The following is a 56,182-nucleotide window of genomic DNA, read 5'->3' as shown; positions in this document are numbered from 1 at the left end:
CCATGGCTGCGAACTCCTCCTTGTTCTTGCCGGCGGCGATGATGGCGAACTCGTCGCCGCCGTAGCGGGCCACGACGTCGCCGGCTCGGATCGCCGACTGGAGCCGGCGCGCGGCGGTGCTCAGCAGCGTGTCGCCGACCATATGGCCGAATTTGTCGTTGACCATCTTGAAGTGGTCGATGTCGATGAGCACCACGGCGAACAGGGCGCCGTCGCGGGCGAGGCGCCGCCGTGCCTGGTCCAGCGCCCGGTCGAAAGTCGTCCGGTTGGCGAGGCCGGTGAGGGGATCGTGCGTGGCGGCATGCTCCAGTGCCGCCTCCAGATGCTTGCGCTGGGCGATGTCGGTGAGCGTTCCCACCGCCCGCGCCGGCCGGCCGGCGGCGTCCTGCTCCACCACTTTGCCGCGCACCAGCACCCAGAGCCAATTGCCGTTGCGGTGGCGCAGGCGCACCTCGGTCTGGAACAATTGGTGCCGGCCCTCGGCATGCTCGCTGAGCGCCCGCGCGAGGGCCGGGAAGTCCTCGGGATGCACCAGCTGGCCGTAGTCCGAGAGCCTTGGCCTCGCCTCGCTCGGCTCGAAGCCCAGCATGCGATGGGCCCGGGCGCTGAAGAACACGCCGTCGGTGGGCAGGTGCCAGTCCCAGATGCCGTCATTGGCGCCTTCCAGCGCCCAGGCGAGGCGGCGGCGATCCTCCTGGACTTCGCTCTGCTGGCGCACCCGCTGCGCCATGATGGCGGCGATGACCAGCGCCGGCATCATGACCATGACCAGCCGCGCCTCCAGCTGGAGCATGGCGGTCATGAGATCGGCCGAGGCCTGCGGCCACACCTGGGCGACGCCGAGGGCGATGATGGCGAGCGACAGGAGACCCGACGCCACGGCGGTGGCGAACAGGCCGAGGCGGAAGGCGAACCACAGCAGGATGACGCCGCCGAGGTCGCGCAGCAGCGGCTCGGAATAATAGGCGCTGGCGATGACGGCGGTGGCAAGGGTGAGACTGGCGAGGGTGAGTTCCTCCTCCCGCGCCAGCGCTGGGGGGCGGCCGTCGGCGCGATCGGTCTTGGGCAGCATCCAATCCTGGCGCCGGCCGTGCCAGAGCAGGAAGGGCGGCAGCAGCAGGACGACGCTCGCCATCTCCGGGATCCACCAGCGCAGCAGCAGGGGAGGGAAGCGGTTTCCGGTCTCGATGAAGGCGACGAAGGCGGCCAGCGCCGCGCCCGGCAGGGTGCCGACGATGGCGACGAGGGCGAGGCTCACCACCATGGGCACGCTGCGCAGGGCGTCGCGCTCGAGCCCGGCGCGCAGGCATCCCCAGCCCACCAGAACGAAGGTGAGGCCGTGGGCGATGCCGCCGGCCATCGCCGCGCCGAACGGGTCGTCGAAGGCGAAGAGGTGCAGGAGGATGGAGACGCAGGTGACCACGAGCGCGAGCGGGCCGAGGGCGCCGCGGAACATGACGAAATAGACGCCCACCGCGATGGCGTCGGTGGGCGAGACCACCGGGAACACGCCGAGCAGCCGCGCCACCTCGGTCACGGTGAGCATGAGGCAGCCGTAGAACAGGGCGAACAGCAGGAGGTCGGTCGCCGTCTGCGCCGCAGGCCCGTTGCGGCGCACCCACGCGAACATGCCCGCGACAGAGAGGGGCGGACCCGCCTCCGGGGCAGGGGGCATCTCCGCCGCAGGCCCGGCGGGCTCCATCGCGTTGGGGCGCATCTCACCTGCAGGAGGGTGGGGCCAGGTCGCACGCGGATGCGGGCTGGCGCGATTGCCGCAGCGAAAGCCCCTCCCGCTTCCACCTTGGACGCTGTGACAGGTCCCCGCCGCCAAACGACGCGGCAGGGCGTATCATTATGGCACAGTTCGCAATTTGCGACAATAGGGTAATATAATACTTCCACTCACAGCCGTCGGTCGCGGCCTACCGCCCGGCGAATCCCTCGAAGGTGAAGTCGGGCGCGCTGGTGTTGTGGCGAGACGGCACGAGGCGGCCGGCCCACAGCATCGAGACGTTCTGCGCGTCGGTGAAGCTCATCACCGGCGCCTCGCCCATGGCTGCGGGGGTTCCGGGTGAGGCGAGGGTGCGCCAGGCCACGCGGGCGACGTCCGCATTGCCCTCGGTGACGTACATGGAGCGCAGGGCCGCGAAGGTGCGCGGGGCGATGCCGTCGAACTGGACCTCGAGACGAATCTGGTCGCCGTCCACCTTCGCCAGCTGGAGGCGCGCCTTGCCGCCGTCGGCGAAGTGCAAGGTGAAGGTGCGCGTCTGCGGCGCGAAATCGAGCTCCTTCAGCCGCACCAGCGGCCGCTCGGCCTGCTCCACCGGCCCGACGAGGAAGGATGAGCCATAGGCCGTGCTGCGCAGGTGAGTCGGCGACAGGGGCCGGGCCCGCCAGTAGCCGTCGGGCGGGTAGACCACCAGCACCTCCTCCGCCTTGTCGTTCTGGCGGACCCAGAGCTGAAGCATGTGCAGGCCCTGCGTCACCTCCCCACCGATCCGCACCGGCACGCTTGCCGCCCGCCAGAACGAGGGAAAGGTGAAGCCGGTGATCCACAGATCCGGGGTCTCGAAGATGGTCACGCGCCGCGGCACGCCCGTCGCCGGTGCCGCCGGCGGGGCACCCGCCGCGGCCGGCGGCGGTGCGGGCGCCGGCACCACCGGGTCCCTGCTCATGTCGCAGGTCTCGAAATCCGGCTCGGTGTTGTCGACGCGCAGCATGCCCACATAGGCAGGATGGCGGGCGATGATGGTGAACTTCTCGATCTGCTCGGCAACCAGCTTGAGGGAGACGTTGTCGGTCTCGGCGCAGGTGGCGCTGGTGCTTTCGTTGCGCACCATGACGCCCACCGGCGCCGCCGCCGCGGCCGCGGGCAAGAGGAGAAGCACCATCAAGCTCAGGACACGGCGGACGAAGGCGGGCATCGCGAACTCCGGGGGAGGGCCGTCGGCCGGACGGCGGCGGGAGCTTAGAGCGTTTTCGAGCGAAGGGGAGACCGCTTCGCGCAAACAAGGTGCATCGCCACGCGAGCCCCCAGCCTTTCCCCAGACACCAAGTACATCACCTGCGGGAGCCCGAGCGGGGCGACTGCGCACCCCTCGCAATCGGCGGCCGGCTCCCCATATGTCCGGCAGGCTGACGCAGCGGAACCAACGCTGCCAGGGAGGAAAGCCGGGACATGTCGAGATTTCGCAACGGTTCGCTGCTCGCGGTGATGGCGGTCGTAGGCGCCCTTTGCCTTGTGGGCGCCGATCACGCCGAGGCGCGCAAGGGCATCTCCATCGGCAGCCGCGGCACGCGGACCTACCAGACCCCCGCCCCGACCCAGACGGCGCCGGGCGCCGCCGCGCCGGTTCAGCGCTCCACCACGCCCCAGGCGCAGCCCGGCCCCACCGCGGCCCAGCGTCCGCAGGCGACCCCGCCGCGCTCGTCCATGTTCGGCTCCGGCCTCGGCGGTGCGCTGATGCGTGGCCTGCTCATCGGCGGCCTCGTGGGCATGCTCATGGGCGGCGGGCTCGGCGGCCTGGCCGGTGCGCTGGGCCTCGTGCTCCAGCTGGGCCTCATCGCCCTCGTGGTGTTCGTGGTCATGCGCCTGCTGCGCGGCTCCCAGCCCGCACCGGCCGGCGCGGGCGCACGTTACGGCGGTGGCGGGGCGGGCTTCCCGCCGCGGCCGGCGCCGGCATCCGCGCGCCCGTCGGCTGCGGATGCCCGCCCCAACACGGCGCACCGCGACGAGATCGGCGTCACCCCGGCCGATCTGGACACGTTCGAACGCCTGCTCGCCACCATCCAGGGCGCCTATTCCCGCGAGGACCAGGGCGAGCTGCGCCAGCACACCACGCCGGAGATGTTCGGCTTCCTTGCCGACGAACTGCGCGACAACGCCGAGGCGGGCCTGCGCAACGAGGTGTCCGACATCAAGCTGCTCCAGGGCGACGTCGCCGAGTCGTGGCGCGAAGGCCCTCTCGAATACGCCACCGTGGCCATGCGCTACGCCGGCCGGGACGTGATGGTAGAACGCGCCAGCGGGCGTCCGGTCTCCGGCGATGTCTCCGGTGCCGGCGAGACCACCGAGGTGTGGACCTTCGTGCGCCAGCGCGGCGCCACCGGCGCGGGGCCCTGGCGGGTGAGCGCCATCCAGACCACCTGAACGAGCCGGTCCCGGCACTTGGCTTCCCTTGCAGCAAGGGAAGACTGTGCCGGGCCGGCGTGCGGCTTCCCGAGCGGTATGGGGGGCATGCTGAGATTTCTTCCCGCTCGGCGGTACCCAGCGCGCGGGAAGTCGCTATAAAGCGCCCCCATGACGAACGTCATCTCGATTTCCCATCTCAGCAAGACCTACGCCACCGGACACGCCGCCTTGAAGGACGTGTCCCTGGACATCCGACGGGGTGAGATCTTCGCCCTGCTGGGACCTAACGGCGCCGGCAAGACGACGCTCATCTCCATCGTCTGCGGCCTCGTCAACGCCACCTCCGGCACGGTCGAGGTGGCCGGCAACGACATCGTGCGCGACTACCGCGCCGCCCGCTCCCGCATCGGCCTCGTGCCGCAGGAGCTGACCACCGACGCCTTCGAGAGCGTCTGGGCCACGGTGAGCTTCTCCCGCGGCCTGTTCGGCTGTGCGCCGGATCCCACCCATATCGAGAAGGTGCTGCGCAGCCTCTCTTTGTGGGAGAAGAAGGACGCCCGCATCATGACGCTGTCCGGCGGCATGAAGCGGCGCGTGCTGATCGCCAAGGCCCTTTCGCACGCCCCCGAGGTGCTGTTCCTCGACGAGCCCTCGGCGGGCGTCGACGTGGAGCTCAGGCGTGACATGTGGCGCCTCGTGCGCGAGCTGCGCGACGCGGGCGTCACCATCATCCTCACCACCCATTATCTGGAGGAGGCCGAGGAGATGGCCGACCGGGTGGGGGTGATCGCCCGCGGCGAGCTGATCCTGGTGGAGGACAAGGCGGTGCTGATGCGCAAGCTCGGCGGCAAGCGCCTGTCCATCGAATTGGCGCAGCCGCTTGCGGCGATTCCCGGCCGGCTCGCCCCCTACGACTTGTCCCTGTCGCCCTCCGGCACCTGCCTCACCTACACCTACGCCACCACGGCGGACGGCGCCGAGGGGGAGCCAAGGCAGGGGAACGGCCTGTCCATCGCCGGCCTCCTGGCCGGGCTTTCGGCGGAGGACATCGCCTTTACCGATATTCACACCGAGCAGAGCTCGCTCGAGGACATCTTCGTCAGCCTGGTGAGGCGCGCCCCGTGAACTTCCATGCCATCCGCGCCATCTACACCTTCGAGATGAACCGCACGCGCCGCACCATCGGCCAGAGCGTCGTCTCGCCCGTGCTGTCCACCTCACTGTATTTCGTGGTGTTCGGCTCGGCCATCGGCTCGCGCATGTCGGAGGTGGGCGGGGTGCCATACGGCGCCTTCATCGTCCCCGGCCTGCTGATGCTCACGCTGCTGACCCAGTCCATCAGCAACGCCGCCTTCGCCATCTATTTCCCGCGCTTCACCGGCACGATCTACGAGCTCCTGTCGGCGCCGGTCTCGCCGTTCGAGATCGTGGCTGGCTATGTCGGGGCGGCGGCCACCAAGTCCACCCTGCTGGGGCTCATCATCCTTGCCACCGCCTCGCTGTTCGTGCCGCTGGAGATCCGCCATCCGTTCTGGATGCTTGGCTTCCTGGTGCTTACCGCGGTGACCTTCTCGCTGTTCGGCTTCATCATCGGCATCTGGGCCGACGGGTTCGAGCGGCTCCAGCTCATCCCCATGCTGGTCATCACCCCGCTCACCTTCCTCGGCGGGACCTTCTATTCGCTGGACATGCTGCCGCCCCTCTGGCGGACCGTCACGCTGTTCAATCCCGTCGTCTATCTCATCGCCGGTTTCCGCTGGAGCTTCTTCGGCCATGCCGACGTGCGGGTGGAGGTGAGCGCGGCGATGACCTTCGTGTTCCTGCTGCTGTGCCTGTTCACGGTGCGCTGGATGTTCCGCACCGGCTACCGGCTCAAGAACTGACCCTCTCGCCGCGAAAGGATGATGCCGTGGCCGATGCGATCGTGCGCCCCACCTACAAGGACTTCACCGCGCGCGCGCCGGACGTGTATGCGGGCCTGTCCGCCCTCACCAAGGCGGTGGATGCGTCCGGCCTGGACAAGGGGCTGACCGAGCTCGTCAAGCTCCGCGCCTCGCAGATCAACGGCTGCGCCTTCTGCCTCAAGTTCCACCTCGGCCTCGCCCGCAAGGCCGGAGTCGCGCAGGAGAAGCTCGACCTCCTGCCGGCCTTCCGCGAGGCGGAGATCTTCTCGGCGCGGGAAAAGGCGGCGCTGGCTTATGCCGAGGCGATGACCAAGCTCGCCCCCGGCGCCGCCTCCGACGCCGCCTGGGCTGGGCTCAGGGCCGAGTTTTCCGAGGACGAGGTGGTTTTTCTCACCGTGACGGTCGCCGGCATCAACGCCTGGAACCGCATCGCCATGGGCTTCAACTTCGCCGCCTGAGGGGTGGGAGCGACCTCGCCGCCTCGCGTCAGCCTATCGGCCGTCGTGCTCCGGCTTGACCGGAGCACCCATGCTTTCCCCCGGCGCCGGCCCCAGGCCGCACCATGGGCCCTCCGGTCAAGCCGGAGGGCGACGGTTGGGGCTGCGTTGGAGGTTGGGTGGAAGGCAGGTTGAGGAGACACGGCGCGGCGTCCCGGCCATCGCCATGGCGATGTGCTCGCGGCGCTTGGGTACGAGCCACCTCGCCCGCCCTCCCGCCGTCGTGCTCCGGCTTGACCGGAGCACCCATCCTCCGCCTGAAGCCGGCTCCCGGTCGCACCATGGGCCCTCCGGTCAAGCCGGAGGGCGACGGTGGGGCCGGGTTGAAGGTGCCCGCCGCTATGCCCGGGACAGCCCCGGGCATGGCGTTGCCGATAGGTCGACGGACCTGCTCCGAAGGTCTCAGATGCCGCCCATGCACATGTACTTGATGTTCAGATAGTCATCGACGCCGTACTTCGACCCCTCGCGGCCGACGCCGCTCTCCTTCACGCCGCCGAACGGCGCCACCTCGGTGGTGATGACGCCGGCATTGACGCCCACCTGGCCGTATTCCAGCTGCTCCGCCACGCGGAAGGCGCGGCCGAGGTCCTTGGTGAAGAAATAGCAGGCGAGGCCGTATTCCGTCGCATTGGCATAGGCGACGGCCTGCTCCTCGGTCTCGAACTTGAAGAGCGGCGCCAGCGGTCCGAAGATCTCGTCGCGGGCGAAGGCCATGTCCTGGGTCGCGCCGGCGAGCACGGTGGGCTCGAAGAAGGTGCCGCCCTGCGCCGGCTGCTTGCCGCCGGTGAGCACGGTGGCGCCCTTGTCCAGCGCGTCCTTCAGCAGCCGCTCCACCTTGGCGAGCGCGCGCGAATCGATCAGCGGGCCGGCGACCACGCCCTCATCGACGCCGTTGCCCACCTTGAGCTTCTTCGACGCGGCAGCGAACTTCTCGGCGAAGGCGTCATAGATGCCGGCCTGCACGTAGAAGCGGTTGGCGCAGACGCAGGTCTGGCCGACGTTGCGATACTTGGAGGCGATGGCCTGCTCCACCGCGAGGTCCAGGTCGGCGTCGTCGAACACCAGGAAGGGCGCGTTGCCGCCGAGCTCCATGGAGATCTTCTTCATGGTGTCCGCCGACTGCTTCATCAGCAGCTTGCCCACGGGCGTGGAGCCGGTGAACGTCACCTTCTTCACCAGCGGGTTGGAGGTCATCTCGCCGCCGATGGAGGGGGCATCGCCCACCACGATGTTGACGACGCCGGCGGGAATGCCCGCCATCTCCGCCAGCACGCCCCAGGCGAGGCCGGAATAGGGTGTCAGCTCGGAGGGCTTGCACACCACGGTGCAGCCCGCCGCCAGCGCCGCGCCGATCTTGCGCGACAGCATGGAGGAGGGGAAATTCCACGGCGTCACCGCCGCGCACACGCCCACCGGCTCCTTGGTGACGAGGATGCGGCGGCTCGGCCACGGCGAGGGGATCACGTCGCCATAGATGCGCCGCGCCTCCTCGGCGAACCAGCGCACGTAGGCGGCGGAGGCGCCGATCTCGCCCTTGGCCTCGGCCAGCGGCTTGCCCTGCTCGGTGGTGAGGATGAGGGCCAACTCGTCGGCATTCTGGGTGATGAGGTCGGAGAGCTTGTGCAGCTTCGCCGCCCGCTCGGCAGCGGGGGTGGCGCGCCAGCTCTTGAAGGCGGCGGAGGCCGCCTCGATGGCGCGGCGCGTCTCGGCGGCGCCGGCCTTGGGAATGGTGCCGATGATCTCGCCGGTGGCCGGGTTGTTCACCTCGATGGTCGCGCCGTCGTCGGCATCCACCCAGGCCCCGCCGATGAGCATCTTGTCGCGCAGCAGGGTGAAGCGGGGCGCGTCGGACCGGTGGATGGGCTGGGGTGCTGCCATCTGAGATGCTGCCATGTGGGGCTCCTTGGAGACGTGAGCGTGGGGCGTGCGCTTTGGACGTGAACGGTGAGCGGGCGCGGCGCCCGCGCGCCCCCGCTGCATAGAGGATCGAGCCGTGCGGGGCCAGCGCGGAGGCTGGGCTAGCGCACGCAGGTGATGGAATGGAAGGGCACGATCTGCTCCTTCTGGCCGGTTCCGGCGGCCACCTGGCATCGGAGATAGTCGCGCCCCACGCTCAGCGGCGCGAAGCCGGTGATGGTGCTGCCGCCGACCACCTGGATGACGATGGCCTGACCTTCCTTGCCGCCAACGATGTCGAGGACCGCCTGGCGGAAGTCGTCTTCCTTGAACTGGCACTGCATCGCGTCCCTCCCGAGGGATGCCGGGGGCGCGCTTCGGCCCGGCCGGCCGGCGCGTCTGTCGGCACTATACGCCCTCCGCGGCGGTGTGGTCATGCGTTGGATGCATGGGCCGGGCCGGTGGCCATCTCCTGTTGACCGTCGTCAAACCGCGCCCGCCGCGCCCGGTCTACAGGACGTAGCCTGCCCGGGGAGCTTCATCATGCTGAAGATCGCGATCCTCGTCTGGCTCATGCTGGCCACCACCCTTGCTGGCGCGGCGGTGCTGGCAGTGCTCGCCATTCCCTCTTTTTCAGGCGAGGCCATGCGCCTCATTCCCCTGGCGGCCGGCGGGGGCGCGCTGGTGGCGGTGCCCTTCGCGTTCCTCATCGCCCGGCGCATTCTCGCCCTCTCGCTCACCCGGGGCTGAGCGGGTCTCGCGCGATGGCGTGGAAGAAGCTGCCGGTGACCGATCCCCGGCGGCTTCCGGCCGGCCCGAGAGGGCGGCCCTCGGCATCGGACAGTTCGGCGAGCGGCGCGTCGGCGCCGCGCTCCATCACCGTCGCGTAGTGGAATTCGTGGCCGCGCACCCGCGCGCCCGGTGCCCCCAGGGGGGAGGGGGCGAGCAGGCGCGCGGCGCGATAGCCGAGATTCATCTTGCGGCGGGCGAAGCTCGTCTCGAGATCCAGCAGGCCGAGCATCGCATGGCGCGCGCCTTCCGCATCGGTAATCGCGGTGCCGAGCACCATGTAGCCGCCGCACTCGCCATGCACCGGCCGGCCTGAGGCCGCGAACGCCCGCACGCCCTCCAGAAAGCGTGAGGCGGCGGCGAGCCGCCCGGCGTGCAGTTCGGGATAGCCGCCGGGCAGCCAGAGCGCATCGCAGCCCTGCGGCGGCGCCTCGTCGGCGAGGGGCGAGAACGGCAGGATCTGCGCCCCCGCGGCCCGCCAGCCGGCGAGCACATGGGCGTAGACGAAGGAGAAGGCGGCATCGCGCGCCAAAGCGATCCTCTCCCCCGGCGGCGGCAGCAGGGCGGCCGCGGGGTCGGCCAGCGCCGTGCCCAAGAGGGGCTGGGCGGCCGCGTGGATGGCGTCGAGGTCGAGATGGGCCTCGGCGAGGTCGGCGAGGGCGGAGAGGCGCCGGTCGAGATCGGCCGTCTCGCCCGCCTGCACGAGGCCGAGATGCCGCTCCGGCAGCACGATGCCCGCGTCCCGCGGCACCGCGCCCAGCACCGGCAGGCCGAGGGGCGCCATGGCCTCGCGCACCATGCGTTCGTGGCGGTCGCTGCCGAGCTTGTTCAGCACCACCCCGGCGATGCGCACCCGCGGATCATGCCCGATGAAGCCGCGCGCCACCGCCGCCGCGGTCTGCGACTGGCCGGAGACGTCGAGCACCAGCAGCACCGGCAGGCCGAGCCGGGCGGCCACGTCCGCCCCTGCGCCGGTGCGGCCCGCGCCGCCCGCCACCCCGTCGAACAGGCCCATGGCACCTTCCGCCACCACGAGGTCGGCCTGTGCCGCCGCCGCGGCGGCGAGATGGTCGAGGAGGGCCGGCGGCATGGCCCAGCTGTCGAGGTTCAGGCCCGGCTGTCCGGTGGCGGCGGCGTGGAAGGCGGGGTCGATATAGTCCGGCCCGGATTTCACCGCCCGCACCCTCAGCCCGCGCCGCGCCAGCGCCGCCAGCAAGGCGAGGGTGATGGTGGTCTTGCCGGAGCCCGAGCGGGGCGCGCCGACGAGGAGGCCGCGCGCGCTCATCGGGTCCCGCCCCCTTCCGCCGTGGGCCCGGCCTCTCTATCAAGAAGGCCATGAGCGAGGACGCGCGGGCAGATCAGGACGCAGAGCCGCCGGAAGGCGCGCCGCTGCGGCGCGGCTGGACCACCGGCACCTGCGCCGCGGGTGCCGCCAAGGCGGCCTTCGCCGCGCTGGTCACCGGCACCTTTCCCGATCCCGTGGAGGTGGAGCTGCCCGGCGGCACCCGTCCGGCCTTCGCCCTCGCCCTGCATGAGATGGCGGGTGAGAGCGCCACCGCCGGCATCGTCAAGGATGCGGGCGATGATCCGGACGTGACCCACGGCGCCTTGGTGATGGCCAGCGTGCGGCGCGGAGCCGAGGGCGCGGGCGTCACCTTCCGCGCCGGGCCGGGCGTCGGCACGGTGACGCGGCCGGGCCTGCCCGTGCCGCCGGGGGAGCCCGCCATCAATCCGGTGCCGCGCCGCATGATCGCTGCCGGCATCGCCGAGGTGGCGCAGGCGGCCGGCGTTCCGGCCGACGCGGAGGTGGAGATCGCCATCGCGGATGGCGCGCGCCTCGCCCTGAAGACGCTCAATCCGCGGCTCGGCATCGTCGGCGGATTGTCGGTGCTCGGCACCACCGGCATCGTGGTGCCCTATTCCTGCGCCGCCTGGATCCACTCCATCCATCGCGGCATCGACGTGGCGCGTGCCATGGGCCTTCACCATGTGGCCGGGGCCACCGGCGACGCCTCCGAGAAGGCGGTGCAGAAGCTGCACGGCCTCGACGAGGTGGCGCTCATCGACATGGGCGACTTCGTCGGCGGCATGCTCAAATACATCCGCGCCCATCCGGTGGCGAAGGTCACGGTGGCGGGCGGCGTCGCCAAGCTGACCAAGCTGGCGCAGGGCCGTCTCGACCTGCATTCCAAGCGCGGCAGCGCCGACATGGCGGATCTCGCCCGCCTCGCCGCGGCGGCCGGGGCGTCGGGGGAACTGAGTGCGCGCATCGCGCAGGCCCATATGGTGGCGGAGGCGTTCCAGATCGCGGCGGCCGCCGGCTTCCCCCTGGGCGATGCCGTGGCCGCCAGTGCCTGGGTCACCGCTGCCCGCGCCGTCGGCCGGGCGGACGTGGCGCTGGAGGTGGTGGTGTTCGACCGCGACGGCACCCTGATGGGCCGCACCCCGTTCCATCCCGCCGTGGGCTGAGGCCCGGCTCATTCCCCGCCTCCGCGGAAGCGGCGCACATAATCCGTGTCGTAGAGCGCGCTTTCGCGGAAATCGGCGGCGCCGAGGGCGCGGCCCACCAGGATGAGCGCGGTGCGCGGGATGGGATCGGCCGCGAGCTGCTGCGCGATGTCGCCAAGGGTGCCGGTGACGACCCGCTCGTCGCGCCACGTCGCCCGCGCCACCACCGCAGCCGGACAGTCGGCGCCGAGGATGGGCGTGAGTTCCGCCACCACCTGGTCGAGCACGTGGATGGCGAGGTGGATGGCGAGGGTGGCACCCGTCGCGGCGAAGGCGGCGAGGCGCTCGGCGTCCGGCATGGCCGAGGCGCGGCCGGACACGCGGGTGATGACGAGGCTCTGGGCCACCTCGGGCACCGTCAGTTCGCGCCGAAGCACGGCGGCCGCCGCCGCGAAGGCCGGAACGCCCGGCGTGAGGGTGTACGGAATCCCCAGCCGCTCCAGCCGCCGCATCTGCTCGGCCATCGCGCTGTAGACCGAGAGGTCGCCGGAATGCAGCCGCGCCACGTCCTCCCCCGCCCCGAAGGCGCGCACGTATTCCGCCTCGATGCGGTCGAGGTCGAGGGGGGCGGTATCGACGATGCGCGCCCCCGGCGGGCACCAGTCCAGCATCTCCCGCGGGATGATGGAGCCGGCATAGAGGCAGACCGGCGCGCGGGCGATGAGGTCGCGGCCGCGCACGGTGATGAGGTCGGCCGCGCCGGGACCGGCGCCGATGAAATGCACCGTCACGCCACGCTCCCCCGCCGCGCGAGGGCGCAGGTGACGGGGCCGAGGGCGAGGCGCGGGCCGATGAGGCGCGCCTCGGCGCCGGCAGCGGCGAGCGCTGCCGTCTCCGCCGCCGAGGGCACGCGCAGCAGCGCCACCACCCGCTCGGAATGGGTCTTTGTCCGGCTGGAGGCGGCTTCCAGCTGGCTCTGCGGCACCAGCACCAGGGGCAGGCCGAGCAGGGCTGCCGCCTCGCTGATACCGGCCTCCCCGCCCTTCACGGCGGGGGCGGCGATGAGCGAGACGTCGTCGCGGGCGAGCTCGGCGCGCGCCAGGGCAGCGTCAAGCGCGGCGAGGACGTCCTCCATCGCCACGCCCCGCTTCGAGCCGATGCCCGCCACGATCATCCTTCGCCTCCCGCATCCGGCGGCTTCTGCCAGCGCCATTGCGTCACCGGCATGGCCGGCCGCCAACCCGTCATGCCCTTCACCGGCGCCGCCCGCGCAAGCGACATGCGCAGGAGATCGCCGCCAAGGCGCGCCCGTGTGGCGATGAGCAGCGCCTCGGTCTCCAGCGTCACCGCATTGGCAACCATGCGCCCGCCGCCCTTCAGCGCGGAGAGCGCCGCGTCCAGCACGCCCGGCGCGCTGGCGCCGCCGCCCAGAAAGATCACATCGGGAGCGGGCAGTCCGGCAAGGGCGCCGGGTGCCGCACCCTCCACCACCCTGAGATGGGGCACGCCCAGCGCCGTGGCGTTGGCGGCGATGCGCCGGGCACGGTCGGGGTCCGCCTCGATGGCCACGGCGGCGAGGGAGGGGTGCGCCAGCAGCCATTCGATGGCGATGGAGCCTGCCCCCGCGCCGATGTCCCACAATAGCTCCCCCCGCCGCGGCGCGAGGGACGAGAGGGTGACGGCGCGGATCTCCCGCTTGGTGATCTGGCCGTCATGGGCGAAGAGCTCGTCGGCAAGCCCGGCGGCGGAGGGAAGGAGCGGCGCGCCCGCATCCGCCGTCACCTCCAGCGCCACCACGTTGAGCGCGCCCACGTCCGAAAGGTCGAAGCCCGCGGCCGTGGTCTCGCGCAGGCGCTCGGCCGGCCCGCCGAGAGCTTCCAGCACCACGAGGCGGGAGGCGCCGCAGCCGTGCGCCGTGGCAAAGTCCGCCACCTGCCGCGGCCCGTCGCCGTCGGAGGTGAGGAGGATCAGCCGCGCGCCGGGCTGGAGGAAGGGGCGCAGCCGGGCGAGGGGCCGGCCGTGCAGCGAGACGAGGTCCGCCTCCTGCTGCGCCCAGCCGAGGCGGGCGCTGGCGAGGGCGAAGGCGGAGGGCGCCGGAAAGGCGGCCATCTCCGCCGCCGGCACATGCCGGGCGAGGCTCGCGCCGACGCCGTAGAGGAAGGGATCGCCCGAGGCGAGCACGCAGACCGCCTGCCCGCGGGCCGCCAGCACGTCGTCGAGGCTGAACGGGCTCGGCCAGGGGCGCGCCGCGCCGCGGATCAGCGGGGCTGCGAGGGCGAGGTGGCGCTGCCCGCCGAAGACGAGAGCGGCGGCGGAGACCGCGGCGGCGGCGGCCGGCGAAAGGCCGTCCACTCCGTCCTCGCCGATGCCGACGATGGACAGCCAGCGTCCTGCTGGGGCATCAATCGCCGCCATGAGCCCCTCCGCTTCCGCGCCCGTCGCCCCGGACCCGCCTGTGCGCCTGCTGCTGCTCGGCGGCACCACCGAGGCGCGCGCGCTGGCGACCCGCCTCGCCGGCCGGGGCGAGTATGACGTGATCCTGTCCCTCGCCGGCCGCACCGAGCATCCCGCGCCCCAGCCGGTGCCGGTGCGCATCGGCGGCTTCGGCGGGGTTGACGGGCTGGCGCACCATCTGCGGGCGGAGGGCATCGCCGCGGTGGTGGATGCCACCCATCCCTATGCGGCGCGCATGTCCTTCAATGCCGCCGCGGCCTGCGCGGCCACCGGCGTGCCGCTGCTCGCCTTGCGCCGCGCCCCCTGGACGCCGATTGCGGGAGACCGCTGGCGCGAGGTGGCGGACGTGCCGGAGGCGGTGGCGGCGCTGGGCGCGGCGCCCCGCCGGGTTTTCCTCGCCCTCGGGCGCAACGAGGTGCGCGCCTTCGAGGCGGCGCCCCAGCACGCCTTTCTGGTGCGCAGCGTCGATCCGGTGGAGCCGCCGCTCGCCGTGCCGCGGGCGGACTACGTGCTCGGCCGCGGCCCGTTCGGCGAACGCGAGGACCATGACTTGCTCAAGTCCCACGGCATTGACGCCATCGTCGCCAAGAACAGCGGCGGCAGCGCCACCTACGGCAAGATGGCGGCGGCGCGGGCGCTGGGCATCGAAGTGGTGCTGATCGCCCGGCCTTCCGTGCCGCAGGTGGAGGCCGCCGCCAGCCCGGCCGAGGCCGAGGCGTGGCTCGACCGCCGCTTCCGCGCGCCGTCTCACGGGGCAGCCGGCGCCGAGCGCGGCGCGTAGACGAGGGGCGCGCGGCCTGCCCGCGGCACGATGCGGGTCTCCGCCGTGCCGATGAGGATGCAGGTGGCCATGTCCGCCTGCGCGGGGTCAGCATCCTGAAGCGTCGCGAGGGTGATGCGCTCGTCGTCGCGCCCCGCCGCGCGGCCGAACACCACCGGCACCGTGCCGGGCACGTGCTCGCGCAGCAGCTCGAAGGCGCGTCCAAGCTGCCAGGGCCGGGCCCGGCTGATGGGATTGTAGAGGGCGATGACGAACCCCGCCTCGGCGGCGAGGGCGAGGCGCTTTTCCACCAGCGCCCAGGGCTTGAGGTTGTCCGACAGGGAGATGGCGCAGAAATCGTGGCCCAGCGGCGCGCCGCAGCGGGCGGCGACGGCCAGCATGGCGGTGACGCCGGGCACCACCTCGACCTCCAGGGCGCGCCATTCGGCCGGGCCGTGTTCGATGGCCTCGCACACCGCCGCCGCCATGGCGAACACGCCGGGATCGCCGCCGGAGACCATCGCCACGCGCGCCCCTGTAACGGCAGCCTGGAGCGCGGCGCCGGCGCGGGCGATCTCCTCGCGATTGTCCGAGGCGCGCCGCTCCTGTCCCGGCCGCTCGGGCAGGCGGGCGAGGTAGGGTGCGTAGCCGAAGAGGATGTCGGCGGCGGCCACCGCCGTCTCCGCCTCGGGCGTCATTTGCCGGGCCGGGCCGGGGCCGAGGCCGACCACGGTGAGCTGCCCGCTCACGCGGCGCGCTCCCATCCGGGCACCAGCACGATGGAGAAATAGGGCGCCCGCTCGTCCGCCCGCTCGGCGAGGGGCACGAGGGCGCAGTCCGCCATGGTGCCGCGCTCCACATAGAGCGCGCGCTCCAGCCGCCCGGCAGCGGCGAGCGCCCGGCGGATCTTTGGCAGATTGCGGCCCACCTTCATGATGACGGCCGCATCCGCCTCGGCGAGGCGGCGCGCCAGCTCGGCCTCGTCCAGCGTTCCGGGCAGCACCATCAGCACGTCGTCGCCCTGGGCGATGGGCGCTCCGGCCTGCGACCAGCAGCCGGACATGCCGGTGACGCCCGGGATGACCTCCGCCGGGAAGCGCGGCGCGAGCCGCACGTGCAGGTGCATGTAGGAGCCGTAGAAGAGCGGATCGCCCTCGCTCAGCACCGCCACCGTGCGACCGGCCATGAGGTGCTCGGCCACCGCGGCGGCGGAGACGTCGTAGAAGGCGCCTATGGCGGCGCGATAGGCGTCGTCATGGCGGTGCATCTCGGTGGTGACCGGATAGAGCAGGGGCAGCTCCAGCGCGTGCGCGCCGAAATGGGCATGGGCGATGGCGCGGGCATGGCTGGCGTTGCCCGCCTTGGCGAAATAGCCAACCACGTCCGCCGCACCGATGGCCTTCACCGCCTTGAGGGTGAGGAGGTCCGGGTCGCCGGGGCCGACGCCGACGCCGATGAGCCGCCCCCTCACAGCCCGGCCCTCGCCAAAGCGTTGACCGCGGCCGAGGTGATGGCGCTGCCGCCGAGCCGCCCGCGCACGATGGCGAAGGGCACGCCGCGCGGGTCCTGGGCCAGGGCATCCTTCGATTCGGCGGCGCCGACGAAGCCCACCGGCATGCCGAGGATGGCGGCCGGGCGCGGCGCGCCCTTATCCAGCATCTCCAGAAGGTGGTAGAGGGCGGTGGGCGCGTTGCCTATGGCCACCACGGCACCGGCGAGCCGATCGCCCCACAACTCCAGCGCCGCGGCGGAACGGGTGGTGCCGAGCCTTTCCGCCAGCTCCGGCACCGCCGGATCGCGCAGGGTGCAGACCACCCCATTGCCGGCGGGCAGCCGGGCGCGGGTGACGCCGTGGGCGACCATCTCGGCATCGCACAGTATGGGCGCGCCGGCCGTGAGCGCGGCGCGGGCGGCTTTCACGACGCCCGGGCCGAACACGAAATGGCGCGCCGCCTCCACAAGGCCGCAGGCGTGGATCATGCGCACGGCCACGTCCTCCTCCTCGGCTGAGAAAGCGGAGAGGTCCGCCTCGGCGCGGATGATGGCGAAGGAGCGCTCGTAGATGGCCGTGCCGTCGCGCACGTAATCGAAGGAAGAGGTCATGATGCGCTGATCGTCGGGTCCGTCATCGGTTCTGCGTCGTCGGGTCCGCGTCTTCCAGCCCGCGTGCCCAGATGTCCGCCGGATCAAGGCGGGCGAGGCGGGCTCGGGCAGTCTCGCCCGGCTGGTGCCGGGCCGCCGCCGCGAGCCGGGCGAGCATGGCGGCAAGGTCCGCCACGGCCCGCACCGGCCCCGCGGCGCCGGATGCCGGGCCGTCATGCACCAGCGCGGCGCCGCCGTCCATGCCCACGACGGCGAGGGTGGCCGGCGCGGGATGGGCGCAGCCTTTGGTACAGGCCGAGAGGTGCACGGACACCGTCCCGTCCAGCAGCGGCGCGAGCGACTCGGCGAGAGCCGGCGCCATCGCCCGGGCTGGAAAGTGTCCGCAGGCGCAGGCCGGTGCGCCGGCGCAGGCGGAGACGAACGCGCGCGGGTCATCGCCCCGCACCAGGCAACCCAGCGTCTGCGCCGTCTGCGCGAACGCCTCCGCGCCTGCGGCCGAGAGACCGGTGGCGAGCAGGACCCGCTCCGCGGCGGGCCTGAGGTCCCGCGCGCCGGCCGCCTCCGCGGCATCGGCGAGGGCGGAAACGAGGTCGGCCTCGCCGGCGCCGAAGGGCAGGCCGATGCCGAAGGCGAAGCTGCCGTCGTTCAGCGGCAGGCGGCCGAGCGCCGCCGGCGCGCGCCGCGCCGGGCCGCTGCCGCCGCAGCCCGGCAAATCGGTGGCCCGGCCCGCCCGTCCCAGCCGGTCGCGGTCGAGGCCGGCGATGGCGGCGATGGCGTCGAGCGCGGCGGCGGCCGCGTCGCCCTCCTCCAGCAGGCGCGGCGCGGATCCGCCGACGCTGAGCGCCCAGAGGTCGCCGCCGGCCGCGCGGAGCCGCACGTCCGCCTTCTGCCCGGCGAGAGAGATGGCGCCACCGCCGTCGACGATGACCGACACCTTGGGTCCGAGACGGCCGGCGAAGGACGCGGCACCGGCGCCGATGGCGGCGGCGAGCGCGCGGGCGTCCCGCTCTTCTGTCGGGTCGAGGCCGCTCAGGGGCGACAGGTCCACCGCGAGGCCGAGACGCGGGGTGATGCCGAGGTCCAGCACCGCCTGCTGGAGCGGCGCGACCGTCTCCATAGTGAGCCCGCGCACCTGGAGGCTGCCACGGGCGGTGATCTCCATGAGGCCGTTGCCGAAGCGCGCCGTGGCGGCCGCGAGGCTGCGCAACTGGGCGGCGGAGAGTGCGCCCGCCTCGGGCACGAGCCGCAGGATGAGGCCATCGCCGGTTTCCATAGGCGCGCGGAAGGCGGGACAGGCGCCGCGGCGGGCCGGGGGAAGGGGCGGAGAGGCAAGGGCGACGCGCGGGCTCATTCGGCGGCCTCCCGTGGCGCGGCAGCGGCGCGCAGGGCGTCGAGATCGGCGTCGAGGTCGTTGCGGCGGGCGTGCCACAGGCCGCGGCGGCGGGCGTCGGCCAGCCGTCGGGCGATGGCGCGCGCCGCTTCGGGATTGTGCGCGAGCAGGAAGGCGCGGACGGCCGGGTCCGCCACATAGGCCGCATGCAGCCGGTCGAAGAGGCCGGCGGGCACCTGCTCCGTGGTCTCGGCGAAGGCGACCAGGCGGTCCACCGTCTCGGCCAGCTCGGCCGCGCCGCGCGGGCCATGGCGCATCTGCCCGGCGATGAAGACTGCCGAAACCCGCCCGTGCACCAGCCGCGCCAGCGCATCCTTCAGGGGTCGGGCGCGGGGGCGGTCGGGATCGGTGGTGTCGAGCACGATGAGATGGCTCGCCCGCCCCAGCAGGGCGCCCGCCGCCGCGAAGCCGCCCATGAATGCGGCGTCCTCGCTGCCGTCCAGCAGGTCGCGGGCGGCATCGTCGGCCCCATGCACCAACGCGTCGGCGGAGGCGAGGCGCCGGGCGAACAGGCCGGGCGCCGGCCGCGCCGCGCCGTCGGCGCCACCATAGGCGTGGGAAGCGGCATCGAGATAGGCGCGGCCCAGCTCCTCCCGTACCTCGAAGGCGCCGCGCTGCAGCTGGGCCTCGATGCCCGCGCCATAGGCTCCCGGCGCCGAGCCGAACAGGCGGGAAAGGTCCTCGCCGTTGCGCCGGGCCTCGGCGAGGGGGTTCTCGTCCGCCGTCTCGCCGCGCTCCGCCACCGCGCGCACGGCGGCGTCCAGCAAGGCGATCTGGGTGGGGAAGATGTCGCGGAACAGGCCGGAGATGCGGAAGGTCACGTCGATGCGCGGCCGGTCGAGCACCGCCGGTGGCAGCACCTCGATGCCGGTGACGCGGCCGGTGGCGGCCTCCCACACCGGCCGGCAGCCGAGGAAGGCGAGGCCCTGGGCGATCTCCTCGCCGCCGGTGCGCAGGCTGGCGCTGCCCCAGAGGTCCAGCACCAGCGCGCGCGGCCAGTCGCCCTGCTCCTGCAAAATGAGGCGCAGCGCCTCGTCCGCCGCCTTGCGGGCAAGGTCGCAGGCGGTGGGGGTGGGCAGGGTGCGGGGATCGGCGGTGAAGAGGTTGCGCCCGGTGGGCAGCACGTCTCGCCGTCCGCGCGCCGGAGCACCGGCGGGGCCGGCGGGCACGAAGCGGCCGTCGAGGGCGGCAAGCAGCGCCTGGGTCTCGGCTTCCGCCGAGGCGGCGCGCAGGGCGTCCGTCTCGCCCTCGGGCACGCTGCCGAAGATGTGCAGGCCGTCCTTCACCGCGAGGTCCTTCAGGTCGCACAGCCAGGCGTCGATGCGGCGCAGGGCCTCGTCGGGATCGGAGCCGGCAGCAACGCCAGCGGTGGCAGAGAGCCCGGTCTCGGCGGCGGTCTCGACGATGAGGGCGGCAAGGCGCTCGCGGCGGCGGCGATCGAGGCCGTCGGCCTGGGCATATTCGTCCACCAGCCGTTCCAGCCGCTGCTCCGCCGCGCCGAGGCCGGCGGCAGCGAGGGGCGGCGGCAGGTGGCCGAGGGTGACGGCGGCGAGCCGGCGCTTCGCCTGCGCCGCCTCGCCGGGATTGGAGACGATGAAGGGATAGACCACCGGCAGCGCCCCCATCACCACCTGCGGGAAGCAGGCGGGGGTGAGCGCCACCGCCTTGCCCGGAAGCCATTCCAGCGTGCCGTGGGCGCCGAGGTGGACGACCGCATGGGCGTCCATCGTTTCCCGCAGCCACAGTCCGAAGGCGATGAGCGAATGGCGGGGTGGCAAGGCGGGATCGTGATAATCCGCGCGGCGGTCCAGGGCCGCGCACCGCTCCGGCGCGAAGGCGAGGGTGACGGCGCCGAAGCGGGCGAGGCGGAACTGGAAGGCGCCGCCGCTCAGGTCGGCATCCGCCTCCGGCGGCCCCCATGCGGCGGTCACGGTATCGCGCGCGGCCGGTGGGAGGTCGGCGAACCGGCGGCCATAGGCCTCCAGCGAAAGTCCGGGCGCCGGCGTGATGGCGGCGAGGAGCGCTGCGGCATCGGGCGGCACATGCCCGACGCCATAGCCGGCACCGGCGAGCGTCGCCAGCAGGCGGCGGGCGCTTTCCGGCACGTCCAGCCCCACCGCATAGCCGGCGCGGCCTTCGGCGCCGGGATAGTCCGGAAGGATGACGGCGACACGCCGGTCGGCGCGCGGCGTTTGGGCGAGGCGGACCAGGGAGGCGACGCGGTCCGCCACATGGGCCACGAGATCCGCCTCCGGCCGGTTCACCGCGGGGGTGAAAGCGAGGTCCGCGTCGGCGGGAGCGAAATCCTTGAAGGAGAGAGCGCCGGCCAGAACCCGCCCGTCCAGCTCCGGCAGCACCACATGCATGGCGAGGTCGGCCGCCGAGAGGCCGCGCGGGCTGGCCGCCCACGCGTCCCGCGCGGTGGTGGCGGGAGCGGCCTGGAGCACCGGCGGGCCGCCGGCAGGGAACAGGTCCGCCGCATCGCCGGCGGCGAAGGCGGTGGTGGTGACGATGGCGGCGGGGCTGAGCGCGGAACAGGCGGCCTTCAGCGCGGCGCGGGCTTCCGGCGCCTTCAGGCTTGGCACGAAGAGGCAGTCGCACGCCATGCCGCGCGCGCCGAGGGCCTCAGCCAAGGCATCCACCGCGGCGGTGTCGGCCGCGAGCCATTGGGAGCGGTAGAACAGCAGGAGGGCGCGGGGCCGTGCGTCGTCCGCGGCCTCGGCCCGGATCGCCGAGAGATCGGCGAGGCCCTTTCCCGCACGGTGGAAGGCGGTGGCCGGCACCGGCGCCGGGGCCGCGGCGGGCACGGCGGCGGGCCGCCCCGCTTGCTCGGCCATGGCGGAGAGCAGCGCCGCCATGTTGTCCGGCCCGCCGGCGCGGAAATAGGCAAGCCAGCGGGACAGCTCCACCTCCGGCAGGGTAGAGAGGGCGGCGAGGCGCGGGTCGTCCTGGTCCTCCCCCGGCAGCAAAGCGAGGGCGATGCCGCGCGCCCGCGCGGTGGCGGCCAGCTGCTCGGCGCCGTAGCGCCACCAGTCGAGGCCGCCGAGCTGGCGCACCAGCACCACCTTGGCGCGGGAGGCCACCTTCTCCACCCACAGGTCCACCGACATGGGATGGCGCAGGTCCTTCAGCCGCGCGAGGCGCAGGCTCGGCAGATCAGTCCGCCGCGCCCGCCAGGCCGCGGACAGGGCGATGAGGTCGCTGTCGGTGAAGGACAGGGCCACCATGTCGCCGGGCGGCTGGGCAAGATCGACCGGCTCGGCCAGATCCTCCAGCGTCGTCGATGTGGTGGCGAGGATGTGCATGGTGCGCCGGCCTCAGCCCAGGATCGCCCGCTCCACCGCGGCGCGGTCGAAGCCCTTGAGCCCGATGACCACCAGCGCGCCGCGCCGGTCCTCCCCCGCGCCCCACGGCCGGTCGAAATGGTGCGACACCCGCGGGCCGACCCCCTGCACCAGAAGGCGCATGGGCTTTCCGGCCACGGCGGCGAACCCCTTGACCCGGAGCACGTCCTTCGTGCCGGCCGCTGCCTCGACCCGCGCGGCGAGGCCGGCGGCATCGGCGATTTCCGGCAGGGGCAGCACGATGCTCTCGAACTCGTCGTGGTCGTGGTCTTCCTCGTCGTCGTGATGGGTGCGGCGGGCGTCGATGGCATCCTCCGCGCCCATGCCGAGGCCGAGCATGACGGCGGGATCGACCCGTCCGCCGCTCGCCCGCACCAGCTTCACCGCACGGGGCAGGGCGCCGGCCACGGCCGTCTCGGCCGCAGCGAAACCGACGTCGTCGAGAAGGTCGCTCTTGGAGAGGATGACGAGGTCGGCGCAGGCGATCTGGTCCTCGAACACTTCTTCCACCGGGTCGTCGTGGTCGAGGCTCGCATCGCCCGCGCGCTGGGCGTCGAGCGCAGCGAGATCGGGCGCGACGCGGCCTTCCGCCAGCGCCGGGCCGTCCACCACCGCCACCACGCCATCCACCGTCACCCGGCCCTTGATGGCCGGCCACTGGAAGGCCTGCACCAGGGGCTTCGGCAAGGCGAGGCCCGAGGTCTCGATGAGGATGTGGTCCACCCGCGGGCTGCGGGCGAGGATCTGGTCCAGCGCCGGCACGAAATCGTCCGCCACCGTGCAGCACAGGCAGCCGTTGGCGAGCTCCACGATGGCGCCCGCGTCGCAGCTTTCTATGCCGCAGCCCTTCAGGATCTCGCCGTCGATACCCACGTCGCCGAACTCGTTGACGATCACCGCGAGGCGCCGCCCGCCGGCATTCTCCAGCATGTGACGGATGAGGGTGGTCTTCCCGGCCCCGAGGAAGCCGGTGACGATGGTGCAGGGCACGCGGGCGAGCGCGGTCATCGGATGTCCTCGGGCAAAGAAAGGGGCGGGATGCGGGCGACCATGCCGCGCTTCAGGATTTCGGGGCGGCCGCGCCACGGCATGAGGCCGTCGGTGCTTTCCGCCAGCAGCCGCGCGCCCTCCACGATGTCTGCCGCGCCGGCGGCGGAAAGCCCGCCGAACACGTAGGTCCAGCCGTCGCGCCGCACCAGAGCGGCGGAGAGCGAGCGCTTGCAATTGCCGAGGCAGCGCACGCCGGTGGCGGCGACAGTCTCCGGCAGGGCGAGGGCGCGGACGGCGTCCAGCAGCGCGATCCCGTCGGGGGTGAGCGACTCGGCCGCGTCCGCCGGCGGCACATCGGCGGCGCGACAGGTGGTGCAGACGAAGAGGGTGACGGTGGGCGTCGCCGGAGCCACGGCGGCGAACGGCGCAGCCTCGTCCGGCGCCGGGATCAGCCGCTGGGCGTCCATGTCGTTCGTGTCGGGACTGTCGCCTCGCTCCACCGGATCAGACCTGCGGGTGCGCGCGGGCGCCCGCTGACGCGGGCTTGAAAGGGACGCAGAACCGGAGCACCCCGCCCGGCGCGGACCTCGTCGAAGGCAGGTCTCCTGGCTCGCGGTTCCGCGCCCCTGCCGCCTTCCCGGATTACTCCAGTGGCGTCTGGCAGGGGCTCACCGCCGACAGTTGCGGGGGCAGCCGCGGCATTGGGTTTGGAGCAAGCTCCTTTCCCGCACCGCATTCCCTTTTACGCCCGTGTGGGAACACGGGACCTTCGACCCCGCCACTAAAGGCAGGGCGGGCGGGATTGTCAAATGGGGCGGCTCTTGCCTTCGCTTGGCGCGGCGCTGCTTATTCCGTAACCCCGTCATGCTCCGGCTTGACCGGAGCATGCATTTCTCCGCCCGGCGGTGCGCGGCCGGGCCATGGGCCCTCCGGTCAAGCCGGAGGGCGACGGTGGTGCATTTCGGGGTGCGGGGGAGCGGGAATTGCCCAAGGCGGTTCTTCCCGGCGTCGGGCAGCCCTCGAACTCCCCCACCCCGTCGTGCTCCGGCTTGACCGGAGCATCCATTTCTCCGCCCGGCGTGGTGCGCGGCCGGGCCATGGGCCCTCCGGTCAAGCCGGAGGGCGACGGTGGTGCATTCGGGGTGCGGGGGAGCGGGGGAGCGGAACTGCCCAAGGTGGTTCTTCTCGGCGTGGGCAGCTCTCAGACTCCCCAAAGCCGTCATGCCCCGGCTTGACCGGAGCATCCATCCCTCCGCCTGGCGCGGTGCGTGGCCGGACCATGGGCCCTCCGGTCACCGGAGGGCGACGGTGGTGCATTTCGGGGTGCGGGGGAGCGGGAACTGCCCAAGACGGTTCATTGGACGGCGTGGGGGAGCCGTCGCGATGCTGTCCATCCGTGTCGCCCCCCAAAGCCGTCATGCTCCGGCTTGACCGGAGCATCCATCCCTCCGCCTGGCGCGGTGCGTGGCCGGACCATGGGCCGTCCGGTCACGCCGGAGGACGACGGCGGGACGGAATGGGTTCCGCCAGATCCTCCCGCCCCGGTCGGTCCGATGGACGATGACGAGGGCCGGTCTAGCTCCGCTGGCCCGCCACATAGGCGCGCCAGCTGCCGAGGGCGGTGATCTCCTCGGCCGCCGCCACCGCATGGGCCTCGCACAGGAAGCCGGGCACCTCGCTGCCGTCGTCGAGCTTGAGCTTGCCGATGCCCAGGGGCGCCGGGATGCGGGCGACGAAGCGGCCGAAGGCGGCGGGGTCGAGCGCCCAGACCTCCACCTCGAGCCCCGGGCCGGCAAAGCCGGGCGCGCGCACCACGCCGGGCTTTTGCGGCGCGGTCCCTGCGAGAACGAACAGCCTGTAGTCCGGCGCGGTGCGGCAGCGCCGCACGAGCACGGCCCCCGCCTCGGTGAGCTCCCGGTTGAGCGGCATGCCGGAGAGATGGGCCCCCACCACCGCGATGGGCAGGGCTTCGGCCGGGGGCAGGAACGGGCGATCACCGCTGAGCGATGCATCGGTCATCATGGCGGCTCCTCACAAGGCTTCAAGCACGGCGACCACGTCGCCGGTACGCACGGTGCGGCCGGGGACGGCGCGGACTTCGCGCACCCGTCCGGAGGCATGGGCGGTGATGGAGATCTCCATCTTCATGCTCTCGATGATGGCGATGGTGTCGCCTGCGGCGACCACCGCTTCCTCCTCCACCAGCACCTTCCAGACATTGCCGGGGACGCCGGCGGACACGCCGAAGCAGCCCTCCGGCATCTCGCCCTCGGCAACGGCGGCGCCGCCGTCCTCCACCACGAAGCTGTCGAGGCCCTCGGCCTTCCAGCGCGCGCGTTCCGCCTCGAATGCCGCCTGCTGGCGGGCCTTCGCCGCGGTGATCTCGCCCGCATTCGCCGCAAGGCCGGCCGCGTAGTCCGCATAGGAGAAGCGGCTGTCCTCGATGCGCACCGGATACGCCCCGTGGGGGAAGGCGGCGCGCGCCTCGCTGAGCTCCTGATGGGAGACCGCAAAGAAGCGGATCTCGTCAAAGAAGCGCAGCAGCCAGGGCGTATCGCGGAAGGCCAGCGTCCGGCGCCACGTGTTCCACATCTGGATGGTGCGGCCGAACAGCTGGTAGCCGCCCGGGCCTTCCATGCCGTAGATGCACATGTAGGCGCCGCCAATGCCCACCGCATTCTCCGGCGTCCAGGTTCGGGCCGGGTTGTATTTGGTGGTCACCAGCCGGTGCCGCGGGTCGAGCGGGGTCGCGACCGGCGCGCCGAGATAGACGTCGCCGAGGCCGAGCACCTGGTAGCTCGCGCCGAAGATGATGTCCTTCACCGCCTGCTCGTCCGGCAGGCCGTTGATGCGGCGGATGAACTCGATGTTGGAAGGGCACCACGGCGCGTTGGGCCGCACCAGCTCCTGATATTTGCGCATGGCGAGCTCCGCCTGCGGGTCGTTCCAGGAGAGGGGCAAATGGACGATGCGGCTCGGCACCACCACGTCCTCGGCCCGCGGCAGGCCCTTCTCGATCTCCGCGAGGGCATCCAGCAGCTTGCGGCGGGGCAGGGTCGTCCCGTCGTAGTGGATCTGCAGCGAGCGGATGCCCGGGGTGAGGTCGATCAGCCCCGGCAGCTTCGCGGCGCGCACGGCTTCCGCCATGAGGTGGGCGCGCAGGCGCAGCGCCACGTCGAGATGCATGTCGCCGAACTCGACGAGGAGGTTGTCGTCGCCCTGCCGGCGGTAGACCACCCGCACCGGCCCGTCGTCGTGGATGGCGAGGATGGGGGAGCTTGTCTCTTCCGGCGCGCCGACAATGGCGGGGCCGGCAATGGGGTCCTCCGGCCGGGGAAGGGGCACGAAGCGCACCCGGTCGCCGGGCTTCAGCTGGCCCATCTTCCATTGCTCATCGCGGGCGATCACCGCCGGGCAGACGAAGCCGCCCAGCGAAGGGCCGTCCGGGCCGAGGATGATGGGCATGTCGCCGGTGAAGTCGATGGCGCCGACGGCATAGGCATTGTCGTGCAGATTGGAAGGGTGGAGCCCCGCCTCGCCGCCGTCCGCGCGTGCCCAGCGCGGCGTCGGACCCATAAGGCGCACGCCGGTGCGGGCACTGTTGTAATGCACCTCGTAGGTGGCCGAGAACAGGTCGGCGATGTCCTCCGGCTGGAAGAAGTCGGGGGCACCGTGCGGGCCGTAAAGCACGCCGATCTGCCAGTCCCGCGTCAGCGGGGCGGGGGCGGGAATCTGCGTGGCCGGGCCGGTGGGGCGCGCGGCGGCGAGAGCGAGGTCGAGCGCATCGCCCGCCTTCAGCGTGCCGGTGGCATGGCCGCCGAACTGGCCCAGCGCGAAGGTCGCCCGCGAACCCAGCACCTGCGGCGCCTGGAGGGCCCCGGCCACTGCCAGATAGGCCCGCTGGCCGGCGCCCTCGATGGTGCCGACGGCGAGCATCTGGCCCGCCTTCACCGGGAATGCGGCATCGTGCGGCACGGGTGCTCCGTCGAGCTTGGCCGGCATGTGAGCGCCACTGATCGCCACCACCGCATCGTCATGGAAGCGCAGCGTTGGTCCGTTGACGGTCATTTCCAGCGCGCAGGCGGTTTCGGCATTGCCGACGAGGGCGTTGGCGCGGCGGAAGGAATGCTCGTCCATGGGCCCGGAGGGCGGCACCCCCACGTGCCACAGGTGCAGCCGCCCCGGCAGTTCCTGGAGGCTCGACTGGGCGCCGGCGGCAAGCACCTCCACGCTCGACGGGCGGAAGGCGAAGTCCTTCAGCGCCGTCGTCGCCACCTTGCCGGAGGCGAGGAGATCGGACGCGGCGATGGCACAGAGATACTGGAGATTGGTCTCGATGCCGCAGATGGAGGTCTCGGCCAGCGCCTTGCGCAAAGCGGCAATGGCGGCGGGGCGGTCGTCGCCCGTCACGATCACCTTGGCGAGCATGGGATCGTAATAGGGCGTCACCTCCGTCCCGGTCTCGATCCATCCGTCGATGCGCGCGTCCTGCGGGAATTTCACCTCGGTGAGAAGGCCGGCGGAAGGCTGGAAATTGGCGTGCGGGATCTCCGCATAGACCCGCACCTCGATGGCCGCGCCCTCGGGAGAGAGCGGACCGGCGGACGCGATGGGATCCTCGCCGGCGGCCTGGCGGATCATCCATTCCACGAGGTCGATGCCGAACACCGCCTCGGTCACGGGGTGCTCCACCTGCAGGCGGGTGTTCACCTCCAGGAAATAGAAGTCCTCGCGGGCCGGGTCGTAAATGAATTCCACCGTGCCGGCGCTCTCGTAGGCAACGCTCTGCGCGAGCTGCACGGCGGCGGCGTGCAGGCGGGTCCGCACGGCGTCGCACAGCAGGGGGGCGGGGGTCTCCTCCACCACCTTCTGGTTGCGGCGCTGGAGCGAGCAGTCGCGCTCGCCGAGCGCCACGGCGCGGCCCAGGCCATTGCCGAAGATCTGCACCTCCACATGGCGCGCCTCGGCAACGAAACGCTCCAGATAGACACGGGCATCGCCGAAGGAGGCGCGGGCCGTGCGCTGCACCCGCTCGAACGCCTCGGCCAGATCCTGCGGCGTGTGGCACAGCTGCATGCCGATGCCGCCGCCCCCGGCGGTGGACTTCAGCATGACCGGATAGGTGATCGCCTCAGCCGCCGCCAGCGCCTCTTCAGCACTGTCGAGGAGGTCGGTGCCTGGCAGCAGCGGCACGCCGGAGGCCTGCGCCAGCGCGCGGGCCGTATGCTTGAGGCCGAAGGCTTCCAGATGCTCCGGCCTCGGCCCGATGAAGGCGATGCCCTCGGCTGCGAGGCGCCGCGCGAAGCCCACATTCTCCGAAAGGAAGCCGTAGCCGGGATGCACCGCCTCAGCGCCGGTCGCCTTGCAGGCGGCGATGACGGCGTCCACGTCGAGATAGCTCTCGGCGGCCGGTGCCGGGCCGAGCCGCACCGCCTCGTCCGCTTCCAGCACGCCGCGGGTGAAGCGGTCGGCGTCGGAATAGACGGCGACCGATGCGATGTTCATGGCGCGCAGCGTGCGGATGACGCGCCGCGCGATCTCGCCGCGATTGGCGATGAGGACCTTTTTGAACACGGCTCAGTCCTCCGCGCCGAACACGAGCACCGTGATGGGCGTGGGGTTGAAGCCGTTGCAGGGATTATTGATCTGCGGGCAGTTGGAGATCACCAGCAGGATGTCCATCTCGGCCTTCAGCTCCACATAGTCGCCGGGCCCGGAGATGCCGTCGACGATGGCGAGTTCCCCCGAGGGCTCCACCGGCACGTTCATGAAGAAGTTGATGTTGGGCACGATGTCCCGCTTGGACATGCCGTGCTTTGCGACCTCGATGATGAAATTCTCGCGGCAGGCGTGCAGATACTTCACCTGATGGCCGAAGCGCACCGTATTCGCCTCGCAGGAGCAGGCCCCGGCCGATGTGTCGTGGCGCCCGCAGGTGTCGGCGGTGACCACCGCCATCACGTTGCCCTCGCACGAGATGAGCTTCGTGCCGGTGGAGACATAGGCCGAGCCCTGCACCCGCAGGGTATCCTGCGAGGAATAGCGCTCGGAGACGTCGTCGGCGCGGTAGAGCAAAGTATCCACCGCCTGCTGGCCTTCGAGATCGACGATGCGCACGCTCTCGCCCTTCTTCACGAAGCAGGAGAAGGGCGCGTTAGCGGGCACGAAGTGTGCGTCGCGCGCGGCGGCGGCATCGCGCACGGGGGAGGCGAAAAACTGGCTCATGGTGTCCTCCCCTCAGCGCGCGGTGTTCTCGAAGCCGCGAACGGCCTCGATGGTGGCGGTGCGGCACAGGTCGTCGGCCGCGGCGGCGGGCGCCGCGAAGCGGATCGCCTCGACCGGAGGCGGCGCATACTCAGGTGCGGGATCGAGCGGGTGCGGGCAGTTGGAGAGGGCGACCACGAGGTCCATCTCGGCGCGCAGGTCGACGAAGTCACCCTGCTGGCGGGCCCCCTCGATCCAGCGGAAGGCGCCGTCCGCATCGGTGCGCACGGGGGCGAAGAAGGTGAGCGCCGGGGGAATGTCGCGCTTGTCGTAGCCGAGCTTTCCGGCGGCGAGGATGAAGTTGTCCCGCGTGTTGCGCAGCGCCTTTTCGCCGTAGCGCGCGCGGTTGGAGGCGCTCGTGGAGCCGCCCACCAGCGCGTCATGCATGCCGCTGGTGTCCTCGATGAGGGAGAACATTACCCGCCCCATATCGGAGAACAGCACCCGGCCCTTGCCGAGGGCGGACGTCCACTGCATCTTCACCGTGTCGGCGTAGTTGAGCCGCTCGCTCCTGTCCGCCGCCGCCCAGGCGATGAGGGACACGGCCGCCGGCCCGTGGGCGAGGTGGAGGCGCAGCGCCTCACCCGCCTTCATCTGGGTCGACCAGTACCATCCGCCGGGAATGGTCTCGGCATGGATCACGGCGCCCTCGGGCAGGGGTGCTCCGCCGCGCGGCGTCGGGCCGGGCAGGGCCTTGGGCGCATGCTGCTGGCCGGCGGCCTTCAGCGCCTCGTAGCGGCGCTTGTTCTCCTCGATGAACCGGCGGGTGTCCTCGCTGACGGTCATATGCTGTCTCCTCAAGCCGTCTCATGCGCCGGGTCGTCCCGGCCGGGTCCCGAGGGGATGGCCGGGTCGTCCCGGCCGGGGGTGGCGAAAGTGGGCTTCGGCTGGCGGGCGATACGCGTTCCCGCGACCCTCTTGGGCCAGACCTCGATGTCCTTGGCGATGGTGGCGCCGTAGCGCGCCTTCTCCTCCGGCCGGTTGCGGCGGCGCTCGAAGGCGATGATGCGGGTGGCGAGGGTGAAGGCCTCCTTCAGGTCGTGGGTCACCATCACCACCGTCAGCTCGCAGGTGTGCCAGAGCTTCAGCATCACCTGGTGGATGTCGGCCCGGATGCCGGGATCGAGCGCGCCGAAGGGCTCGTCCAGCAGCAGGATCTTCGGCTTGCGCATGATCGCCTGGGCCAGCGCGAGCCGCTGCTGCATGCCGCCAGAGAGGGCGGCGGGGTACTTGTCCTCCGCGCCCTTCAGGCCGACCTCCTCGATGAGGCCGCGCGCCTCCTCTTCCGCCGCCCGCCGGCGCGTGCCGAAGAGGCGGCCGGTCACGGGGGCTTCCGCCATCTCGGCGGCAAGCACCACGTTGCCCAGCACAGTGAGATGGGGAAACACGGAATAGCGCTGGAACACCACGCCCCGGTCCGCCCCCGGCTCGCGGGCGATGGGCTTGCCGCCGATCAGCACTTCGCCGCGGGTCGCGGATTCTTCCGACAAAAGGATGCGCAGGAAGGTAGTCTTGCCGCAGCCCGAGGGGCCGACAAGGGCGATGAAGGCGCGCGGCGCGAAATCGAGGCTGATGTCCTCGAGCACGATCTGGTCGCCGTATTCCTTCCACAGGTGGCGCACTGCAATGGCCGTCATTGCGCGGCTCCGAACCAGGGGAAGAAGAAGCGGCGGGCGCGGGCCAGCGTAAAGTCCATGGCCACCGCGAGAAGGGTGATCCAGGCGACGTAGGGCAGGATGACGTCCATGGCGAGATAGCGCCGCACCAGGAAGATGCGGTAGCCGAGCCCTGAGTCCGAGGCGATGGCCTCCGCCGCAATGAGGAAGAGGAAGGCCGGGCCCAGCGACAGGCGCAGGGCGTCCATCAGTCGGGGCAGGATCTGCGGCAGCACCACGCGCAGCGCCATCTGCCAGGAGGAGGCGCCGAGCGTCTGCGCCTTGATCATCTGCTCGCGCGGCAGCTCTTCCACCCGCATGGCAAGGTCGCGGATGAGATAGGGGGTGATGCCGATGGTGATGAGGGCGATCTTGGATTCCTCGCCCAGCCCCATGACGATGAACAGGATGGGCAACAGCGCCAGCGGCGGCACCATGGAGACCATGGCGACGAAGGGCGCCAGCAGCACCCGCACCACCGGCAGCATGCCGATGAGCATCCCCACGACGAGGGCGATGGCGGTGGAGATGGCAAGGGCCGCGAACAGCCGCTCCAGGCTCGCGAAGGTGTCGGACCACAGCAGATAGTCGCCCGTCCGCCCATCGGCGGTGAACGCCACCTTCACGATGGCGTCGCCCAGCGACCCGAGGCTCGGCAGGAGCTTGTCGTCGGGATTGAGCGCGAGGCGCTCGGCCGACCCCAGCACATAGGCAAGGACCACGAGGGCGAAGGGCAAGATCGCGAGGACCAGCGCCGTTCCCCGGTCCGGCCTGACATTGACGAGGCGCATCCGCGCGGCTCCTGAAGGGTGGTCCTGTTGGTTCGCTGCAATCCGTCATGCTCCGGCTTGACCGGAGCATCCATGTCCCCGCTGAAGCCGGCGCCCGGCGGCGCGATGGGCCCTCCGGTCAAGCCGGAGGGCGACGACGGTTGGAGGGCTCCGCTGCTTGCTTCGCACCGCCGTCTTGCTCCGGCTCGACCGAAGCATCCATTGGCTGGACGGGGAACGAGAGTCCTCCGGTTATGCCGGAGGACGACCGTGGTTCGAGCTACGAGCGCCTCACAGCTTCCCGTCGGCGGCCATGCCCATATAGGTGTCGGTGAAGCGGAACTTCACGTTCTTGGAGTCGCCCAGCACCTTGCCGCCGACGAGCTCGATGCCCACCGCGTCCGCCGACTTGGCGCCCGAGCCGAGGAGCTCCTTCTCGAACAGGAACTTGCGCACCCGGTCCATGGTGGTGCCCACCTCGGGCGAACGCACGAAGGCGACGGCGTCGGAGGCCTTGCCGAACAGCTTGGTGGCCGCGAGCTGGCTGTCGAAGCCGGCGAGGTCGGTGCCCGAGGCCTTGCCCATGGCGGCGCGGGCGGCCTTGCCGGCATCGGTGTCGGCGGTGAAGAGGGCGGTCGTCTCGTACCAGATGCCCGCCAGCGCGTTGCCGAAGTCGGGATTGTCCTTGAGTGTCTGGGTGTTGGCCACCATCAGGTCCATGATCTCGCCGGGGATCTTGGAAGAATCGAACACGCTGTGGGCGTTCTTGTCGGCGAGGATCTCGGACACCAGCGGGTTCCAGGTGACGACGGCGGTGACGGCCTTGGTCTTGAAGGCGGCGACCATGTCGGCGTCGGAGGTGTTCACCACCTTGACGTCGCGCTCGCGCATCTTGGCGCTCTCCAGCGCGCGGGCGAGGAGATAGTGCGAGACCGAGAACTCGACGAGGTTGACCTTCTGGCCCTTGATGTCCGAGAGCTTGGTCTTGCCCTTCAGGATCACCGCGTCATTGCCGTTGGAGAAGTCGCCGACGATGACGGCGGTGGTGTCCACGCCGCCGGCGGCGGGCACGGAGAGGGCATCCATGTTGGTCACGGTGAGGGCGTCGAAGGCGCCGGCCGTATACTGGTTGATGCTCTCCACGTAGTCGTTGAACTGCACCACGTCGATCTTGATGCCGTACTTGTCGGCCCACTTCTGGACGATGCCGGCGTCCTTGGCGTAGCCCCACGGCATCCAGCCCACATAGATGGACCAGGCGACCTTGAACTCCTTCTTGGGGGCCGCCTGCGCCGGACCGGCGCCGAGGGAAAGGCCGGCCACGGCCATCGCGGCGAGGCCGCCGACGGCGAGGGATTTCAGACGATGGGCGGAAAGCGAGAACGGAGTGCGCATGTAATTCCCCTTCGCTGGAAAACGATTGGGAACTGGCGGAAACCCGAGTGCCGCCAATTCCTTGGCCACTGAGGTCTCCCGGGCTTTTATCCCGCCGTGCACCCGCGCCGGATGTCTCCCGGCGCGGTGGCAGCTCTCGGACCAGCGCATCGCCTCGATGCCGGAACCCTAGCCACCAACTCATCCCCATTGCAGCAAGCGGCGTGCCAGAAGCTCGATGCTGAGTTTTCAATACGTTGCAAATTCTGCGGCCGCACCGCTGCGTCCCCGGTGTGCAAGGATTGAATAAATAATGTGCATGTTTGATCGTTCACGCGAGCATTGCATACAGATTGAAGGCCCCCTCGCAACCGCGCCTGCATCAGGCCATCCTGTCTGCGGAGACACGCCATGTTCGACCGGCGCACCATTCTGAAAGGCGGCCTCGTGCTGGCAGCATCGCCGGCCGGTCTGCGCCATGCCGCGGCTCAGGCACCGGCCGTGGTGCCCGTCGCCGCACTCCAGGAAATGATCGAGGCCGAGGCCAGTGCCGCTCGCGCACGGCACGGCGCGGCTCTTGCGGTGGTGCTCGGCGTGGTGGGGCCGCGCGGCGGCGGCCGGCTGCTGTTCGCCGGCCGCGAGGGGCTGACCAATCCCGGCGGACGCCGGCTCATCCTCGACGGCGCGACGCCGTTCGAGATCGGCTCCATCGCCAAGGTCTTCACCGCCTGCCTGCATTATCAGAAGCACGGCCCGTTCACCGGCCGCCTCGGGGAATGGCTGGCGCCCCGCCGTCTGTCGCGCGGCCTTGCCGCCATCCCGCTCGCCGATCTGGCGCGCTACCAGCCCGGCCTCGCCCAGGACAATCACGGCGCGGTGCTGCCGCCGGGCGCCATGGCGAGCTTCGACAGCCTGTTCGGCTATCTGGCCGGCGCGCAGCCCATCGCTCCACCGGGCAGCTGCTATTCCTATTCCAACCTCGGCTGGTCGCTCCTCGCCATGGCCGGCGCCGGGGCAGGGTCCGGCAATGCCGCGGCCTTCGCCGAGCGCTATGACAGCGCGCTGCGCGCTTATGGCAAGGGCCTCGGCATGAGTGCGACCGGCGTCTTCCGGCCAGAGGTCAAGGCGCGCCTGCCCCAGGCCTATCGGCGGGATTGGCGGGCGCTGCCTCCGGGTGCCGACTATCGCCCCACCTATCCTGCCGGGGTCGGCTCGGGCGGCATCGTCAGCACCGGGGCGGACATGCTGGCCTTCCTGCGCCACAGCATGGGCCTAGGAGAGGGCGGGATGTCGAGCCCGGCGCTGGCCTATCTCCAGGGCCCCGCCTTCGCATCGCCGCGCTGCGGCGGCGGGCGGGCGCCCCGCACCGCCTACGGCTGGATCCTCCACGATGTGGCAACGCCCGCCGGGCCGCTGGCGCTCGTCACCAAGGATGGCGCAGTGGCCGGTTTCACCGCCTGGATGGGTTTTCCCGCCTGGCAGGGCACCGGCGCGCCGGCACCCGCCGGCGTCTTCGCTCTGTGCAACGGCCCCGGCGCCGCGGGTGTGGGCCTCAAGGCCATGCGCCGTATCCTTGCGGCCTGAGCCTCTCGCCAATTCCCCCCGCGTAGGCTATCGCCCCGGGCGGGCGCCAAGCCCGGCAGGACGGCGCGGCGGGGGATATGGGGATGAGAGGCTTGGTGGGGCTCGCGGCCGCAATGGTCATCTGCGCGGGGTTGTACGTGACCGGCACGCTGCTGGCGCCCGTGGCGTTCGCTCTGCTGGTGATCGCAGTGGCCCATCCGCTGCTGATGCGGCTGGAGAGGGGGCTGCCGAAGCTCGTCGCGGTGCTGCTCACCCTCCTCGTCACGCTCGCTGTCGTCGGCGCGGTCTCGTCCGTGGTGGTGTGGGGCTTCAGCCACGTGGGCGCCTGGGTGTTCCAGAACGCCGCCCGCTTCCAGGAGCTCTATGGGCAGGCGGCGGTCTGGCTGGAGGGCCACGGCTTCGTGCTTGCCGGCCTCATGACCGAGCATTTCGACGTGCGCTGGCTGCTGCGCCTGTTCCAGGACATCTCCACCCGGCTGCAGGGGCTCGCAAGCTTCCTCGTCTTCACCTTCATCTATGTGCTGCTGGGCCTGCTGGAGGTGGATGCCATGAAAAGCCAGGTGATCCGCCTTGCCCGCACCGGGCGGGCGTCCTTCCTGGCACCGGCCCTCGCCGACATCGCCCGCAAGATGCAGACCTATATGGCGGTGCGCACGCTGATGAGCATCGCCACCGGCGCGGTGGTGTGGGTCTTCACCCTCACCGCCGGGCTCGAGCTGGCGCTGGCGTGGGGCGCCATCGCCTTCGCGCTCAACTATATCCCCTTCATCGGCCCGTTCGTGGCGACGCTGCTGCCCACCCTGTTCGCTCTCGCCCAGTTCGAGAGCTGGGAGATGGCGGTATTCGTGTTCGTGAGCCTCAACATCATCCAGTTCCTGTCAGGGAGCTATCTGGAGCCGCGCCTCGCCGGCAAGGCGCTGGAAGTCTCGCCGGTGCTGGTGCTGTTCTCGGTCTTCTTCTTCGCCTTCCTGTGGGGCATTTCCGGCGCCTTCATCGGCGTGCCGATCCTCATTGCCGGCCTCACCCTGTGCGCCCACCACCCCGAGACCCGCTATATCGCCGAGCTGTTCTCCGGCCAGAGCGCCCCGGCCGCGGGCTGAGGCCGGCTCAGCGGGGCGGCGGCAGGCCCGCCGCCACCCGTTCGGCAAGGTAGGGGAAGAAGGGGTTGGAGGTCATGCGCACCAGCATCTCCACCCCCACCACCAGCGCGCCATACTCCCCCCGCGCGGCGATGTCGCCGAGGCGGATGCCGAAGGCGTCGGCGCGGTCCGGCTCCAATCCGTAGAGCCCGTCGCTCATGGGGAAGGGGAGGGCGATGTGGGACAGGGAATAGACATCCTCCGGATAGGTCGCGGTGAGCGCGCGCGGGGTGGCCTGCGTTTCCCCGGCGGGCGTTTCCCGCACCACAACGGCGGATTTTCCGGGCTCGACGTTGGCGATGACGGCGGTGCGGAAGGCGCGCGGCGCCGGCGGCAGAAGGTCTGCCAGGGCCCGGTTGGAGCCGACGGTGAGAAGCTCCTCGAAATCGCCGGACCGGTTGACGTCGAACAGCACCAGCTCGCTGCCGTTGTCGTCGAGCCGCGCATGCAGCTGCTGCACCACCGCCCGCGCGCTGACCGTGTGATCCAGCACCGACTGGAAGGTGAGCACCGGGGCGAGGCCGGCGAGGCGCCCGGCGCGCGAATGCCGCTCGATATTGGCCTGAAGCGCCTGCGTCAGCAGAAAGGATTGGCGCGCCGCATGGACCGGGAAGGAGTTGTACTTGAAGGGGTTGAACTCGGGCACGATGTTCAGCCACGCCGCCTTGGCGAAGGCCGGGAAGATGGCCGGCAGGCCCGCGAGGCCGGCGAAGCGGGCGAATTCCGTCACCCCCACCATGGGCGAGAGCAGCACGATGCGGGCGGGCGCCACCAGCGCCGGATCGTCCAGCGCATCGAGGGCGTGCATGAGCGCCAGCGCGGCGCCGTTGGAATAGCCCACGAGATGGACCGGCCGGTCCGGCCCCACGCGCCGGCCCGCCTCGCGCATGGCGAGGCGGGTCGCGGCGATCCAGTCCTCGTAATCGACGCCCATGAGCGCGCCGGGCACCGTGCCGTGCCCCGGCAGGCGCAGCACGATGGCGACGAAGCCGCGATCCGCATAGAGCTGCGCCAGATGCCGGTGGCTGTAGGGTGAATCGGTAAGCCCGTGCAGGAACACCGCCGCACCGGCGGGCTCGCCCTTGGGCTCCAGCACATAGGTGCGGTTGAAGTCCTGGGCGAAGCGGCCGGGATAGATGGGGCTGGACGCGAAATAGCGGTTGAAGCGGACGCGGTCCTCGGGATCGAGCCGGTCGGTCACGTGGGTCCGCACCGCCGCGATCGCCTCGGCCTCCGCGGCGAGGTAGCCGGCGAGGTCCGTCCTGGCCAGCTGCTGGCGGTCGAGCTCCGGCGGGCTGTAGGTATGCCACAATTCGAGGGACGGGCCGCGCTGGGAATCCACCGCACGTACCACGAAGATGGTGGCGACGACGGCAAAGACGAGGAGCGCCGCAAGCTTCAGCAGGCGCCGCGCGCCCCGCCACAGCGGTCCGACATATCGCATGGTGTCCGAGGTTCCCCTGCCGCGCTTCAGTCGGCGAACCTAGAACCTTTTTCGGCCGGGCGGGAAGCATGAAGCCCCGCCGGCTGCGCGGCGGGGTCATGAGGGCCGCAGACGGCGCCGAACCTTCCCTTGCGCCCCTTGCGGCCGGTGGCCTGCGTCGCTATCTGCGGTGCAAGCCCCAACGAGGCGTATCGCCATGGAAAACCTGAAGCTCATCGCCCTTGACGAGGAGGATCTCGCCATTTTCTCCGCCCATCTCCAGGATGCGGTGGTGAAGATGGCCGACATCGGCTTCCTGCCCCGGTCGCAGCGCTTCGCCATGCTGCTGAACCGCTTCGACTGGGACCAGATGGTCATCGCCAACGAGAAGGTGCGCCGCCGCACCGGCCTGCATTTCGAGCGGGTGCGCGACGTGAAGTGCCGCGGGATGGAGGAGGCGCGCCGCACCGGCGTGCTCAACCTGCTCGCCGTTACCTTCGTTCCGGGCGAGGCGCCGTCGGGCTACGTGCTCCTCACCTTCTCCGGCGGCGCCGAGGTGAGGCTGGAGGTGGAGTGCATCGAGGCCGGCCTGAAGGATCTCGGACCCGCCTGGGGCTGCACCCACAAGCCGGTCCACAAGGTGCCCCAGGACGCCGACGACGCGGCCTGAGGCCGCCCAAGCGGCACCGCGCCGTGCCCCGCGTCACCGGCGGGGCTTCCCTCGCGCGCGAACCTGCTCTAGCAAGGCGGCATGCCGATCCGCCTCACCACCCAGCAAGCCGATTTTTCCGAGCGCTTCACCGATTTCCTCGGTTCCAAGCGTGAGTCGTCCGTGGATGTGCAGGACAAGGTGGCCGCCATCATCGCCGACGTGCGCGCCCGCGGCGATCGCGCCCTCGTGGAGCTGTCGCGCACCTTCGACCGGGTGGACCTCGACGCCCTCGGCATCCGCGTGAGCGATGAAGAGCTGGACGCAGCGCTCGCCTCCATCCCGCCGGAGACCCGCGCGGCGCTGGATTTCGCCAAGGCGCGCATCGAGGCGCATCACGGCCGCCAGAAGCCGTCGGACGAGACCTATGTGGACGCTGCGGGCGTCACCCTCGGCCACCGCTGGACCAGCGTGGACGCCGTGGGGCTCTACGTGCCGGGCGGCACCGCCGCCTATCCCTCCTCGGTGCTGATGAACGCCGTGCCGGCCCGCGTCGCCGGCGTGCCGCGCATCGTCATGGTGGTGCCGGCGCCGGACGGCGAGATTGCGCCTCTGGTGCTGGCGGCGGCGCGCCTTGCCGGCGTGCACGAGGTCTATCGCGTCGGCGGCGCCCAGGCGGTGGCGGCGCTGGCCTACGGCACCGAGACCATCCAAGCGGTGGACAAGATCGTCGGTCCCGGCAACGCCTTTGTGGCGCAGGCCAAGCGGCAGGTCTTCGGCAAGGTGGGCATCGACATGGTGGCCGGCCCCTCCGAGGTGCTGATCCTCGCCGATGGCGACGCCAGCGCCGATTTCATCGCCGCCGACCTCCTGGCCCAGGCCGAGCACGACACCGCCGCCCAGTCCATCCTCATCACCTCCTCCGCGACACTGGCCGACGAGGTGGAGAAGGCGGTGGAGGGCATGCTCGCCACCCTGCCGCGGGCGGAGATCGCCTCGGCCTCCTGGCGCGACCATGGGGCCATCATCCTGGTGAACGACCTCGCCTCGGCCCTGCCGCTGGTGGACCGCATCGCCCCCGAGCACCTGGAAATCCACGCCGCCGACGCGGACGAGCTGGCGGCCAAGGTGCGGCACGCGGGCGCCATCTTCATCGGCGCCTGGACCCCCGAGGCCATCGGCGACTATGTGGGCGGCACCAACCACGTGCTGCCGACCGCCCGCTCCGCCCGCTTCTCCTCCGGGCTCGGCGTGCTCGATTTCATGAAGCGCACGTCCATCCTCAAGCTCGACGCGGACGCGCTCGAACAGCTCGGCCCCGCCGCGGTGCGGCTCGCGGCCGTGGAGCGGCTCGACGCGCACGGGCGCTCCGTGTCCATCCGCACCAACCGTTGACGGAACAAGCGGCGATGAGCGACCAGCAAAACCCCCGCGATGCTCGCCCCGCCGCCCGCCTGTGCGCCGTCACGCTCGACGACGCCTCCATCGGCCATTCCAGCGCCGACATCGATCACGAGCGCGCCACCGCCATCTGGGACCTCGTCGAGGACAACAGCTTCGAGCCGTGCGGCGACCCGGGGGAAGGCCCTTACCAGCTCGCCATCTCGCTGATGGACAACCGCCTCGTGCTGGACATCAAGCGCGAGGATGGGGCGCAGGTGGTGCAGCACCACCTCTCCCTGACGCCGTTCCGCAAGGTGGTGAAGGACTATTTCCTGATCTGCGAGAGCTATTACAACGCCATCCGCACCGCCTCCCCGAGCCAGATCGAGGCCATCGACATGGGTCGGCGCGGCCTGCACAACGAGGGATCGACGCTGCTGCAGGAGCGGCTTGAGGGCAAGGTGGTGGTGGATTTCGACACCGCGCGGCGCCTGTTCACGCTCATCTGCGCGCTCCACTGGAAAGGCTGAGCGGCGATGCAGCCTCCTGCGGCGCCGAAGCGCTCAGCGCGGCCGCAATCGGTTCTCTTCATGTGTGGACAGAACGTGGTGCGCTCGGTGATGGCGGCCGCGCTGGCGAAGCATCTGTTCGGCAAATCGCTGTATGTGGGCTCTGCCGGGGTGATCGCCGGCGAGGCGGACCCCTTCGTCACCGCGGTGATGGAGGAGATCGGCCTCGACGTGAAAAAGCACCGGCCGCAGAGCATCGAGGACCTTGAGGAATATGAGGGCCTGTCCTTCGACCTCGCCATCTCCCTCTCGCCCGACGCCCATCACCGCGCCCTGGAGCTGACCCGCACCAACGCCCTGGATGTGGAATACTGGCCGACTCCCGACCCTACGGGCGAGGGCGGCAACCGCGAGCAGCGCCTCGAGGCCTACCGCGCCGTCCGCGACGAGCTGGAGCAGCGCATCCGGATGCGGTTCCGGCAGGGATAGGGCGGACCGCCTTCTCCTCACGCCCACGCTTGCCCGCTCCGGCGAGCGTGCTCCCCTTTCTCTCCCCAAACCGCCGTCGTGCTCCGGCTTGACCGGAGCACCCATGGCATCGTTTGTCCCGGCGGAGGGATGGGCCCTCCGGTCAAGCCGGAGGGCGACGGCGGGAGGGAGCCGGGGCGGCGGGAAAGAGGGTGATACGAATGGGAATGAGGGTGATACGAAATCGCCTGCCTCGCCCACCGTCACCTAACCGGTCCCGGCCAAGGGAAGGGCGCCCGTCCTAAAGCCCCCAAACCGTCGTCGTGCTGGGGCTTGACCGGAGCACCCATGGCGCCGTTTGTCCCGGCGGAGGGAGCGGCCCTCCGGTCAAGCCGGAGGGCGACGGCGGGAGGGAGCCGGGGCGGCGGGAATGCGGGCGCGACGGCGGGGGGCTCGCGGCGCTGGAATGCTGGCGACTTCACATCCCACCTTGTCTGCCGCGCGAGGCTCTGCAAGGGTGCCGCGACGTCAAAATGTTCACCGGGATCCTCGCCACCATGCCGCTCAAGTCCATGCCCCTCGCCCGACTTCTTGCCTCCACCGCGCTCCTCGGCGCCCTCGCCCTGTCGGGCGCGGCGGCGGCCGATCCGGTGAAGGTGGGGCTGGTCTCCACCCTGTCCGGCCCCTCCGCGGTGCTGGGCCAGCACATGCGCGACGGCTTCCTGCTGGCGGTGAAGGAGCTCGGCGGCAAGCTCGGCGGGCAGGAGACCGAGGTGGTCGTTGTGGACGACGAGCTGAAGCCCGACATCGCCGTGCAGAAAGTGAAGGGCCTGCTGGAGCGTGACAAGGTGGACTTCGTCGCCGGCGTGGTCTTCTCCAACGTGATGGGCGCGGTGGCGAAGCCCGTGACCGCCAACGAGACCTTCCTCATCTCCGGCAATGCCGGCCCCTCCACCATCGCGGGCGCCGGCTGCAGCCCCTTCTTCTTCTCCGCCTCCTACCAGAACGACCAGAACCACGAGGTGCTGGGCAAGTATGCGCAGGACAAGGGATTCAAGAAGGTGGTGCTGATGGCGCCCAACTACCAGGCGGGCAAGGATTCGCTGGCCGGCTTCAAGCGCTACTACAAGGGCGAGGTGGCCGACGAGATCTATACCCAGCTCGGCCAGCTCGACTTCTCCGCCGAGCTTGCCAAGATCGCGGCGGCGAAGCCCGATGCGGTCTTCACCTTCATGCCCGGCGGCATGGGCGTGAACCTCGTGAAGCAGTACCGTCAGGCCGGCCTTGCCGACACCACGCCCTTCCTCTCCGCCTTCACCGTGGACGAGACGACCCTGCCCGCCACCGGCGAGGCGGCGCTCGGCTTCTTCTCCGGCGCGGCATGGGCGCCGGACCTCGACACGCCGGCCAACAAGGCGTTCGTTGCGGCCTTCGAGAAGGAATACGGCTACATCCCCGCGCTCTACGCCGCGCAGGGCTACGATGCGGCCAAGCTCATCGACAGCGCGCTGAAGGCGACGGGCGGCAAGACCTCCGACAAGGCGGCCCTGCGCGCGGCGCTGAAGAAGGCGGACTTCTCCAGCGTGCGCGGCGACTTCAAGTTCAACACCAACCAGTTCCCCATCCAGAACTTCTATCTGGTGAAGGTGGGCAAGCGCGCCGACGGCAAGGTGGAGACCATGGTGGCGGAGAAGGTCTTCTCCAACTATGGCGACGCCTATGCGGAAAAGTGCGAGATGAAGTGAGCACGCTCACTTCATCTCGCACCCCGGACGCATGCAGCGACAGCGGAATGCGAGCCGGGGTCCAGCGCAAGGGACCGCCGCAGGCGGCCTGAACCCCGGGGAGCCGCGGCTCTCGCCGGCTTCGCCGACCTTTCCCCTGGGCCCCGGATCGGCGCTCCACCTTCGGCGTCGCTTGTCCGGGGCGCCAACCTGTCCTGACGGTCCATGTCCCTTACCCTTTTCCTCGTCCAGCTCCTCAACGGGCTCCAGCTCGGACTGCTGCTGTTCCTCGTGGCGGCGGGGCTGACGCTGGTGTTCGGGGTGATGGACGTCATCAACCTTGCCCACGGCGTGCAATACATGCTGGGCGCCTATCTCATGGTGACGGCCACGGCCCTCACCGGCAGCTTCTGGCTGGGCCTGCCGCTGGCGCTTCTCGCCGCGCTGGCGCTGGGGCTGGTGCTGGAACGCCTCGTCATCCGCCCGCTTTATGGTCGCGATCATCTGGAGCAGGTGCTGGCCACCTTCGGCGTCATCCTCTTCGTGAGCGAGGCGGTGAAAATGGCCTGGGGCTCGGCTCCCCTCGCCATCCCCATGCCCGAGGCCCTGTCCGGCTCGGTGCGGCTGATGGACGGGCTGAACTATCCCGTCTACCGCCTCGTGCTCATCGGCGCCGGGCTCGGCGTTGCCGGCCTGCTCTATGTGCTGGTGACGCGCACCCGCACCGGCATGCTGCTGCGGGCCGGGGCCACCAACGCGCCCATGGTGTCGGCTCTGGGCATCGACATCGCCGCCCTGTTCGCCCGCATCTTCGCCTTTGGCGCCATGCTGGCCGCCTTCGCCGGCGCCATGGCCGGGCCGATCCTCTCGGTGGAACCGGGCATGGGCGACGGCCTGCTCATTCTCGCCTTCGTGGTCATCGTCATCGGCGGCATCGGCTCCATCCGCGGGGCGTTCGTGGCGGCGCTGCTGGTGGGGCTGATCGACACTCTGGGCCGCTCTTTCCTCACCGACGTCCTCAAGCTCGTCATGTCCGCCTCCGCCGCCAGCGCGGCCGGGCCGGCGCTCGCCTCCATGAGCGTCTATCTGCTGATGGCGCTGGTGCTGTTCTTCCGCCCGCGCGGCCTGTTTCCGGCGCCCGCATGAGGGCGCTTCTCTTCGCTCTCGCGGTGTTCGGCCTGCTCGCCGCGGTGCCCGTCTTCGCCGATACGGCGACGCTCACCCTTGTGGCGCGGGGCATGATCTTCGCCCTGGCCAGCGCCAGCCTCGGCTTCATCCTGGGGCAGGGGGCGCTCGTATCCTTCGGCCATGCGGCGCTCATGGGCATCGGCGCCTATGCGGTGGGGATCGCCATGGAGGAAGGAGTGCGCGATGCCCTCATCGCCTTTCCCCTCGCCATGGCGGCGGCGGGGCTTTTCGCCCTCGTCACCGGCGCCATCTCGCTCAAGACGCGGGGCGTCTATTTCATCATGATAACCTTGGCCTTCGGGCAGATGGCCTTCTTCGTCGCCCAGAGCCTCTCGGCCTACGGCGGCGACGACGGGCTGACGCTCGCCGCCCGCTCCACCTTGGCGGGCCAGCGCTGGCTGCGCGATCCCTGGACCTTCCATTACGTGGTGCTCGGCCTCCTCGCGGTCACGGTGCTGGTCTGCGCCATGCTTGCGCGCGCGCCCTTCGGCCGGGTGCTGGCGGCGGGCCGGGACAACGAGAGGCGGCTGCGGGCGCTCGGGGTCGATCCCTATCCCTACCGCCTGCTTGCCTATGTCATCGCCGGCGCGTTCGCGGGGCTGGCCGGTGCGCTCTATGCCAACCTCACCGAATTCGTCAGCCCGGCCTATCTCTCCTGGCATCGCTCGGCCGAATTCATCGTCATGGTGGTGGCGGGCGGGGCCACGTCCGCCATCGGCCCGGTCATCGGCGCCTTGGGGGTGGTGCTGGTGGAGGACGGGCTGGCGCGGCTGACCGAGCACTGGCGCATCCTCTTCGGGCTGCTGCTGGTGCTGCTGGTGCTGCTGCGCGGCAATCTCTCCGCGCTTCTGGGGAGGCGGCGCGATGGATGAGACGCTGCTCGAGATCACCGGCCTCGCCAAGGCCTATGGCGCGCTCCACGTGACGGCCGGCGTCGACCTTGCGGTGAAGGCGGGGGAAATCCACGCCCTCATCGGCCCCAACGGCGCGGGCAAGACCACCCTGGTGGGCGAGATCGCCGGCGAGGTGATGCCCGATGCCGGTACGATCCGCTTCGGCGGCGCCGACATCACCCGCCTGCCGGTGCACAAAAGGGCGCGGCTGGGGCTGGCGCGGGCGTTCCAGATCACCTCTGTCTTCCCGCACTTCACCGCGCTGGAGAATGTGGCCCTGGCGGTGATGGCGGCGCGCGGACGCACCTTGCGCCTTTTGCGGCCGGCCGCCTCCGACCGCGCGGCGCTGGAGGAGGCGGCGGCGCGGCTCGATGAGGTGGGTCTCGGCGCACGGGCGCAGGTCGCTGCCGGCGGCCTCAGCCATGGGGAGAAGCGGGCGCTGGAGCTCGCCATGGCGCTGGCCGCCCGCCCGCGCCTGCTGCTTCTGGACGAGCCCATGGCCGGCACCGGGCCGGCGGAATCCGCCGTGATGGTGGCGCTGCTGGAGCAGTTGAAGGGGCGCTACGGCGTGCTGCTGGTGGAGCACGACATGGATGCGGTGTTCCGCCTCGCCGACCGCATCAGCGTGCTGGTTGCGGGCCGCATCATCGCCTGCGGTCCGCCCGGCGTGGTGCGTGCCGACCCCGCCGTCCGCGCGGCCTATCTCGGGGAGGAGGCATGAGCACCCCCCTCCTCGCCATCGAGGGTCTCACCGCCGGCTATGGCGGAACGCCGGTGCTGTTTGGCGTGGATCTCGCCGTGCCGGCCGGTGGCGCCCTGGCGCTGATGGGCCGCAACGGCATGGGCAAGACGACGACCATGCGCGCCCTGATGGGGCTGGTGCCGCCGCGCGGCGGCACGCTCATCTTCGACGGCACGTCGCTCAGGGGCCTGAGGCCCCACCGCATCGCCCGCCTCGGCCTCGGCCTCGTGCCCGAGGGCCGGCAGATCTTCCCGACGCTGACGGTGGAGGAGAACCTCGTCGCCACCGCCGCCCCGCCCCGCCCGGGCCTTGCCCCCTGGACGCTGGAGCGGGTCTACGCCCTCTTCCCCCGCCTCGCCGAGCGGCGGCGGCATTTCGGCAACCGCATCTCCGGCGGCGAACAGCAGATGCTCGCCATCGGCCGCGCGCTGATGACCAACCCACGCCTCCTCATCCTCGACGAGGCGACGGAGGGCCTCGCCCCGCTCATCCGGGCGGAGATCTGGCGGGTGCTGTCGGTGCTGAAGGGGGAGGGACTGGCGCTGATCGTCATCGACAAGCACGTCTCCGCGCTGGCCGGCCTGTGCGATCAGGTGGCAGTGATGGAGAAGGGCCGCGTGGTGCATGCCGGTCTGGCTGCCGATTTCGCCGAAGATGCCGGGCTGGTGGGGCGCTATCTGGGGGTGTGAGCCGCTGGCGTCGACACAGTCCATTTTCCCGGACAAGCGACGGCGGCGCCGGAGCGCCGATCCGGGATCCAGCGCCTAACTGCCGCGAAGCGGGCAAAGTCTAGAGTGGTCTGTCAGGAAGCGCCTTCGGCGGACCTCTGCGCTGGGCCCCGGCTCGCATTCCGCTGCCGCTCCATGCGTCCGGGGCACGAGGCTTGTCATGTCTGCTTGTCATCGCCCGGACAAGCCGGGCGATGACGCTCCGGCAGCAGCCGGCTTCAGGAGGCACGAATAGGCGCGCCTTACGCCGCGCGGCGCTCGTGCTTTCCTTCGCGCACTTCCTCGATGATCTTGCGGCTGAAGTTTTCCAGATCACCGGGGTTGCGGGAGGTGATGACGCCGGCGTCGGTGACGACGGAAGAATCCTCCCAGCGGGCGCCGGCATTCTCCACGTCCGTGCGGATGGACGTGTAGGAGGTCATGCGCTTGCCCTTGGCGATGCCCGCTTCCACCAGCAGCCACGGCGCGTGGCAGATGGCGGCCACCGTCTTGCCCGCATCGTAGAAGGACTTGATCAGCGCAACCGCGTCCTTGTTGACCCGCAGCAGGTCGGGGTTGATCTGGCCGCCGGGGAGGACGATGGCGTCGTAATCCGCCTCACGCGCCTGCGAGAGCGGCTTGTCCACCGTCACCGGACGGCCCCAGTCCTTCTTGTCCCAGCCTTTGATCTCGCCGGTTTCGGGCGAGACCACATCGACCTTTGCGCCGGCCTCCTTCAGCCGGTCGCGGGGCACTTCGAGCTCGGACTGCTCGAAGCCGTTGGTCGCCAGAATGAGAATGCGCTTGCCGTCCAGGGGACCTGGCATGTTCGCCTCCATCTTTGATGAATTGGGAGCGGGCGCCGTGGGGCAGGCCCGCAAAACCGGCGTGCGTTCGCGCGGTCACATCAGGACAATGACACGGGCGCGAGATCGTTCCGCCCGGCTCCCAAACGCAAACGGCAGGCCGAAGCCTGCCGTTTTCGAAAGTGGAGAGACCGTGCCGCTCAATTGTCCAGGAAGGACCTGAGCTTCCTGCTCCGGCTCGGGTGCTTGAGCTTCCTCAGCGCCTTGGCCTCGATCTGGCGGATGCGCTCGCGCGTCACGGAGAACTGCTGGCCCACTTCCTCGAGGGTGTGGTCCGTGTTCATGCCGATGCCGAAGCGCATGCGCAGCACGCGTTCCTCGCGCGGGGTGAGCGAGGCGAGGACACGGGTCGTCGTCTCGCGCAGATTGCTCTGGATCGCGGCGTCGATGGGCAGGATGGCGTTCTTGTCCTCGATGAAGTCGCCGAGGTGGCTGTCCTCCTCGTCGCCGATGGGCGTCTCGAGGGAGATGGGCTCCTTGGCGATCTTCAGCACCTTGCGCACCTTCTCCAGCGGCATGCCGAGCTTCTCGGCCAGCTCCTCCGGGGTGGGCTCGCGGCCGATCTCGTGCAGCATCTGCCGCGAGGTGCGGACGATCTTGTTGATCGTCTCGATCATATGCACCGGGATACGGATGGTGCGCGCCTGGTCGGCGATCGAGCGGGTGATGGCCTGCCGGATCCACCACGTCGCATAGGTGGAGAACTTGTAGCCGCGGCGGTACTCGAACTTGTCCACCGCCTTCATGAGGCCGATGTTGCCCTCCTGGATCAGGTCCAGGAACTGCAGGCCGCGGTTGGTGTACTTCTTGGCGATGGAGATGACGAGGCGCAGGTTGGCCTCCACCATTTCCTTCTTCGCCTGCCGGGCTTCCTTCTCGCCCTTCTGCACCATCTGGACGATCTTGCGGAACTCGGCGATCTCCAGCCCCGTCTCGGTGGCGAGGCCGTGGATGTCGCCGCGGATGTCGCGGATGGTGTCCTTCTCGTGGGCGACGAAGCCCTTCCAGCCCCGCGAGCCGAGCTTCGACACGCGCAGCACCCACTTGGGGTCGAGCTCCGAGCCCATGTAGTTCTTCAGGAAGTCGTCGCGGGTCACGCCGTAGCTGTCGGACAGGCGCAGCAGGCGGCCTTCGAGCCCCACGAGGCGCTTGTTGATCTCGTAGAGCTGCTCCACCAGGGCGTCGATGCGGGCCTGGTTGAGGGCGAGGCTCTTCACGTCGCCCACCAGCTCTTCCTTGAGCTTCTTCGCCTTGCGCTCCTGCGCCGGGGAGAGGGTCTCGTTCTTGAGCTTGGATTCGACGTTCTGGTCCTGCAGCCGGCGCAGCTTGGTATAGCTGGAGGCGATGCGGTCGAAGGTCTCCACCACCTTCGGCTTGATCTCGGCCTCCATGGCGGCAAGCGACATGGAGTTCTCCATGTCGTCCTCTTCGCCCTCGGGGCCGGCGCCGTCGCCCAGAAGCCCGTCCTCGCCCGCCTCGGGGGCAAGGGCCGCTTCCTCGCCGAGCGCGGCGGGCGGATTCTTGCCCTCGGGGCCGGCGTAGGTGGCCTCCAGGTCGATGATGTCGCGCAGCAGCACGCGGCCCTCGGTGAGCTCGTCGCGCCAGATGATGATGGCCTGGAAGGTGAGGGGGCTCTCGCACAGGCCGGCGATCATGGCCTCGCGGCCCGCCTCGATGCGCTTGGCGATGGCGATCTCGCCCTCGCGGGAGAGCAGCTCCACCGAGCCCATCTCGCGCAGGTACATGCGTACCGGGTCGTCGGTGCGCTCGGCCGGCTCGGACTTGGTCTCCGAGCGCGCGACGGCGCGCGGCGCTGCCTCGGTCAGCTCGCCGCCTTCGCTCTCTTCCGCCTCGTCGGTGGTCTCGGCTTCCTCGCTGCCCTCTTCGGCCTCGGCTTCCTCGGCCTCGATGACGTTGATGCCCATGTCGTTGAGCATGGCGAGGGTGTCCTCGATCTGCTCGGAGGTCACCTCTTCGGAGGGCATCACCTCGTTGAGCTGCTCGTAGGTCACGTAGCCGCGGCGCTTGGCGTTCTTGATCATCTTCCGCACAGCGGCATCGGACAGGTCGAGCAACGGCCCGTCGGGCGCGTCGGTCTCCTTCTCCGGGGCCTCTGTGGCTTCGGAAGACTGCTTCGCCATGGACTTCTCCTGCTGATCCCGCCGATTTCCAACAGCAGAACGGCGGCGCGGCTCTTCAGCCTCGCCACCTTTTGCCCTAGAACCCGGGAGCGGCTTTTTTGACGCCATCCCGTTAAACCAGCCTGAACGCGCTTCCAACCCCCATGGTCGATGCGGTAGGCTGCCTTCCGTTGGTTGGCCAGTTCGATGGCACCGCCCATGCCACCGCCTCCTGGCGGAATTGTGCCGCTTGCACGGCTCCGATCACAGCGAGCGCACGGTCGAGCGGCCCGAGGACGCACCGAACCCTTCCACCAGGGCCTCGGTTCCCTCGATTGCCGAGAGACGCTCGCGTACGTCCCTCAGCCACGCGAAATTTGCCTCGCTCGGGTCCTCGCCCAAGCTGCGCTCAGCTTCCTTCAACTCTCTAGATAACGCGTGAGCCTTGCGATGCAAGGCCGTACGCTGATTCCACCAGAGCCGGACATCGCTTTCCGCGGTATTTTGGTAAGCGGGCCAGTCATGTCGCGGATTGGCAAGGGCCTTCACGCGCCGCGTCAGGGCCTCCAGGTCCGCCTGATCCAGCCGAATGTCCACCGCCTCCGCGCCGAGCCCTTCCAGATGCGCCTCGATGAGGATCCGGCGCAGACGATCGGCCTCGGGATTGGCGAAGGGCAGGCTCGACACCTCCTCGCCTGCCTCGTCCAGCAGGAAGGGGTGGTTGATGAGGCAGAAGAGGAGCAACGCCTCGTTACGCGGAAGGGCAGCCATCGGCCCGCGCACCAGGGCGCTGCGGCCGATTTCAGGCCCGCGCGGCGCGAGCGGCGGTGCGGCGGGTGGCCCCCGCCGGCCCCGCGGTCCCGCCTGCCAGCCTTCCCGCCCACCGTTCCGCCGTCCGGTCGCCCCGCGGCCCCGATCCTGCGGCGCGAGCAGCGCGTTGAAGCGCCCGAGAAGATCGGCGCGGTAATGTTTGCGCACGGTCTCGTCCGCGATGGCGGACACCACTTCGCCGATGCGGGCCTCCAGGGCCGCGCGCCGCTCCGGCGTGTCGAGGGGCGCCGCCTCGCTCTCGCGCGCCCAGAGCTCGGCGGCCAGCGGCCGCGCCTGGGCCAGCACCTGCTCCATGGCCTCGCGGCCCGAGCGGCGGATGAGGTCGTCGGGGTCCTGGCCTTCCGGCAGCGTGGCGAAGGCGAGGCTGCGCCCGGCCTTCAGATGGGGCAGCGCGAGGTCTATGGCGCGGTGCGCGGCGCGGCGGCCGGCCTTGTCGCCATCGAACAGCAGCAGCGGTTCGTCCGACATGCGCCAGAGCAATTGCAGTTGCTCCTCGGTGAAAGCCGTGCCGAGGGGCGCCACCGCGCCGGCAAAGCCGGCCTCCACCATGGCGATCACGTCCACATAGCCTTCGACGGCGATCACCCGCGCCCCCGACTGGGCGGCGGTGCGGGCGGCAAAGCCGTTGTAGAGCAGCGATCCCTTGTGGAAGAGCGGCGTTTCCGGCGAGTTGAGATACTTGGCCGGGACGTCCTTCTCCAGCGCCCGGCCGCCGAAGCCGACGATGCGGCCACCCAAATCGGTGATGGGGAACATCACCCGGTCGCGGAACCGGTCGTAGGGAACGGGAATGTCGTCGCCGGCGATGAGGAGGCCCGTCTCCACCATGTCCTCGACGCTCACGCCCTGCTTTCCCAACGCCTCCTTGAGGTTGAAGCGCTCGCCGGCGGCATAGCCGAGACCGAATCGCTTCTGCGTGGCCGATCCGAGCTCGCGGTCCGCGAGATAGCCCCGCGCCTTCGCCCCGAGGCGGGACTGGAGCGTGTCCTCGAAATGCCTGGCGGCCAGCGCCATCACCTCGAACAGGGTGCGCCGCCGCTGCTCCTTCGCCGCCGCCTCGGGCGTTTCCTGCGGCAAAGGCAGGCCGGCCATGGCGGCAAGCCGCTCCACGGCATCGCCAAAGCTCGCGCCCTCGGTCTCCATCAGGAAATCGAAGACGTCGCCGTGCTTGCCGGATGAGAAGCAGTGGTAGAAGCCCTTCTGGTCGTTGACGAAGAAGGACGGCGTCTTTTCCGCGTTGAAGGGCGAGAGACCGGCGAACTCGCGTCCCTGCTTCTTCAGCTTCACGCGACGGCTGACCACCTCCGAAACCGGGAGGCGGGCGCGGATCTCGTCGAGGAAGGCGGGCGGAAAGCGCATCAGTCGGACACCGGCTCGGCCGCAATCCTACACCCTAGAGCGCGATACGGTCAGATGGAAACGGCCCGGCGGCAGTCTCCGGGAACGGCGCGCTATGGGTCCGGAGGCCCGATGGCCGCCCCGCACGCGCGGGGCCTGGCGGCATCGGCAGAGAATAGAGGACCGCCGTCCCCTATTCCCCGCAATTCACAGGGGACGGTGGGCCTCAGGCCGCGGTGAGGGCCTCCTTGACCCAGCCGGAGGCCTTGCCGAAGTCGATGGCGCCGGCGTGGCGCTCCTTCAGGACGGCCATGGTGCGACCCATGTCCTTGATGCCCTTGGCGCCGGTCTCGGCGATGATCGCCGCGATGGCGGCGCGGGTCTCCGCCTCGCCGAGCTGCTGCGGCAGGAACGCCTGGATATAGACGATCTCCTCCCGTTCCTGCTCGGCGAGCTCGGGGCGGCCGGCCTCGTCATAGATCTTCGAGCTTTCCTCGCGCTGCTTCACCATCTTGGCGAGAAGCGCGCGCAGCTCGTCGTCGGTCAGCGGGTCCTTGCCGTGGCCGCGCTGCTCGATATCGCGGTCCTTCAGCGCCGCGTTGATGAGGCGGAGCGTGGCGGTGCGCCGCTTGTCCTGGGCCTTCATCGCCTCTTTCAGAGCCGCAGTGATGTCGTCACGAAGCACGGAGCATGTGTCCTTGTTGAAGCTGTGAGTCCGGCGGATTGCCTCGCCGAAGATAAGCGGCGCGCCGGCCGGCGGGTCCTCGGCCTTTCTCTCGGCCCAATTCCCGGGCCAATGGGCCCGGTCCTGTGGCGATGTCCGGCCTTGGGATGACGCGTCGGCGGCGGAGCGATCCGCAAGGCCGGGGTGCCATTCCGGGCGGCCGGCGGCCGCGACACGCAAATTCCCGCGCGTGGCGCTGGAAACGCGGCGCGCGAGCCTCTATCTAGGCGATCCATGACGAACGAACAAGATCAGGTCCGGCCGGCGCCCGCCGCCGAAGGCTGGAGCGAGCCCAAGCCCACCGCGGTGCTCGTCCTCGCGGACGGCACCGTGCTCGAAGGATTCGGCATCGGCGCCGCCGGCCGCCTCGCTGGCGAGGTGTGCTTCAATACCGCCATCACCGGCTATGAGGAGATCCTCACCGATCCCTCCTACGCCGGGCAGATCATCACCTTCACCTTCCCGCACATCGGCAACGTGGGCACCAACGAGGAGGACATCGAGACGGTGTCCATGGCCTCGGCCTCGGGCGTGCGCGGGGTGGTGCTGCGCACGGCGGTGACGGACCCGTCCAACTACCGTGCCACCCGCCATTTCGACGACTGGCTGAAGGCGCGCGGGATTCCCGGAATCACCGGCATCGACACCCGCGCCCTCACCGCGCTCATCCGCGAAGGCGGCATGCCGAACGCGGTGATCGCCCACGCTCCGGACGGCGTCTTCGATCTCGAGGCCCTGAAGGCCGAGGCCCGCGGCTGGCCAGGCCTCGTGGGCATGGACCTCGTGCCCGGCGTCACCTCCACCCAGAGGTTCGGCTGGGACGAGACCACCTGGGGCTGGGAAACCGGCTACGGCCATCAGGATGCCCCGCGCCACCACGTGGTGGCGGTGGACTATGGGGTGAAGCGCAACATCCTGCGCCTGCTCGCCCGCGCCGGCTGCAAGGTGACGGTGGTGCCCGCCACCGCCTCGGCCGACGAGATCCTGGCGCTGAAGCCGGACGGCGTCTTTCTCTCCAACGGCCCCGGCGATCCGGCGGCGACGGGGGAATATGCGGTGCCGGTGATCCGCGAGGTGATCGGGCAGGGGGTGCCGACCTTCGGCATCTGCCTCGGCCACCAGATGATCGGCCTCGCCGTGGGCGGACGCACGGTGAAGATGCACCAGGGCCACCACGGTGCGAACCATCCGGTGAAGGACCTCACCACCGGCAAGGTGGAGATCACCTCCATGAACCACGGCTTCGCGGTGGACCGCGAGAGCCTGCCGGAGAATGCGGTGGAGACCCACGTCTCTTTGTTCGACGGCTCCAACGCCGGTATCGCTCTGGCCGACAAGCCGGTGTTCTCGGTGCAGTACCACCCGGAAGCGAGCCCAGGCCCGCAGGACAGCCACTATCTGTTCGACCGCTTCATCGAGATGATCGAGAAGCATAAGGCGGGCTGAGCCGTCCGCACCGCACATCAAAATGAAAGAGGCCGGCGCCTTCGGGAGCCGGCCTCTTTCATTTTGGGTCTCGGGTGACGCTCAGTTCAGAAATTCACCGTGGTCGGCGACGTGGCGGGCGAGGCCGAGGGTGTGCTCGCGCACGAGGCGCTCGGCCAGATCCGCGTCGCGCTTCTCGATGGCCTCGACGATGTGGTTGTGGTCGAGGATGGAGCGCTGGGCACGGTGGTCCTGGCCGATGGTGACCTTGCGCACGCCGCGCATGTGCGGAAACAGGTTCTCCGTCGTCTCGGCGATCAGCGCGCAGCCGGACATTCGGATGATGAGCTTGTGGAAGGCGAGGTTCGCTTCGGAATATTCCGAGACGTTCTCTTCCGGGTTGCGATCGGCGAAGGCGCGGACGTTTTCGCGCAGCTGCCGGATCTCGGCCTCCGTCGCCCGCTCGCAGGCGAGGCGCGCTGCCATGCTCTCCAGCGCTGCCCACACGGTGATCATCTCGATGATCTCCCGCTTGGTCTTGCGCACCACGAATATTCCGCGCCGCGGCACGGAGCGCACGAAGCCCTCCTGCTCCAGAAGCGTCATCGCCTCGCGGATGGGGGTGCGCGACACGCCGAGCTTTTCGGAGAGTTGGCGCTCCTCCAGGCGGATTTCCTCGGGATGGCTGTAGATGTCCATCTCCATGATGGCCGCCTTCAGCGCCTTGTAAGCCTTCATCCGGAAGCTCGATTCCGTCTCGATCGGCTTCACGTTGATATCCTGGTACGTCATCGCACCCCTTCGCCTTAGGCTCTTGGCGGGCAGGCGGGTTCGGTGATTCCCCCCTTGCGGACCAAATACATCATATCAGATGCGCGCCCCGCGCTAGAGGGCAAGCATTGCCGCAGGGATGGATCGAATTGCTGCAATGCAAAAGTGTTCTTGGCGGGGGTACCACCATCTGCGTTGACAGAATGTATTCTGAATACCAGCATTGTTGGCGGAGACGGGGTGCATTTCAGCAAAGCCCCGCCCGGACGGCGCACCAAAGCGCCGGGGGAGGACAGCCAATGATCACCGTGGACGATATCCTGCGGGAGAAGCGCGACACCCGCATCATCACCCTGCGCATGCACGAGACGGTGGCGGACGCCGTGCTCGTGATGAAGCGGGAGAATATTTCCTCCGTCATCGTCAAGGATGTCTGCCGCACCGAAGGCAATACGGTGGTGGGCGTCTTTTCCGAGCGTGACGTGACGCGCGCGGTGCTGGAGCACGGTGCGAACACGCCCAAGGTGGTGCTTGCCACGTTCCTGAAACGGGAGGTCATCTCCTGCGCCCTCTCCGATAGCATGGAGACCGTGCTGCGGCTGATGGTGGAACATCAGGTGCGCCACCTTCCGGTGATCGAGAATTACGCCCTGGTGGGCGTCATCAGCGCCACCGACCTGATGCGCCATTTCCTCAAGGAGACCGAGGCGACGCCTTTGCCGGAGACGGCCGGCGGCGCTCTCGAAGCCGGGCTCGCCGCGCTGCGCTGACAGTGCGCGATGACGAAGGCTGACGCTCCGTCGCTTAAACCAATTGCGACGGGGCGGGGAGAGTGTTACAGTTCTGTATCTGGCATACGTAATTCAATACCCGATATGCCACGGGCCACACCCTCAGGGTCAGTCCAAGCCGGCGCAGACCGGCATCCCGCAAGATTAGGGCAGGAAATTCCGGGAGTGGGTGCATGGGCAAGGCGCTTGACGGCGTGCGCGTCCTGGACATGACGCACGTGCAGTCCGGCCCCTCGGCGACGCAGCTTCTTGCGTGGCTGGGCGCGGACGTCATCAAAGTCGAGATGCCGCGGCGCGGGGACATCACGCGCTCGCAGCTGCGCGACAAGTCCAACGTCGACAGCCTCTATTTCACGATGCTCAACGCCAACAAGAAGAGCGTCACCCTCAACATTAAGACTCCCCAGGGCCAGGAGGCGCTGAACCGTCTCATCGAGACGAGCGACGTCCTGGTGGAGAATTTCGGCCCCGGCGTGCTGGAGCGCCAGGGTTTCGGCTATGACGCCGTTCGCGCCCGCAACCCGCGCCTGATCTATGCGTCCATTCGCGGCTTCGCCGAAGCCTCGGGCATCGACGCCAAGGCCTATGAAACCATCGCCCAGGCCATGGGCGGTGCCATGAGCACCACCGGATGGCGCTCCGGCCCGCCGACCGCTTCGAGCGCGCAGGTGGGCGACACCGGCACCGGCATCCACTGCGTCGCCGGCATCCTCGCCGCCCTGTTCCAGCGCACCATGACGGGCGAGGGCCAGCGGGTGGATGTCGCCATGCAGGACTGCGTCATGAACCTGCTGCGGGTGAAGCTGCGCGATCAGCAGCGGCTGGAGGCGGGACCCCTCACCGAATATCCCGGCGCCCCCACCGGCGAGTGGGTGCCGCGCGCGGGCAATTGCTCCGGCGGCGGCCAGCCCGGCGCGGCCCTGCGCTGCGCCCCCGGCGGCGAGAACGACTATTGCTACGTCATCATCCAGCCCCAGGGCTGGGCGCCGCTGATGCGGCTCGTGGGCCGCAAGGACCTTATCGACGATCCCAAATTCGCGTCCCACGAGGCCCGCGCCCAGCGGCTCGACCAGTGTTTCGAGATCATCGAGCGGTGGACGGCACGGCGTACCAAGTTCGAGGTGATGGAGGCGCTCAACGCCATCGACGTGCCCTGCGGCCCGGTGCTCTCCACCGCCGACATCCTCCGCGACCGCGCGCTCTACGACCGCGGGTTCCTGGTGGAGGTGCCCCATCCCGAGCGCGGCACCTATGTGACTGTGGGCTCGCCCATCGCGCTGTCGCAGAGCGAGGTTCCGGTGGAGCGCGCGCCGCTGCTCGGAGAGCACACCGACGAGGTGCTCGCGAGCGTGGGCTTCACCGCTGAAGAGATCGCCGGCATGCGTGCCGCCGGTGCCGTCTGACGGGAGGGCGAACGCCAGCCGTCGAAAATCCGCTGCCTCACGAGGGACAAAAGAGGGTGGGGCGGTTCATCAGATAACACACAAAAAAGGTCTCAAGGGGTAGGAAGAGATGGTTGATACTGCAGTAAAAGCACCGGCGACGAATCGCTGGCTGCAATTGATCGCCGGCGTCGTCTGCATGGTGGCTGCCGCCAACATTCAATATTCATGGACGCTCTTCGTTCCGGAGATCGTCAGCACGCATGGCTGGACGCGCGCCTCCGTGCAGATCGCCTTCACCGTCTTCGTGGTGGTGCAGACGTGGCTGACGCCCATCGAGGGCTATTTCATCGACAAGTACGGCCCGCGGGTGATGGTGATGGTGGGCGGCCTGCTCACCGGCCTCAGCTGGGTGCTGAACTCCTATGCCACCTCGCTCACCGCCCTTTACGTGGCGGCTGCGGTCGGCGGCGTCGGTGTCGGCTGCGTCTACGCCACCTGCGTCAACGCCGCGCTGAAGTGGTTCCCCGATCGCCGCGGCCTCGCGGTGGGCCTCACCGCCGCCGGCTACGGCTCGGGCACGGTGCTGACCATCCTGCCCATCGCCGCCATGATCAAATCGAGCGGCTCAATTAGCATTAGCTATGCACGCAGGTCTAACACTCAGCATTCCCCCGGCTGCGGCGAGGACCGCGCGGGGTGAAGGAGCGCGCGGGAGGACGGCGAGGTGATACCACCGCAGGTAGCTGTCG

General features: G+C 70.3%; 48 protein-coding genes, 2 pseudogenes and 2 riboswitches (1 of these 52 cut by a window edge). Of the genes and pseudogenes, 22 read left to right on the top strand and 28 right to left on the bottom strand.

The genetic code is table 11. The annotated features are described in order from the left end of the window. Both ABLE93_RS21095 and ABLE93_RS21090 read right to left on the bottom strand, forming a co-directional pair. On the bottom strand, positions 1-1,717 hold the 5' portion of the coding sequence (locus ABLE93_RS21095; RefSeq protein WP_348841796.1) for a diguanylate cyclase. Its footprint begins 272 nt before the window's first position; the window shows 1,717 of its 1,989 coding nt (coding positions 1-1,717); its start codon is at positions 1,715-1,717; the stop codon falls past the left edge of the window. A gap of 205 nt (positions 1,718-1,922) precedes the next feature. Beyond that, entirely contained in the window at positions 1,923-2,924 is a 1,002-nt protein-coding gene (locus ABLE93_RS21090) for a hypothetical protein (protein ID WP_348841795.1), read from the bottom strand. A gap of 254 nt (positions 2,925-3,178) precedes the next feature. Between ABLE93_RS21090 and ABLE93_RS21085 the strand changes: the two genes are divergently transcribed. From ABLE93_RS21085 to ABLE93_RS21070, 4 genes are all read left to right on the top strand, one after another. After that, complete coding sequence (locus ABLE93_RS21085; RefSeq protein WP_348841794.1) at positions 3,179-4,150, top strand: TIM44-like domain-containing protein; 972 nt, start codon at positions 3,179-3,181, stop codon at positions 4,148-4,150. 150 nt (positions 4,151-4,300) lie between these two features. Next, a complete protein-coding gene (locus tag ABLE93_RS21080; RefSeq protein WP_348841793.1) occupies positions 4,301-5,257 on the top strand; it encodes an ABC transporter ATP-binding protein in 957 nt (318 codons plus the stop codon). Further along, positions 5,254-6,015, top strand: a complete 762-nt coding sequence (locus ABLE93_RS21075) for an ABC transporter permease (RefSeq protein ID WP_348841792.1) — start codon at positions 5,254-5,256, stop codon at positions 6,013-6,015. The genes ABLE93_RS21080 and ABLE93_RS21075 overlap by 4 nt, the downstream gene beginning before the upstream one ends. A gap of 26 nt (positions 6,016-6,041) precedes the next feature. Further along, positions 6,042-6,494: a carboxymuconolactone decarboxylase family protein gene (locus ABLE93_RS21070; RefSeq protein ID WP_348841791.1), complete on the top strand. Its 453-nt coding sequence runs from the start codon at positions 6,042-6,044 to the stop codon at positions 6,492-6,494. A gap of 441 nt (positions 6,495-6,935) precedes the next feature. Here ABLE93_RS21070 and ABLE93_RS21065 read toward each other — a convergent pair whose 3' ends face one another. After that, positions 6,936-8,414, bottom strand: a complete 1,479-nt coding sequence (locus tag ABLE93_RS21065; RefSeq protein ID WP_510183063.1) for an NAD-dependent succinate-semialdehyde dehydrogenase — start codon at positions 8,412-8,414, stop codon at positions 6,936-6,938. 140 nt (positions 8,415-8,554) lie between these two features. Continuing rightward, entirely contained in the window at positions 8,555-8,776 is a 222-nt protein-coding gene (locus ABLE93_RS21060) for a hypothetical protein (protein ID WP_348841790.1), read from the bottom strand. A 199-nt stretch (positions 8,777-8,975) separates the two neighbouring features. On the opposite strand from ABLE93_RS21060, the gene ABLE93_RS21055 reads away from it, so the two are divergent. Beyond that, positions 8,976-9,182, top strand: coding sequence for a hypothetical protein (locus tag ABLE93_RS21055; RefSeq protein WP_348841789.1), 207 nt, complete (start codon positions 8,976-8,978; stop codon positions 9,180-9,182). On the opposite strand, the gene ABLE93_RS21050 is transcribed toward ABLE93_RS21055, so the two are convergent. Further along, a complete protein-coding gene (locus tag ABLE93_RS21050) occupies positions 9,169-10,506 on the bottom strand; it encodes a cobyrinic acid a,c-diamide synthase CobB (protein ID WP_348841788.1) in 1,338 nt (445 codons plus the stop codon). The genes ABLE93_RS21055 and ABLE93_RS21050 overlap by 14 nt on opposite strands. 50 nt (positions 10,507-10,556) lie before the next feature. Here ABLE93_RS21050 and ABLE93_RS21045 point away from each other — a divergent pair, with 50 nt between their 5' ends. Beyond that, positions 10,557-11,690, top strand: coding sequence for a cobalt-precorrin-5B (C(1))-methyltransferase (locus ABLE93_RS21045; RefSeq protein ID WP_348841787.1), 1,134 nt, complete (start codon positions 10,557-10,559; stop codon positions 11,688-11,690). 8 nt (positions 11,691-11,698) lie between these two features. On the opposite strand, the gene cobM is transcribed toward ABLE93_RS21045, so the two are convergent. Genes cobM through cbiE form a run of 3 tightly spaced genes read right to left on the bottom strand, consistent with a single transcriptional unit; the run spans position 11,699 to position 14,084 of the window. Further along, positions 11,699-12,460 carry a precorrin-4 C(11)-methyltransferase gene (gene cobM, locus ABLE93_RS21040; RefSeq protein WP_348841786.1) on the bottom strand — a complete coding sequence of 254 codons (762 nt, stop codon included), beginning with the start codon at positions 12,458-12,460 and terminating at the stop codon, positions 11,699-11,701. Further along, on the bottom strand, positions 12,457-12,843 hold the full coding sequence (locus tag ABLE93_RS21035) for a cobalamin biosynthesis protein (protein WP_348841785.1): 387 nt from the start codon (positions 12,841-12,843) through the stop codon (positions 12,457-12,459). Before ABLE93_RS21035 ends, cobM begins: the two co-directional genes overlap by 4 nt. After that, complete coding sequence (gene cbiE / locus ABLE93_RS21030) at positions 12,840-14,084, bottom strand: precorrin-6y C5,15-methyltransferase (decarboxylating) subunit CbiE (RefSeq protein ID WP_348841784.1); 1,245 nt, start codon at positions 14,082-14,084, stop codon at positions 12,840-12,842. Before cbiE ends, ABLE93_RS21035 begins: the two co-directional genes overlap by 4 nt. Between cbiE and ABLE93_RS21025 the strand changes: the two genes are divergently transcribed. Beyond that, complete coding sequence (locus tag ABLE93_RS21025; protein ID WP_348841783.1) at positions 14,083-14,904, top strand: cobalt-precorrin-6A reductase; 822 nt, start codon at positions 14,083-14,085, stop codon at positions 14,902-14,904. The genes cbiE and ABLE93_RS21025 overlap by 2 nt on opposite strands. Here ABLE93_RS21025 and ABLE93_RS21020 read toward each other — a convergent pair. The 14 genes and pseudogenes from ABLE93_RS21020 to ABLE93_RS20955 form a co-directional block, all read right to left on the bottom strand. Further along, a complete protein-coding gene (locus tag ABLE93_RS21020; RefSeq protein WP_348841782.1) occupies positions 14,871-15,632 on the bottom strand; it encodes a precorrin-3B C(17)-methyltransferase in 762 nt (253 codons plus the stop codon). The genes ABLE93_RS21025 and ABLE93_RS21020 overlap by 34 nt on opposite strands. Further along, positions 15,629-16,354, bottom strand: coding sequence for a precorrin-2 C(20)-methyltransferase (locus tag ABLE93_RS21015; RefSeq protein WP_348841781.1), 726 nt, complete (start codon positions 16,352-16,354; stop codon positions 15,629-15,631). The genes ABLE93_RS21020 and ABLE93_RS21015 overlap by 4 nt, the downstream gene beginning before the upstream one ends. Next, positions 16,351-16,986, bottom strand: a complete 636-nt coding sequence (locus tag ABLE93_RS21010) for a precorrin-8X methylmutase (protein WP_348841780.1) — start codon at positions 16,984-16,986, stop codon at positions 16,351-16,353. The genes ABLE93_RS21015 and ABLE93_RS21010 overlap by 4 nt, the downstream gene beginning before the upstream one ends. Positions 16,987-17,008: 22 nt before the next feature. After that, positions 17,009-18,337 (bottom strand): ferredoxin-like domain-containing protein, encoded by a 1,329-nt coding sequence (locus ABLE93_RS21005; RefSeq protein WP_348841779.1) that lies wholly within the window; start codon positions 18,335-18,337, stop codon positions 17,009-17,011. After that, on the bottom strand, positions 18,334-21,681 hold the full coding sequence (cobN, locus tag ABLE93_RS21000; protein ID WP_348841778.1) for a cobaltochelatase subunit CobN: 3,348 nt from the start codon (positions 21,679-21,681) through the stop codon (positions 18,334-18,336). The genes ABLE93_RS21005 and cobN overlap by 4 nt, the downstream gene beginning before the upstream one ends. A 12-nt stretch (positions 21,682-21,693) precedes the next feature. Beyond that, positions 21,694-22,728, bottom strand: coding sequence for a cobalamin biosynthesis protein CobW (gene cobW, locus ABLE93_RS20995; RefSeq protein WP_348841777.1), 1,035 nt, complete (start codon positions 22,726-22,728; stop codon positions 21,694-21,696). After that, entirely contained in the window at positions 22,725-23,177 is a 453-nt protein-coding gene (locus ABLE93_RS20990; RefSeq protein ID WP_348841776.1) for a DUF1636 family protein, read from the bottom strand. The genes cobW and ABLE93_RS20990 overlap by 4 nt, the downstream gene beginning before the upstream one ends. A 111-nt stretch (positions 23,178-23,288) precedes the next feature. Continuing rightward, a riboswitch (cobalamin riboswitch) is annotated at positions 23,289-23,496 on the bottom strand. 789 nt (positions 23,497-24,285) lie between these two features. After that, positions 24,286-24,675 (bottom strand): annotated as a pseudogene (locus ABLE93_RS20985) (allophanate hydrolase-related protein); the annotation flags it as partial. 66 nt (positions 24,676-24,741) lie between these two features. After that, positions 24,742-28,284 carry an urea carboxylase gene (gene uca, locus ABLE93_RS20980; protein ID WP_348841775.1) on the bottom strand — a complete coding sequence of 1,181 codons (3,543 nt, stop codon included), beginning with the start codon at positions 28,282-28,284 and terminating at the stop codon, positions 24,742-24,744. 3 nt (positions 28,285-28,287) lie between these two features. Continuing rightward, complete coding sequence (locus ABLE93_RS20975; protein ID WP_348841774.1) at positions 28,288-28,935, bottom strand: urea amidolyase associated protein UAAP2; 648 nt, start codon at positions 28,933-28,935, stop codon at positions 28,288-28,290. A gap of 12 nt (positions 28,936-28,947) precedes the next feature. Next, positions 28,948-29,760 (bottom strand): urea amidolyase associated protein UAAP1, encoded by an 813-nt coding sequence (locus ABLE93_RS20970; protein WP_348841773.1) that lies wholly within the window; start codon positions 29,758-29,760, stop codon positions 28,948-28,950. Positions 29,761-29,771: 11 nt separating this feature from the next. After that, positions 29,772-30,611 carry an ATP-binding cassette domain-containing protein gene (locus ABLE93_RS20965; protein ID WP_348841772.1) on the bottom strand — a complete coding sequence of 280 codons (840 nt, stop codon included), beginning with the start codon at positions 30,609-30,611 and terminating at the stop codon, positions 29,772-29,774. After that, a complete protein-coding gene (locus ABLE93_RS20960) occupies positions 30,608-31,420 on the bottom strand; it encodes an ABC transporter permease (protein WP_348841771.1) in 813 nt (270 codons plus the stop codon). The genes ABLE93_RS20965 and ABLE93_RS20960 overlap by 4 nt, the downstream gene beginning before the upstream one ends. Positions 31,421-31,690: 270 nt before the next feature. Continuing rightward, on the bottom strand, positions 31,691-32,728 hold the full coding sequence (locus ABLE93_RS20955; protein ID WP_348841823.1) for a putative urea ABC transporter substrate-binding protein: 1,038 nt from the start codon (positions 32,726-32,728) through the stop codon (positions 31,691-31,693). Between the two features lie 139 nt (positions 32,729-32,867). Continuing rightward, positions 32,868-32,977: riboswitch (guanidine-I (ykkC/yxkD leader) on the bottom strand. Between the two features lie 207 nt (positions 32,978-33,184). Here ABLE93_RS20955 and ABLE93_RS20950 point away from each other — a divergent pair. After that, the gene (locus tag ABLE93_RS20950) at positions 33,185-34,357 is read left to right on the top strand and encodes a serine hydrolase (RefSeq protein WP_348841770.1); all 1,173 of its coding nucleotides are present in this window, start codon (positions 33,185-33,187) and stop codon (positions 34,355-34,357) included. 83 nt (positions 34,358-34,440) lie between these two features. Further along, positions 34,441-35,457 (top strand): AI-2E family transporter, encoded by a 1,017-nt coding sequence (locus ABLE93_RS20945; protein ID WP_348841769.1) that lies wholly within the window; start codon positions 34,441-34,443, stop codon positions 35,455-35,457. Positions 35,458-35,464: 7 nt separating this feature from the next. Here ABLE93_RS20945 and ABLE93_RS20940 read toward each other — a convergent pair whose 3' ends face one another. After that, on the bottom strand, positions 35,465-36,940 hold the full coding sequence (locus ABLE93_RS20940) for an alpha/beta hydrolase (protein ID WP_348841768.1): 1,476 nt from the start codon (positions 36,938-36,940) through the stop codon (positions 35,465-35,467). A gap of 196 nt (positions 36,941-37,136) precedes the next feature. Here ABLE93_RS20940 and ABLE93_RS20935 point away from each other — a divergent pair, with 196 nt between their 5' ends. The 9 genes from ABLE93_RS20935 to ABLE93_RS20895 all read left to right on the top strand — a co-directional run bounded on the left by ABLE93_RS20935 (position 37,137) and on the right by ABLE93_RS20895 (position 45,164). Next, a complete protein-coding gene (locus ABLE93_RS20935; protein WP_348841767.1) occupies positions 37,137-37,589 on the top strand; it encodes a DUF2948 family protein in 453 nt (150 codons plus the stop codon). 81 nt (positions 37,590-37,670) lie between these two features. After that, positions 37,671-38,963, top strand: coding sequence for a histidinol dehydrogenase (hisD, locus tag ABLE93_RS20930; RefSeq protein WP_348841766.1), 1,293 nt, complete (start codon positions 37,671-37,673; stop codon positions 38,961-38,963). A 14-nt stretch (positions 38,964-38,977) separates the two neighbouring features. Then, a complete protein-coding gene (locus tag ABLE93_RS20925) occupies positions 38,978-39,481 on the top strand; it encodes a UPF0262 family protein (RefSeq protein ID WP_348841765.1) in 504 nt (167 codons plus the stop codon). A gap of 6 nt (positions 39,482-39,487) precedes the next feature. Next, positions 39,488-39,949: an arsenate-mycothiol transferase ArsC gene (locus ABLE93_RS20920; protein ID WP_348841764.1), complete on the top strand. Its 462-nt coding sequence runs from the start codon at positions 39,488-39,490 to the stop codon at positions 39,947-39,949. A 512-nt stretch (positions 39,950-40,461) separates the two neighbouring features. Then, positions 40,462-41,673: an ABC transporter substrate-binding protein gene (locus ABLE93_RS20915; protein WP_348841763.1), complete on the top strand. Its 1,212-nt coding sequence runs from the start codon at positions 40,462-40,464 to the stop codon at positions 41,671-41,673. 204 nt (positions 41,674-41,877) lie between these two features. Next, positions 41,878-42,798: a branched-chain amino acid ABC transporter permease gene (locus tag ABLE93_RS20910; RefSeq protein ID WP_348841762.1), complete on the top strand. Its 921-nt coding sequence runs from the start codon at positions 41,878-41,880 to the stop codon at positions 42,796-42,798. Then, complete coding sequence (locus ABLE93_RS20905; protein ID WP_348841761.1) at positions 42,795-43,712, top strand: branched-chain amino acid ABC transporter permease; 918 nt, start codon at positions 42,795-42,797, stop codon at positions 43,710-43,712. Before ABLE93_RS20910 ends, ABLE93_RS20905 begins: the two co-directional genes overlap by 4 nt. Continuing rightward, positions 43,705-44,454 carry an ABC transporter ATP-binding protein gene (locus ABLE93_RS20900; protein WP_348841760.1) on the top strand — a complete coding sequence of 250 codons (750 nt, stop codon included), beginning with the start codon at positions 43,705-43,707 and terminating at the stop codon, positions 44,452-44,454. The genes ABLE93_RS20905 and ABLE93_RS20900 overlap by 8 nt, the downstream gene beginning before the upstream one ends. Continuing rightward, positions 44,451-45,164 carry an ABC transporter ATP-binding protein gene (locus ABLE93_RS20895; RefSeq protein WP_348841759.1) on the top strand — a complete coding sequence of 238 codons (714 nt, stop codon included), beginning with the start codon at positions 44,451-44,453 and terminating at the stop codon, positions 45,162-45,164. Before ABLE93_RS20900 ends, ABLE93_RS20895 begins: the two co-directional genes overlap by 4 nt. Positions 45,165-45,445: 281 nt before the next feature. Here ABLE93_RS20895 and ABLE93_RS20890 read toward each other — a convergent pair whose 3' ends face one another. The 4 genes from ABLE93_RS20890 to ABLE93_RS20875 form a co-directional block, all read right to left on the bottom strand. After that, positions 45,446-46,009 (bottom strand): type 1 glutamine amidotransferase domain-containing protein, encoded by a 564-nt coding sequence (locus ABLE93_RS20890; protein WP_348841758.1) that lies wholly within the window; start codon positions 46,007-46,009, stop codon positions 45,446-45,448. A gap of 179 nt (positions 46,010-46,188) precedes the next feature. Beyond that, on the bottom strand, positions 46,189-48,189 hold the full coding sequence (rpoD, locus tag ABLE93_RS20885) for an RNA polymerase sigma factor RpoD (protein WP_348841757.1): 2,001 nt from the start codon (positions 48,187-48,189) through the stop codon (positions 46,189-46,191). A 243-nt stretch (positions 48,190-48,432) separates the two neighbouring features. Further along, on the bottom strand, positions 48,433-50,358 hold the full coding sequence (gene dnaG / locus ABLE93_RS20880) for a DNA primase (protein WP_348841756.1): 1,926 nt from the start codon (positions 50,356-50,358) through the stop codon (positions 48,433-48,435). Between the two features lie 205 nt (positions 50,359-50,563). Then, positions 50,564-51,022 (bottom strand): GatB/YqeY domain-containing protein, encoded by a 459-nt coding sequence (locus ABLE93_RS20875; protein WP_348841755.1) that lies wholly within the window; start codon positions 51,020-51,022, stop codon positions 50,564-50,566. Positions 51,023-51,295: 273 nt separating this feature from the next. Here ABLE93_RS20875 and carA point away from each other — a divergent pair, with 273 nt between their 5' ends. Next, complete coding sequence (gene carA, locus ABLE93_RS20870; protein WP_348841754.1) at positions 51,296-52,507, top strand: glutamine-hydrolyzing carbamoyl-phosphate synthase small subunit; 1,212 nt, start codon at positions 51,296-51,298, stop codon at positions 52,505-52,507. Positions 52,508-52,588: 81 nt separating this feature from the next. Here the strand turns inward: carA and ABLE93_RS20865 are convergent, their stop codons facing one another. Next, positions 52,589-53,278: a GntR family transcriptional regulator gene (locus ABLE93_RS20865; protein WP_348841753.1), complete on the bottom strand. Its 690-nt coding sequence runs from the start codon at positions 53,276-53,278 to the stop codon at positions 52,589-52,591. 278 nt (positions 53,279-53,556) lie between these two features. Between ABLE93_RS20865 and ABLE93_RS20860 the strand changes: the two genes are divergently transcribed. The 3 genes and pseudogenes from ABLE93_RS20860 to ABLE93_RS20850 all read left to right on the top strand — a co-directional run. Then, positions 53,557-54,027 (top strand): CBS domain-containing protein, encoded by a 471-nt coding sequence (locus tag ABLE93_RS20860; RefSeq protein ID WP_348841752.1) that lies wholly within the window; start codon positions 53,557-53,559, stop codon positions 54,025-54,027. A 194-nt stretch (positions 54,028-54,221) separates the two neighbouring features. Next, positions 54,222-55,451, top strand: coding sequence for a formyl-CoA transferase (gene frc / locus ABLE93_RS20855; RefSeq protein ID WP_348841751.1), 1,230 nt, complete (start codon positions 54,222-54,224; stop codon positions 55,449-55,451). Positions 55,452-55,560: 109 nt separating this feature from the next. Next, positions 55,561-56,058: pseudogene (locus ABLE93_RS20850) on the top strand (MFS transporter); the annotation flags it as partial. Positions 56,059-56,182 lie beyond the last annotated feature (124 nt).

Source organism: Xanthobacter pollutisoli (assembly GCF_040044995.1).
In the GTDB taxonomy this organism is placed as follows: domain Bacteria; phylum Pseudomonadota; class Alphaproteobacteria; order Rhizobiales; family Xanthobacteraceae; genus Xanthobacter.
This window is presented reverse-complemented; position numbering and strand designations above follow the sequence as displayed.

Excerpts from the sequence above, each read along its gene's own strand:
- ABLE93_RS21090 (WP_348841795.1), bottom strand. The coding sequence starts at position 2,924 with ATGCCCGCCTTCGTCCGCCGTGTCCTGAGCTTGATGGTGCTTCTCCTC.
- ABLE93_RS21085 (WP_348841794.1), top strand. The coding sequence starts at position 3,179 with ATGTCGAGATTTCGCAACGGTTCGCTGCTCGCGGTGATGGCGGTCGTA.
- ABLE93_RS21080 (WP_348841793.1), top strand. The coding sequence starts at position 4,301 with ATGACGAACGTCATCTCGATTTCCCATCTCAGCAAGACCTACGCCACC.
- ABLE93_RS21065 (WP_510183063.1), bottom strand. The coding sequence starts at position 8,414 with ATGGCAGCACCCCAGCCCATCCACCGGTCCGACGCGCCCCGCTTCACC.
- ABLE93_RS21060 (WP_348841790.1), bottom strand. The coding sequence starts at position 8,776 with ATGCAGTGCCAGTTCAAGGAAGACGACTTCCGCCAGGCGGTCCTCGAC.
- ABLE93_RS21055 (WP_348841789.1), top strand. The coding sequence starts at position 8,976 with ATGCTGAAGATCGCGATCCTCGTCTGGCTCATGCTGGCCACCACCCTT.
- ABLE93_RS21050 (WP_348841788.1), bottom strand. The coding sequence starts at position 10,506 with ATGAGCGCGCGCGGCCTCCTCGTCGGCGCGCCCCGCTCGGGCTCCGGC.
- ABLE93_RS21045 (WP_348841787.1), top strand. The coding sequence starts at position 10,557 with ATGAGCGAGGACGCGCGGGCAGATCAGGACGCAGAGCCGCCGGAAGGC.
- ABLE93_RS21035 (WP_348841785.1), bottom strand. The coding sequence starts at position 12,843 with ATGATCGTGGCGGGCATCGGCTCGAAGCGGGGCGTGGCGATGGAGGAC.
- ABLE93_RS21025 (WP_348841783.1), top strand. The coding sequence starts at position 14,083 with ATGAGCCCCTCCGCTTCCGCGCCCGTCGCCCCGGACCCGCCTGTGCGC.
- cbiE (WP_348841784.1), bottom strand. The coding sequence starts at position 14,084 with ATGGCGGCGATTGATGCCCCAGCAGGACGCTGGCTGTCCATCGTCGGC.
- ABLE93_RS21010 (WP_348841780.1), bottom strand. The coding sequence starts at position 16,986 with ATGACCTCTTCCTTCGATTACGTGCGCGACGGCACGGCCATCTACGAG.
- ABLE93_RS21005 (WP_348841779.1), bottom strand. The coding sequence starts at position 18,337 with ATGAGCCCGCGCGTCGCCCTTGCCTCTCCGCCCCTTCCCCCGGCCCGC.
- cobN (WP_348841778.1), bottom strand. The coding sequence starts at position 21,681 with ATGCACATCCTCGCCACCACATCGACGACGCTGGAGGATCTGGCCGAG.
- cobW (WP_348841777.1), bottom strand. The coding sequence starts at position 22,728 with ATGACCGCGCTCGCCCGCGTGCCCTGCACCATCGTCACCGGCTTCCTC.
- ABLE93_RS20990 (WP_348841776.1), bottom strand. The coding sequence starts at position 23,177 with ATGGACGCCCAGCGGCTGATCCCGGCGCCGGACGAGGCTGCGCCGTTC.
- ABLE93_RS20975 (WP_348841774.1), bottom strand. The coding sequence starts at position 28,935 with ATGAGCCAGTTTTTCGCCTCCCCCGTGCGCGATGCCGCCGCCGCGCGC.
- ABLE93_RS20970 (WP_348841773.1), bottom strand. The coding sequence starts at position 29,760 with ATGACCGTCAGCGAGGACACCCGCCGGTTCATCGAGGAGAACAAGCGC.
- ABLE93_RS20965 (WP_348841772.1), bottom strand. The coding sequence starts at position 30,611 with ATGACGGCCATTGCAGTGCGCCACCTGTGGAAGGAATACGGCGACCAG.
- ABLE93_RS20960 (WP_348841771.1), bottom strand. The coding sequence starts at position 31,420 with ATGCGCCTCGTCAATGTCAGGCCGGACCGGGGAACGGCGCTGGTCCTC.
- ABLE93_RS20955 (WP_348841823.1), bottom strand. The coding sequence starts at position 32,728 with ATGGCCGTGGCCGGCCTTTCCCTCGGCGCCGGTCCGGCGCAGGCGGCC.
- ABLE93_RS20950 (WP_348841770.1), top strand. The coding sequence starts at position 33,185 with ATGTTCGACCGGCGCACCATTCTGAAAGGCGGCCTCGTGCTGGCAGCA.
- ABLE93_RS20945 (WP_348841769.1), top strand. The coding sequence starts at position 34,441 with ATGAGAGGCTTGGTGGGGCTCGCGGCCGCAATGGTCATCTGCGCGGGG.
- ABLE93_RS20940 (WP_348841768.1), bottom strand. The coding sequence starts at position 36,940 with ATGCGATATGTCGGACCGCTGTGGCGGGGCGCGCGGCGCCTGCTGAAG.
- ABLE93_RS20935 (WP_348841767.1), top strand. The coding sequence starts at position 37,137 with ATGGAAAACCTGAAGCTCATCGCCCTTGACGAGGAGGATCTCGCCATT.
- hisD (WP_348841766.1), top strand. The coding sequence starts at position 37,671 with ATGCCGATCCGCCTCACCACCCAGCAAGCCGATTTTTCCGAGCGCTTC.
- ABLE93_RS20925 (WP_348841765.1), top strand. The coding sequence starts at position 38,978 with ATGAGCGACCAGCAAAACCCCCGCGATGCTCGCCCCGCCGCCCGCCTG.
- ABLE93_RS20920 (WP_348841764.1), top strand. The coding sequence starts at position 39,488 with ATGCAGCCTCCTGCGGCGCCGAAGCGCTCAGCGCGGCCGCAATCGGTT.
- ABLE93_RS20915 (WP_348841763.1), top strand. The coding sequence starts at position 40,462 with ATGTTCACCGGGATCCTCGCCACCATGCCGCTCAAGTCCATGCCCCTC.
- ABLE93_RS20910 (WP_348841762.1), top strand. The coding sequence starts at position 41,878 with ATGTCCCTTACCCTTTTCCTCGTCCAGCTCCTCAACGGGCTCCAGCTC.
- ABLE93_RS20905 (WP_348841761.1), top strand. The coding sequence starts at position 42,795 with ATGAGGGCGCTTCTCTTCGCTCTCGCGGTGTTCGGCCTGCTCGCCGCG.
- ABLE93_RS20900 (WP_348841760.1), top strand. The coding sequence starts at position 43,705 with ATGGATGAGACGCTGCTCGAGATCACCGGCCTCGCCAAGGCCTATGGC.
- ABLE93_RS20895 (WP_348841759.1), top strand. The coding sequence starts at position 44,451 with ATGAGCACCCCCCTCCTCGCCATCGAGGGTCTCACCGCCGGCTATGGC.
- ABLE93_RS20890 (WP_348841758.1), bottom strand. The coding sequence starts at position 46,009 with ATGCCAGGTCCCCTGGACGGCAAGCGCATTCTCATTCTGGCGACCAAC.
- rpoD (WP_348841757.1), bottom strand. The coding sequence starts at position 48,189 with ATGGCGAAGCAGTCTTCCGAAGCCACAGAGGCCCCGGAGAAGGAGACC.
- dnaG (WP_348841756.1), bottom strand. The coding sequence starts at position 50,358 with ATGCGCTTTCCGCCCGCCTTCCTCGACGAGATCCGCGCCCGCCTCCCG.
- carA (WP_348841754.1), top strand. The coding sequence starts at position 51,296 with ATGACGAACGAACAAGATCAGGTCCGGCCGGCGCCCGCCGCCGAAGGC.
- ABLE93_RS20865 (WP_348841753.1), bottom strand. The coding sequence starts at position 53,278 with ATGACGTACCAGGATATCAACGTGAAGCCGATCGAGACGGAATCGAGC.
- ABLE93_RS20860 (WP_348841752.1), top strand. The coding sequence starts at position 53,557 with ATGATCACCGTGGACGATATCCTGCGGGAGAAGCGCGACACCCGCATC.
- frc (WP_348841751.1), top strand. The coding sequence starts at position 54,222 with ATGGGCAAGGCGCTTGACGGCGTGCGCGTCCTGGACATGACGCACGTG.